Here is a 43828-nt window from a genome sequence, read left to right on the forward strand (position 1 = left end):
GGTGGCGGCGAGGAGCGGCGGCGTCGCGGGGCGCGCTGCGGCGGCGGTCGGGCTTCCGGGGCGCGGGCTGCTGACGACGGTTCACGCGTCCACGGTGGGGCCGGGCGCCCGGCCCCGCATCCGTTGTTAGGCCACAGGGCTGCCGGCGCTCGCGGCCGTGTCGTAGGACCGGCGCGCGCCGGTGATCTCGGGGGCGTGGGCGCGGGCCCACGCGCAGGCCGCGTCCAGGGGGTCGAGCAGGGAGCGGCCGAGGTCGGTGAGGGCGTACTCGACGCGGGGCGGGTTCTCGTCGTACTCGGTACGGGAGACGAAACCGTCGCGCTCCATGGCGCGCAGGGTCTCGGTGAGCACCTTGGGGGTGACCCAGTGGAGGGGGACGCGCAGCTCGGTGAAGCGGCGCGGCCGGCCGTCCTCCAGGCAGCGCAGGACCATGGCGGTCCACTTGCCGCCGACGCGGATCGGCCGGGCGGAATCGGAGCAGTCGGGGTCGCGGAACAGGTCGCGTGGCAGCGGCTTCGGCTCGGTCAGGTCCTCCATGACCCGAACCTAGCCCAGCGGGCGCCGGTACCGTTGAAGTAACCGGGTACCCGCGTCCTACGGTCCGTCCCATGACTGACGACACGAACAGCGTGAACGCCCGGAAGAACGACATCGTCGTGTTCGGCGCGGGCGGCCGGGTCGGCCGTGCGACCGTGGCGGAGGCGGTGGCCCGGGGCCTGCGGGTGACGGCCGTGGTCCGCGACCCCGCCAAGTACCGTGACCTGCAAGGGGATTCGGTGACCCTGGTACGGGGCGACGTCACCGATCCCGGGTCGGTGGCGGCGCTCGCGGCGGGCCACACGGCGGCGGTGAACGCCTCCGTCCGGCTCGACGTCCCGGCCGTGGACCACTTCACGGCGGCCGCCGAGGCGCTGCTCGCGGGGCTCGCGGAGGCGGGCGTGGGCCGGCTGGTCGTGGTGGGCATCGCCACGACGCTGGAGACCGCGCCGGGCGTGCGGGTGATGGACGCCCCGGACTTCCCCGAGGAGTACCGGGCCTTCTCGCAGGGCCACGTCGACGAGTTCGGCCTGCTCACGGCCGAGGCGGGCACGGAGCTCGACTGGCTGATGGTGGTGCCCCCGCTCGACCTGAACGCGGAGGCTCCCGTGACCGGTGGCTACCGCACGGCGGTCGGCACGGTCCTCGACGGCCCGGGCCGGATCGCCCACGCGGACCTCGCCCGCGCGATCGTCGACGAGGCCGAGCGGCCGCGGCACAGCCGGGTGCAGCTGGCGGTGTCGGCGTAGCGGCCCCGCACGGCACTCGCCCGTAGGGGCCGCCGCCGCGTCACGCCGCCGCCGCGTCACGCCGCGGCTGCGGCCTCCACGGGAAGGCAGTGCTCCACCAGCTGGTCGAGCGAGAGCCCGAGGACGCCCGCCAGCGCCGCCACGGTGAAGAAGGCGGGGGTCGGGGCGCGGCCCGTCTCGATCTTGCGGAGGGTCTCGGCGGAGAGGCCGGCAGCGGCGGCGATCTCGGCCATGGAGCGGGGGCCGCGGGCCTCGCGCAGCAGGAGGCCGAGGCGTTCGCCGCGCTCGCGCTCTTCGGGGGTCAGGGGGGTGCGCACCATGGGCCCATTCTACGGACCCGCGGCCACGGACACCATTCTTATACCGGTATAGTAATTGGCATGGTGGAGATCAAGACCAACGAGAACCTGCTGGCGATGCGCGAGGCGGGCCGGGTCGTGGCCCGCGCCCTGGAGGCCGTACGGGAGAAGGCGGCGCCCGGGGTGACGCTCGCCGAACTCGACGGCGTGGCACGGGAGGTGCTCGCGGCAGCGGAGGCCGGGTCGCCGTTCCTGGGATACCGCCCGGACTGGGCACCGGTGCCCTTCCCGGCCGTGGTGTGCCTGTCGGTGAACGACGCGATCGTGCACGGCGTCCCGGACGACACCCGGCTCGCCGACGGCGATCTGCTGAGCGTGGACTGCGGCGCGGTGCTCGACGGCTGGGTCGGGGACGCGGCCGTGAGCTTCACGGTCGGCCGGGCCCGCGCCGAGGACACCCGGCTGATCGAGACGGCGCAGGAGGCACTGGAGGCCGGCATCGCGGCGGCACGGGTCGGCAACCGGATCGGGGACGTCGCCCACGCGATCGGCCGGGTCTGCCGCGAGGCCGGGTACGGCATCCCGGACGGGTTCGGCGGGCACGGCGTGGGCCGCACCATGCACGAGGGCCCGGACGTGCCCAACGAGGGACGGCCGGGCCGGGGCATGCCGCTGCGGCACGGGATGGTGATCGCGATCGAGCCGATGCTGATCGCCGGCGGCGGCGACCGTCACTACACGGCGCGGGACGGCTGGACGATCCGTACCTTCGACGGCTCGCGCGCCGCCCACACCGAGCACACCGTGGCGATCACGGACGACGGCCCGCGGATCCTGACCGCTCTGTAGCCGCCAGGGCCTGTCCGGCGGATCAGGGTCGGACGGGCCCTAGTCGCCCGAGTCCGGGCGGACCACCATCGCCGAGCCACCGCCCCGGCGCACCGGCTCCGCCGCGGCCAGCCAGCGTCCGTCCGGCAGCCGCTGCACGCCGGTCGCCGCGCCGATCTCCGGGTTCTGCCGGAAGCCGTGCCCGATCGCTTCCAGCTCCGCCTTCAACGGGCTGTTCCACAGGGCCGGTTCGAGCTCCGTGGTGGCCTGGTTGCGCTGGCTGGCGCGAGGTGCGGCGATGGCGTCGACGAGCGGCAGACCGCGGTCGACGACCCCGGTGAGGGTCTGCAGGACGGTGGTGATGATGGTCGCGCCGCCCGGCGAGCCGAGCGCGAGCACCGGCCGGCCCGCCTTGTCGAGCACGATCGTCGGGGAGATCGAGGAGCGCGGGCGCTTGCCGGGACCGGGCAGGTTGGGGTCGTGCACGGCAGGGTTGGCGGGGGCGAAGGAGAAGTCGGTCAGCTCGTTGTTGAGCAGGAAGCCGCGACCGGGGACGGTGATGCCGCTGCCGCCGGTGGACTCGATGGTGAGGGTGTAGGCGACGACGTTGCCCCACTTGTCGGCCACGGTCAGATGCGTGGTGTTCTCGCCCTCGTACGTGGTCGGGGCGGCGGTCCCGCCCGCCCGGCAGCCCGCCGCCGGGTCGCGCGGGTCGCCGGGCGCGAGGGGGCTGGTGAGGGCCGCGTCGTCGCGGATCAGGCAGGCCCGGGAGTCGGCGTACCGCTGCGAGAGCAGACCGCGGGTGGGCACGTCCTCGAAGGCCGGGTCGCCGACCCAGCGGCCGCGGTCGGCGAAGGCGATCCGGCTCGCCTCGATGAAGCGGTGCAGATAGCGGGCCTGGGAGGCATGCGCGAGGTCGGTGCCCTCCAGGATGTTGAGGGCCTCGCCGACGGTGGTGCCGCCGGAGGACGACGGTGCCATCGAGTACACGTCGAGCCCGCGGTACGAGACCTTCGTGGGCCGGCGCCGGATCGTCTCGTACCCGGCGAGGTCGGCCTCGGTCAGGTCGCCGGCGCGGACGACCCGGGTGGCGCCGGCGCGGACCGGCGGGTGCTGGACGGTGTTCACGATGTCGTCGGCGAGCGGGCCCTTGTAAAGCGAGCCGACGCCCTCCCGTCCCAGGGTCTCGTAGGTGTGGGCCAGGTCGGGGTTCTTGAAGACCGAGCCGACGACGGGCAACTGTCCGCCGGGCAGGAAGAGTTCGGAGGTGGCCGGGAAGTCGCGGAAGCGGGCCTCGTTGCCGGCGGTCTGGGCGCGGAAGGTGGCGTCGACGGTGAAGCCGTCGCGGGCCAGTCGCTCGGCGGGCTCCAGGAGGCGCCGGAGCGGCTTGCTGCCCCAGGCGTCGAGGGCGGTCTGCCAGGTGGCGGGGGTGCCGGGGGTGCCGACGCTCCGGCCGCTGGTCTGGCCCTGCTCGAACGGGATGGGCGCGCCGTTCTCGACGAAGAGGTTCGCGTCGGCGGAGCCGGGGGCGGTCTCGCGGCCGTCGATGGTCTGCACCGTACGGGACTTGGCGTCGTAGTAGACGAAGTAGCCGCCTCCGCCGATGCCGGCCGAGTAGGGCTCGGTGACGCCGAGCGCGGCGGCCACGGCGACGGCGGCGTCGACCGCGTTGCCGCCCTTGCGGAGCACCTCGATGCCGGCGGCGGAGGCGTCCGCGTCGACGCTGGCGACGGCGCCGCCCCAGCCGGTGGCGACGGGCACCTTGGCGGAGGTGGCGCCCGCGGTCGGCGGGGCGGCCGCGCCCACCGCGAGGACCGTCGCGGCGACGGCCAGGATCGACCCGTAACGTACGGCGGAAACGCGCATTCCCTACCTCCGGTCAACGAGTGTCCGCGCAGCGTAACTTCCGCCCGGGCGTCACGTCAGGACCGCGTCCGGACCGCATCGCGTCAGGACCGCGTCTCGAACAACCGGCCGCACCCCGCTACCATGCGCGCCCATGAACGAAGACCTGCGCAATGTCGTGCTCGGGGTCCTGGCCACCGGCGTCAGCGGCTCGATCGGCTGGCTGACCCGGACGTATCTGTGGCGCCGCCGACTCCGCAGGAAGCAGGCGTTCTTCGGGCTGCCCTCCGGCTCGGAGTGTCTGCTCGTGGTGAACCGTATGGCCGGCAGCGAACGCGGGGTGCACACCACCGACGTGTCGGCGCTGCTCGAACTGTCGGCGCTGATCAAGGACTGCGGGGCACGGCCCCGGGTCGTGCAGCACGACACAGCACGTCAGGGCCTGGGCGAGATAGCCGAGTTCTGCATCGGCGGGCCGTTCTCGAACCGCCGCATGGCGGCGCACCTGCCGAACCTGCTGCCAGGGCTCACCATGAACGTCGAGCAGGACCCGCCCGAGGACCGGGGGATGATCACCGTGGCCGGCGAGACCTACCGCCCGGACTGGGGCGTGAGCGAGTACGTCGTCCTCGCCCGCCTCACCCGCGGCGAGGGAGGCCGCCCCGTGTTCCTGCTGTGCGGTCAGGCCGCGGTCACCAACCAGGCCGCCGCGCGCCATCTGGCCCGCCACCACAAGGCGCTGGCCGGTAAGTACGGTCCCGACGGCACCTTCGCCCTGCTCCTGCGCGTCGTCAACTCGCAGGCGTACGGCCCCGATGTCGTCGAGCTCGTCGCCGACGTGACCCGGCAGGCGACGGCGCGGCCGCTCAGCTCCGCCACGCCACCCGCACCGGCAGCGACTTGATCCCGTTGATGAAGTGGGAGACCAGGCGCCGGGGCGGCCCGGCGGTCTCCAGGTCCGCGCAGGCCTCGCGCATCTCCTCGTGGAGCAGCCTGAGTTGCAGCCGGGCGAAGTGGGCGCCGAGGCACACGTGCGGGCCGTCACCGAAGGAGACGTGCGGGTTCGGCGTGCGGGCGAGGTCGAGCCGGTGCGGGTCGGCGAAGGCGCGGTCGTCGAAGTTCGCGGAGGCGTGGAAGACGACGACCTTGTCGCCCGCGGCGATGGGCACCCCGGCCAGCTCGGTGTCCCGGGCGGCGGTGCGGCGGATGTGCAGGACGGGCGGGTGGATGCGCAGCAGTTCGCCGACGGCCGTGTCGGTGTCCACCTTGCCGTCCCACAACCTCCGGAGTTCCTCCGGGTGTTCGGCGAGTGCGAGCAGTCCGCCGGGGGCGGCGCTGCGGACGGTGTCGTTGCCCGCGACGGTCAGCAGGAAGAAGAACATCTCCAGCTCGGCGTCCTGGAGTTCGGAGTGCGCGAGCACGGTCATGATGTCGTCGGCGGGGTGCGCGCGCTTGTGGGCGGCGAGGTCCTGCGCGTAGCCGAACATCTCGGCGAGCATCGCCGGGGAGCGGGGGTTGACGGGCCTCCCGTCGGCGTCGAGCACGGGCGGCTCGTCGGGGTCCTGGTAGGCGATCACCCGCTCGGTCCAGGCGTGCAGCAGTCCGCGGTCGGCCGCGGGGACGCCGAGGATGTCGGTGAGGTTGAGCAGCGCGTAGTCGTCGGTGACGGCCCGCACCAGGTCCACCTCCCCGCCCGCTCCCGACTCCCGTGCGTCGGTGAGCAGTTGGCGGGCGCGCCGCCGCGCGGTCTCGGTGAAGCGTTCGATCCGGCCGGGGGTGAAGGCGCGGCTGACGAGCCGGCGCAGCCGCCCGTGGTGCGGGGGGTCCTGGTTCAGCATCATGCGCCGGATGAACGGCAGATCGGCCGGGTCGGGGTCGCGGATCTGGGTCGCGCCGAGGTACGACGAGAAGCCGGCCGTGTCCTTGAGCACCCGTACGACGTCGGCGTGCCGCGTCACGGCCCAGAAGCCGGGCCCGGCGGGCCAGCCGAGGACCTCGTACTCGTCCTGGCGGACGACGGGGTGACGGTCGCGCAGGACACGGAAGCGTTCGTGCGGGATCCCGGCGGCGTAGATCCGGGGGTCGAAGACGTCGGGGACGTCCAGGACTTCGGGAACCTCGGGGACTTCGGATGTGCCGCTGCTGCCCACCGGCCCTCCCGTCGGAGTGAAGACGTCACCATCATGACAGGTCAGGGCCGGTTTTCGTAGGACGGAAGGCACAGTCGCGCCACCCGGCGCACTCCCCCAGGCGCTGACCCGACCGGGCCATGTTCCTGGTGGCCGCCGAGCGCTACCGCGAGGCGCTCGACGACTACCGGGAGGCGATCGTTACCCTTGCGTAACTTACCGGCCAGTTACCTTCGGTAAGTCATCGCGGTTACCGTCGAGTCACTTTCACTGCCCCCCATTCACTGTCCCCACAGTGGCACCCAGTGAGGAGTGACCCGTGCGTACCGCCCTGACCTTCGCCGTATCGGCCTCCCTCGTCGCCGGCACGGCCCTCGGCCTCGCGCCCGCCGCCCGGGCCGCCGAACAGTCCGTCCCCACCGTCCGGTTCGTCGACATCGCGGGCGAGGGCGGCACCGTCCTCAAGGCCAACGTCGTCACCCCGGCCGGCGCCGACGGCTCCGCCCGCTATCCGGTGATCGTGCTGCCCACGAGCTGGGCGATGCCGCAGATCGAGTACCTCGCGCAGGCCGAGAAGCTCGCCGACTCCGGCTACGTCGTGGTGAGTTACAACAGCCGCGGCTTCTGGCAGTCGGGCGGCGAGATCGAGACCGCCGGCCCCAAGGACATCGCCGACGCCTCGCTCGTCATCGACTGGGCGCTCGCCCACACCCCGGCCGACCCGGCGAAGGTCGGGATGGCCGGGGTGTCGTACGGCGCGGGGATCAGCCTCCTCGCGGCCGCGCACGACAAGCGGATCCGGGCGGTGGCCGCGCTCAGCGGCTGGGCCGACCTCATCGACTCCATCTACAGCGGCCGTACCCAGCACCTCCAGGCCGCGGCCCTGCTCGGCGGCACCGGCTATCTGACCGGACGGCCCGGGCCCGAACTCCGGCAGGTCCTCGCCGACTTCCTCTCCTCCAACCTGGCGAAGGAGGACGAGATGATCGCCTGGGGCCGCGCCCGGTCCGCCACCACCTACCTCGACGCGCTCAACGCCAGCCACCCGGCCGTCATGCTCGGCAACGCCTGGGGCGACACCATCTTCCCGCCCAACCAGTACGCGAGCTTCTACGAGAAGCTCGACCTGCCCAAGCGCCTGGAGTTCCGGCCCGGCGACCACGCCACCGCCGAGGCCACCGGCCTGTTCGGGCTGCCCAACGACACCTGGACCAACGCCCACCGCTGGTTCGACCACTACCTCAAGGGCGCCGACAACGGCATCGACCGCGAGCGGCCCGTCCAGCTGAAGCCGCGCTCCGACGCCGGCTACGAGGGCTACCCCGACTGGAAGTCCGTCCAGGCGAACCGGCGCAAGTTCGCCCTCGACGACACCCGGCGCGTCCTCACCGGCGTCGACTCCGGCGCCGACGGCGGAGTCGTGATGCTCTCCGACACCCTCGACCAGTTCTTCAAGACCCCGCCCGTCGCCTCCATCCCGCTGCTCCCGCGCGCCTTCGCGGCCGTGTGGCAGTCCGAGCGCGCCGACGCCCCGCAGCGGGTGCGCGGCACGGTGCGGCTGCACACCACGGTCACGCCGACCGCCGAGAGCGGCACCTTCGTCGCGTACCTCTACGACGTGGGCCCGCTCGGCCTCGGCAAGCTGGTGAGCAACGCCCCGTACACCTTCCACGACCGCACGCCCGGGCGCCCGTTCGCCGTCGACCTGGAGCTGTTCTCCACCGCGTACGACGTGCCGGCCGGCCACCGGCTCGCCCTGGTCGTGGACACCGTCGACCCGCTCTACATCGAGCACAACCCGGCCGGTGCGCGGCTGGCCTTCTCCTCCCCGGCGGACGACCCGTCGTATCTGTCGGTGCCCCTCCGGACGGAGTGACCCCCGGCCGCCGGTGACCGGCGAAGCGGTCAGTACTCGGCGGCCTCGCCGTAGATCTGGGAGAGCTCCGGGATGCCGGTCGCGGCCCAGTCGAGGCCGGCCGCCACCACGTCGATCTCGCGGCCCGAGGGGAGCTGGACCACCGGCTGGCCGTCGGGCCGCAGCCGCCAGCCGGCGCCGGGCACGGTCCGTACGACGACCGTGCCGAGGTAGAGCCCCGCGTCGTTGCCGAACCACGGCAGCTCCTCGGGGTCCTCGCGCCAGCGCGGCGGCAGCTGGTCGAGGGCGGCGAGCGAGCGCGGGGTGTCGTCGAGCCGCACCCCGGCGTCCTGGGCACGGCTGCGCAGCAGCTCGCACTCGGCGAGCAGCTCGGCCGCGCCCGCCGGGTCCCGGTCGAAGACCGTGACCAGCGGGGACCGTTCGGCTTCGTGCCGTTTGCGCCAGTTGTCCAGGAAGGGGATGTTCATCCGACCAGCGTCCCACCGCGCCCTGGCCGGCACCACCCGGCACGCGGAGATCATCCGCCGTCGGGCGGACCGTCAGACGTCGAGGTCGACGACGACCGGGGCGTGGTCGGAGGCGCCCTTGCCCTTGCGCTCCTCGCGGTCCACGTAGCTGTCCTTGACGGCGTCGGCGAACGGCTTGTTGCCGTAGACCAGGTCGATGCGCATGCCCCGGTTCTTCGGGAAGCAGAGCTGGCGGTAGTCCCAGTACGTGAACGGGTGGGCGTACTTCAGCGGGCGCGGCACCACGTCGTCGAGGCCGGCCTCGCGCAGCGCGGCGAGCGCGGCCCGCTCCGGAGCGGTGACATGGGTGGCGCCCTCGAAGGCGGCGATGTCGAAGACGTCGTCGTCGGTGGGCGCGATGTTGAAGTCGCCGAGCACGGCGAAGGGGCGCCCGGCCGCCGCGTCGTCGGCGACGGCCGCCTTCAGCGCCTCCAGCCAGCGCAGCTTGTACGCGTAGTGCTCGTGGGCCACCTCGCGGCCGTTCGGCACGTACACCGACCAGACGCGGACCGGGCCGCAGGTCGCGGAGACGGCCCGCGGCTCCTGCAGCCCCTCGTAGTCGGGGCCGCCGGGCAGGCCGGTGACGACGTCCTCCAGGCCGACCCGGGAGAGCAGGGCGACCCCGTTCCACCGGCCGGTGGCGTTGACCACCGACTCGTACCCCAGCTCGCGCAGCTCCTCGGTGGGGAACTGCTCGGCGGTGCACTTGGTCTCCTGGATGCACAGCACGTCGGTGCCGCTGCTCTCCAGCCAGGCCAGGAGCCGGGGCAGCCGGGCGGTGATCGAATTGACGTTCCAGGTGGCGATGCGCATGTCCGCAAGCCTAGCCGCGGGGTGTGACAGTCACCGGGCGGCGTCTCACAGCTCGGTCGAGTCGCCCGGGGCGAGCCGGCGGTGGTCGGTGCCGCCGAGGGCGCCGATCTGGCGGTCGTAGATGGGGCGGGCCAGGTCGGTGAGGAGCGCGTCGTGGATGTCGTACGCGCGGACCGGCTTGACCTCGCGGACGTAGTCGATGACCTCGGAGATCTTGTTCCACGGGGCCATGACCGGCAGGAACAGCGTCTCCACCGGACGGTCCGGGACGGTCAGCGCGTCGCCCGGGTGGAAGACCGAACCGTCGACCAGGAAGCCGACGTTGGTGATCCGCGGGATGTCCGGGTGGATCACGGCGTGCAGCTCGCCGTGCACCTGGACGTCGAAGCCGGCGGCGGAGAAGGTGTCGCCGTGGCCGACGGTGTGGACGCGGCCGGGGAACGCGGCGGTCAGCTGCTCGGCGACGCTCCGCAGCGTCCACACCTCGGCGGCCGGGTCGGCGTCCAGGGCGGCGCGCAGCCGGGCCTCGTCGAAGTGGTCGGGGTGCTCGTGGGTGACGAGGAGGACGTCCGCGCCGAGCGCGGCGTCCTCCTCGGTGAACATCCCGGGGTCGATGACGAGCGTCCGCCCGTCCTTCTCCAGGCGGACGCAGGCGTGGGTGTTCTTGGTGAGCTTCACACCCGGCAGGCTACGCCTGCGGGGTCGTGTACTCCTCGATCACGCGGCGGACGACCCGCAGTGCGCTCTCGGCCGCCGGGAGACCGCAGTAGACGGCGGTCTGCAGCAGGATCTCGCGCAGCTCGTCCGGGCTCAGGCCGTTGCGCAGGGCGGCCCGGGTGTGGTCGGCGAGGGCGTCGTGATGGCCGCCGGCGATCAGCGCGGCGAGCGTGACGGCGCTGCGGGTGCGCCGGTCGAGGCCGTCGCGGCTCCACACCTCGCCCCAGGCGAAGCGGGTGACGAGGGTCTGGAAGTCCGCGTCGAAGGGCTCGGCGAGGGCCTCGTCGACATGGGCGTCGCCGAGCACCTCGCGGCGCAGCTTGAGCCCGGTCTCGTACGAGTCGGGGCGCGGCGCCGCGGTCTCCTCGGCGGGCGCGGCCGGGGCGATCTCGCCGGCCGGGACGACGGGTGCGGAGACCTGCGGGGCGGCCGGGCCCGGCGGGACCTGCGGGGCCGGCACGCCGGGCGGCGCGGGGACGACGGCGAGGGCGCCGTGGGTGTCGTGGCCGAGCGGCGCGAAGTGGCCGGCGAGCAGCTCGGTGACGGCGGCGGGCTGTTCGACCGGGGCCAGGTGGGAGGCGCCGGGGACGACGGCGAGCCGGGCGTCGGCGATGCCGGCGACGAGGGTGCGGGCCTCGGCGGGTCCGGTGACGGCGTCCTCGGAGCCGACGAGCACGAGCGCGGGGATCGCGATCCGGCCGAGCGCCTCGCGGACGTCGAAGACCGCGAGCGCCTCGCAGGCGGCGATGTAGCAGCCGGGGTCGGTGGTGCGGATCATCTGCACGGCCCAGTCGACGATGGCGGGCTGGGCGCCGGCGAAGGTGGGCGTGAACCACTGCTCGGGCGCGCTGCGGGCGATCGGCTCCAGGCCGTTGGCGCGGACCATCACGGCGCGCTGGCGGAACTCGTCGGGGGTGCCGAAGCGGGGCGAGGTGGCGACCAGCGCGAGCGAGGCGACCCGGTGCGGGGCGCGCAGCGCGAGGTCGATGCCGATGGCGCCGCCGAGGGCGCAGCCGGCGTAGCCGAAGCGCTGGATGCCGAGCTCGTCGAGGGTGGCGAGCAGCCGGTCGCCGAGCTCGGCGACCGAGCTCGCCGGATGGGCGGGGGCGCCGCCGTGGCCGGGCAGGTCGAAGCGGAGGACCCTCCAGGTGCGTGTGAGCTCGGGTATCTGCCGGTCCCACATGTGCCAGGTGGCGCCGAGCGAGGGCGCCAGGACCAGCACCGGAGCGTCGTCGCGGCCGTCCAGTCGGTATTGCAGGTTGTTCGTCACAGTCTCACTCACGCCCTGCACGCTCTCACATTCCGTGGCGGGGCGGGCGTGGGGGTCAGGGGGACGTCGTGGAGACCACGTACACGCGCGGGAACGCCGGGTCGTCGAGGTTGACGGTGATGTCGCTGGTGGGGCGGGGCTTCTCGCGGCTGACGCTGGTGCCCGTCCAGGCGTGGTGGCCGGAGGTGAAGTCCCAGCCGACGATGCCGGAGTCGTGCTCGCCGACGGTGACCCGACCGGCCGTGAGGGCGGCGCGGCTGGTGCCGCTTTCGGCGAGGTAGGTGTCGAGCCCGTTCGCCGTGGTGGTGAACTGCACGTAGAGCCGGCTGGTCTTCCAGTTGCTGGTCTCGTAGTAGGCGACGTGCCAGGCGTCGGACGGGACCGGGATCTCGAAGACCCGGCGCTTCATCTGCGAGGGCCAGTTGTCCTGGAGGCCCACGGGGGCGGACTCGCGCTCCTTGTCGAGTCCGCTGTCCCGGCTCTGGTTGGCGGAGATCACCAGATAGCCGGCCGGGACGCCGATGAGCAGCACGATGGTGAGCAGCGTCAGGAAGCGGCGGCGCAGCATGTGCCGCCGGTCCTCGGGCAGCCTGCCGTCCGGGGCCGGGGCGGGGTGGGGCAGGGTGGGCGGGGGCGGGGGCGACGCCACGGTCATGTCTGCGGGTCCTCGGGGGTGGTGCGGGTGCTGCGGTCGGCGGTGGCGCGCAGCGCCTGGGTGTAGCGCCCGTACCGCTCGTAGCGCTCGACGCGGCGCCGGTTGGCGCGGCGGAAGCGGCGGGCGACGAGCCGGGCGAGGTCGGCGGCGCCGACCATGCCGGCCTCGGGGCCGAGCTGGGCGCGGGCGATGCGGGCCTCGGGGCGGTAGCCGCGGCCGGTGAGGTGGCGGCGGAAGGCGTCCCGGGCCGGGCCGATGAGCAGGTCGTCGGCGGCCGAGACGCCGCCGCCGATGACGAAGCAGGACGGGTCGAGGGCGGCGGCCAGGTTGGCGAGGCCGACGCCCAGCCACTGGCCGATGTCCTGGAGCAGCTCGACGCACATGGCGTCGCCCTCGCGGGCGAGCTCGGTGATGAGCGGGCCCGTGATGTCGGGGACGCTGCCCTTGACCCGCTCGATGATGTTGTACGCGACCGGGGAGTCGGCGGCGGCGAGCTCACGGGCCTCGCGGACCAGGGCGTTGCCGGAGCTGTACTGCTCCCAGCAGCCGCGGTTGCCGCAGGGGCAGCGGTGGCCGCCGGGGACGACCTGCATGTGCCCGAACTCGCCGGCGACCCCGTACTTGCCGCGCTTGACCTGGCCGTCCTCCAGGATGGCGCCGCCGATGCCGGTGCCGAGGGTGATCATGACGAGGTGGTCCTCGCCGCGTCCGGCGCCGAAGCGCCACTCGGCCCAGGCGGCGGTGTTGGCGTCGTTGTCCACCATGACGGGGACGGCGAGCCGGTCCTGGAGGGCGTCGCGGAGCGGCTCGTTGCGCCAGGCGAGGTGGGGGGCGAAGAGCACCCGGGCCCGGTCGGCGTCGACCCAGCCGGCGGCGCCGATGCCGACGGCGTGCACGTCGTGCCGGTCGGAGAGGTCCAGGACCAGCTCGACGATGGTGTCCTCGACGACCTTGGGGCTCTTGGACTTGTCGGGGGTCTCGGTGCGGACCTTCTCCAGGATGTTGCCGTCCGCGTCGACGACGCCGGCCATCACCTTCGTACCGCCGATGTCGATGCCGACGGTGGGCACCCGCGGCGCGGTCAGGTGGGAGCGCCGTTCCCGGGTGCCGACGGTCCGCAGGACCGTGCCGCGGGAGGCGCCCCTGAGCGTCAGGTCACGGTAGGTACTCATCGGCTCGATTCTGCCAGGTGGGGTGGAGGGGGCGCGTGACGGACGCGATCACGTCCCGGACGGGCGTTCCAGCTCGTGGCGCAGGTCCTCCAGCTCGCTGCCGCCGGCCATCTGGCGGGTCAACTCGTCGAGGGTGACGGAGTCCTTGGTGTGGCTGCCCGCCATGACCCCGCGCTTCAGCAGGACGAAACGATCGCCCACGAGATAGGCGTGGTGCGGGTTGTGGGTGATGAGGACCACGCCGAGGCCCTGGTCACGTGCGGCGGCCACGTACTTCAGGACGACCCCGGACTGCTTCACCCCGAGCGCGGCGGTCGGCTCGTCGAGGACGAGGACCTTGGCGCCGAAGTGGACGGCTCGGGCGATGGCCACGCACTGCCGCTCGCCGCCGGACAGGGTGCCGATGGGCTGGTCGACGTCGCGCAGGTCGATGCCCATGCGCAGCAGTGCCGTCCGGGTGGTCTCGCGCATCAGCTCGACGTCGAGGCGCTTGAAGGGGCCCTTGCCGCGAGTGGGCTCGGAGCCGAGGAAGAAGTTGCGCCACACCGGCATCAGCGGGACCACGGCGAGGTCCTGGTAGACGGTGGCGATGCCGCGGTCGAGGGCCTCGCGCGGGTTGGCGAGGGTGACCTCCTCGCCCTCGATGCGGAAGCTGCCGGCGTCGTGCCGGTGCAGACCGGCGACGATCTTGATGAGGGTGGACTTGCCGGCGCCGTTGTCGCCGAGGACGCAGGAGATCCCGCCCGCGTTCACCTCCAGGGAGACGCCTTCGAGGGCGCGGATGTTGCCGTAGTACTTGCTGACGTCGTCGAGCTCGACGAGCGGGCTCGCGGTGCCGGCGGTGGTGGTCGGTGCCGTGGTCACTTGGTGGCCTCCACGCGCTTGCGGATCCAGGCGTTCAGGAGGGTGGCGAGCAGCAGCATGGCGCCGAGGAAGAACTTGAACCAGTCCGGGTTCCACTCCGCGTACACGATGCCCTTCCCGGTCATGCCGAAGATGAAGGCGCCGACGGCGGAGCCGATGGCCGAGCCGTAGCCGCCGGTGATCAGACAGCCGCCGATGACGGCCGCGATGATGTAGATCAGCTCGTTGCCGACGCCCTCGCCGGACTGGACGACGTCGAACGAGAAGAGCAGGTGCTGGCCGGAGATCCAGGCGCAGAAGGCCACGCCCATGTACAGGAGGATCTTGGTCCGGTGGACCGGGACGCCGACCGCGCGGGCCGCGTCCGCGCCGCCGCCGACCGCGAAGATCCAGTTGCCGAAGCGGGTGCGCAGCAGGATCCAGGTGGCGAGGGCGACCAGGACCAGCCACCACAGGATGGTGACCTTCAGCTCGACGCCGCCGACGGTCCAGGTGGAGGCGAAGAGGTCCCGGGCGGCGGGGAACCCCTCCATGTCGGCGATCGACTTGGTGGAGACGGTGCCGCTGATCAGCTTGGTGAAGCCGAGGTTCAGGCCGGTCAGCATCAGGAAGGTGCCGAGCGTGATGATGAAGCTCGGCAGCTCGGTGCGGGTCAGCATGAAGCCGTTGAACGCGCCGACGGCGAGGGTGACGAGCAGCGAGACGCCGACGCCGACCCACACGTTCGCGGTCATCTGGTAGCTGAACATCGAGGAGACCAGCGCCGAGGTGGTGACCAGGACACCGGCCGACAGGTCGAACTCGCCGCCGATCATCAGCAGCGCCACGGGCACGGCCATGATGCCGATGGTGGAGGCCGCGTAGAGGACGGTGCCGAGGCTGGCGGGGCGCAGGAAGCTGTCGGCGACGAGCGAGAAGAACGCGAAGACGGCGACCGCGCCGACGACCGAGCCGAGTTCCGGGCGGGCGAGCAGCTTCTTCAGCGGCGAGGTGCGCAGGAGCCGCTCGTCGACGTGGTCGAGACCGTCGGAGGGTGAGGGCGGGGGCGTGGCCGAGGGCGGTGCGGTGGCGCTCATCGGGTGCCCCGCTCGGTGTAGTCCTTCAGCGCGGCGGCCGCGTCCTTGGTGATGATCTGCGGGCCCGTGAGCACCGGCTTGCCGCCGCCGAGGACGTCGGCGTTGTAGCGGTGGAGCCAGAGCAGGTCGACGGCCTCGTAACCCTGGAGGTACGGCTGCTGGTCGACGGCGAAGCCGAGGGTGCCGGAGTCGAGCGCGGCGGCGACCTTGGCGTTGAGGTCGAAGGTGTCGACCTCGGCCTTGCTGCCGGCCGTGCGCTTCGCCTGCACGGCCGCGTCGGCGAACGGCGCGCCGAGCGTCACGACGGCGTCGATGGACGGGTCGGCCTGGAGCTTGGCGAGGATGGACGCCTGGACGTCGGGCATGTTGGTGCCGTCGACGTACAGGTTCTGCATGTCGCCGCCGAAGGTCTTCTTCGCGCCGGCGCAGCGCTGCTCGTGGCCGACGTTGCCCTGCTCGTGCAGGACGCACAGGGCCTTCTTGCGGCCGCGCTTGTCGAGCTCCGTGCCGACGGCCTCGCCGGCGACGGTCTCGTCCTGGCCGATGTGGGTGAGCGCGCCGAACGCCTTGGACGCCTCGGCGCCGGAGTTCACCGTGATCACCGGGATGCCGGCCTTGACGGCCTTCTCCACGGACGCCTTCATCGCGTCGGGCTTGGCGAGGCTGACGATGATGCCGTCGACCTTCTTGGCCACGTACGAGTCGATGAGCTGCGCCTGCTGCTGCGCCTCGTCGCTGTGGGCGTACAGGAAGTTGATGTTGTCCTTGACGGCGGCCTGCTTGGCGCCGTTCTGGACGATGTCCCAGAAGGTGTCGCCGTCGCCCGAGTGGGTGATCATGGCGAAGGTCCAGCGGGGGGTGTTCACGGCCGCCCGCCCCTGCGCCGCGGCCGCCTTGCGGGCGTCCTCCGCGCGCTTGCCGCCGGTGCTGCTGCAGCCGGCGAGCGCGGCCGTCAGCGCCACCGCGAGCACGGCGCCGATCGCCGCGCGTACCCCTCCTGTGCGAACCCTGGTCACGAGGACCTGCCCTCCTTTGTGTCCTTCTGCGTGCATTGCAGTATCGGTCATGGGGGTCGCGCCGATCTTCGGCGGGGCCCGCGTCCCGCCCCCGTCCTACCCGCGGGCGGTCAGCGGGAACTCGAAGGAGTAGCGGGAGGCCCGGTAGAGGTGCCGGCCGAACTCCACCGCACGGCCGGCCGCGTCGAAGGTCACGCGTTCCATCGTCAGCAGCGCCGCGCCCTCCCGCTCGCCGAGCAGCCACGCCTCCCCCGGCCCGGCGGTCCGGGCGCCGACGGTCTGCGTGGCGCTGTGCGGGTCCGCCCCGGCGGCGCCGAGCAGCCGGTAGAGGCCGGTGGCCGTGAGGCTCGCGGTGTCGGCGTCGAGCAGCCCGGCGGGCAGGTGGTTGCGCAGATACGCGAGGGGCTCGCCGTGTGCCGAGCGGAGCCGCTCCAGATACCGCACCTCCGCCCCCTCCGGCACGCCGAGCGCCGCGGCGACCTCGGCCCCGGCGGGCTCCAGCCGGTCCACCAGGACCCGGGTCGCCGGCCGCTGCCCGGCCGCCTCCAGGTCGTCGTAGAGCCCGCTCAGCTCCACCCGCCGCCGCACCCTGCCGTGCACCACCACCGTGCCCACTCCCCGGCGCCGCACGAGCAGCCCCTTGTCGACCAGCGACCCGATCGCCTGCCGCACGGTGGGCCGCGAGAGCCCGAGCCGCCCGGCGAGGTCGATCTCGTTCCCGAGCCGGCTGCCCGGGCGCAGCGTCCCGTTCTCGATGGCCGTCTCCAACTGCCGGGCGAGCTGGAAGTACAGCGGCACGGGGCTGCCCCGGTCCACGGACAGACCGGGCAGGTGCGCTGGCGGCTCGGGGCCTCGCGGGGACACGGACGGGAGGGTAGCCGCGGGGGCGGATCACCGGAAGGAGGCGGGAGCGGGCCGGGACGGCGGCCGGGAGGCGGTCGGGACGGGTTGGTGTCCGGTTGTCCTGACATTTCCTTGACACCCCGTCCGTTCCGCACCACCTTGGGGGCCATGCGGATCGGACTGGTCGGGACGGGACGGATCGGCGCCTTTCACGCGGGACTGCTCGCCCGGCACCCGGAGGTCGGGGCGCTGGTGCTCGCGGACGCCGACGCGCAGCGGGCGGCGCGGGTCGCGGGGGCGCTCGGGGCGGAGGCGGCGCCTTCCGTGGATGCGCTGTTCGGGCATCACGCGCTGGACGCGGTGGTGATCGCGTCGGCGACGGCGGCGCACGCGGAGCTGATCGGGCGGGCGGCGGAGGCGGGGCTTCCGGCGTTCTGCGAGAAGCCGATCGCGCTCGACGTGCCGGGGACGCTGGGCGCGCTGCGGGCGGTGGCGGCGGCCGGGACGGAGCTGCAGCTGGGGTTCATGCGGCGGTTCGACGCCGGGTACCGGGCGGCGCGGGAGGCCGTCGCCGCGGGCCGGCTCGGCCGGCTGCACACCGTGCGGACGGCGACGTCGGACCCCGCGCCGCCGCCGGCCGCGTATCTGCCGCTGTCCGGCGGGCTGTTCCGGGACTGCATGGTGCACGACTTCGACATCGTGCGCTGGGTGACCGGGCGCGAGGTGGTGGAGGTGTACGCGACCGGGTCGGACGCGGGGCCCGCGATGTTCCGCGAGGCCGGCGACGTGGACACGGCCGCCGCGCTGCTCACCCTGGACGACGGCACGCTGGTGTCGGCGACCGCGACCCGCTGCAACGGCGCCGGGTACGACGTACGGATGGAGCTGGCCGGCGAGCGGACGCAGCTCGCGGTCGGCCTGGACGAGCGGACCCCGCTGGAGTCGGTCGAGCCGCAGGGCCCGCCGCCGCCCGGGAAGCCGTGGCCCGGTTTCCTGGAGCGTTTCGGGCCGGCGTACGAGGCGGAGCTGGACGCCTTCGTCGGTCTGGTGCGCGGCGAGCGTGACAACCCCTGCGACGGCGGCGAGGCGCTCGCCGCGCTGCGGATCGCGGAGGCGTGCGAGCGCTCGCGCCGGGAGCGCCGCCCGGTGCGGGTGGCGGAGGTCCCGGCGGAATGAGCCCCGGGGGCCGGTGACGGCGGGCCCGGGGCTCCGGGGTGCCTTGTCGGTCAGCCCGGCATGATCGGCGAGGCACCCCTGGGTGTCACCAGACGACGGGCAGGTGGCGGGTGCCGCGGATCAGCATGCCGGGGAGCCATTCCCAGGGGGCCGCGTCCGGGTCGAGTTCCAGCCGCGGGAAGCGCCGGAGCAGTGACTCGATCGCCGTCTTGCCTTCCAGGCGGGCCAGTGGTGCGCCCAGGCAGTAGTGGATGCCGTGGCCGAAGGCGAGGTGGCCGCGCGGGTCGCGCCCGATGTCGAAGCGGTCGGGTTCGGGGAAGCGGCCGGGGTCGCGGGCGCCGGAGGCGAGGCCGACGAGCACGATCGCGCCGGCGGGTATCTCGACGCCGCCGAGGGTGACCGGCTCCTTGGCGAAGCGGAGCGTGGCGTTCTCGACCGGTCCGTCGTAACGCAGCCCCTCCTCGACGGCGGCGTCGATCAGGCCGAAGTCGGCGCGCAGCGCGGCCAGTTGCTCGGGGTGCGTGAGCAGGGCGCGGACCGTGTTGGCGATCAGGTTGACGGTGGTCTCGTGGCCCGCGATGAGCAGCAGATAGGCGAGGGCGCGCAGTTCGGGGAGCGAGAGCCGGTCGCCGTCCTCGGCGCGGGTGGCGATGAGGGCGGACAGCAGGTCGTCCTGCGGCCCGGCGGCGCGCTTGTCCTCGATGAGTTCGTCGAGGTAGCCGTAGAAGCCGGCCGCGGCCGCCTCCTGCTCGGAGGGGTCACCGGTCGGCGCGACGATCGCGTTGGACCAGGCCCGGAAGGTGTCGCGGTCGGCGGCCGGGACGCCGAGCAGTTCGCAGATGACGGTGATGGGCAGCGGGAAGGCGAAGGAGTCGACGAGGTCGGCGCGGCCGGCCGGGGCCATCGCGTCGAGGAGTTCGTCGGTGAGCTCCTGGACGCGCGGCCGCAGCGCCTCCACCCGGCGGCCGGTGAACTCGCCCGCGACGAGTTTGCGCAGCCGGGTGTGGTCGGGCGGGTCGATGATGAGCAGATTGGGTCCGATGATCTCGTCCTGCGGCCGTTCCGGGCCGAATTCGGAGAAGGACTTGGAGAGCCGCTGGTCGGCGAGGGCCGCGCGGGCCTCCTCGTAGCCGACGACGAGCCAGGCCGGCATGCCGTCCGGCGTCACGACCTCGTGCACCGGGCCGCTCTCACGGAGTTTCGCGTAATACGGGTACGGGTCGGCGGTGAAGTCCGCTCCGTATTCCCCCAGTTGAATGACGGACATCGGTCCAGGCTACGCGTCGTCCGCTCCGTCGGGGAGGTCGAGCAGGCCGGCGTCGTGGACGAGCAGCGCGATCTGGACACGGTTGTTGAGGCCGAGTTTGGCCAGAATGCGGGAGACGTGGGTCTTGACGGTGGGGACGCTCATGTAGAGGGCCGCGGCGATCTCGGCGTTGGAGCTGCCCCGTCCGACGGCGAGCGCCACCTCCCGTTCGCGGTCCGCGAGTTCGGCGAGACGGCGGGCGGCGGTGGCGCGGCGCGGGGGCTCCTGCGGGCCGGTGCGGGGAGTGTGCGGCGTGTCCTGCCCGGCGACATGGGTCATGAGCTGGCGGGTGACGGCCGGGGAGAGCACCGGGTCCCCGGCCGCCACCCGGCGCACGGCGGTGACGATCTCGGCCGGCGGGGTGTCCTTGAGGACGAAGCCGGCGGCCCCGGCGCGCAGCGCCCGCAGGACCTGTTCGTCGGCGTGGAAGGTGGTGAGGACGAGGACCTCGGGCGCGCCGGGCCGGGCGCGGAGCCGTTCGGTGGCGGAGAGGCCGTCGACGCGCGGCATGCGGATGTCCATGAGGACGACGTCGGGGGCGAGCCGCTCGACGAGTTCGGGGACCTCGGCGCCGTCGGCGCCCTCGCCGACGATCTCGATGTCCTCGGCGCCGCCGAGCATGAGGGCGAGGCCCGCGCGGACCAGCGGGTCGTCGTCGACGACGAGCAGCCGGACGGACGGCCGGGCGGACGGCCGGGCGGACGGCGAGGAGGACGGCGGGGTGGGTGTCATGCGGGCCACGGTAGCCAGGCGTGCACGGCGAAGCCGCCGTCGGGGGCGGGTCCGTGGGTGAGCCGGCCGCCGGCGAGGGTGGCGCGTTCGGTCAGCCCGATGAGGCCCTGCCCGGAGCCGGGGACGGGCGGGACGGGACCGGTGGGGGCGGGGTTGGCGATGTCGAGGTCGAGTCCTTCGCCGGGGCGGCCGCGCAGGGTGAGGGTGACCTCGGCGCCGGGCGCGTGCTTGCGGGCGTTGGTGAGGGCTTCCTGGACGATGCGGTAGACGGTGCGGCCGGTGGCGGCGGGCACGGCGTCCGGGTCGGCCACGGTCGAGTCGAGGACGACCTTCATGCCGGCCTCGCGGACCTCCGCGACGAGGCTGTCCAGGGTGGCGAGGGTGGGCTGCGGCCGGTTCGCGGCGCCGCCGTCGCCCTCGTCGTCGTGCGGCGCGCGCAGCACGCCGATGATCTCCCGCAGGTCCTGCAGCGCCTCGTGGGCGCTGTCCCGGATCACCCCGGCGGCCCGCGCGACCTGCGCGGGCGGGGCGTCGGGCCGGAACTCCAGGGCGCCGGCGTGCACGCTGAGCAGCGTGAGGCGGTGGGCCAGCACGTCGTGCATCTCCCGCGCGATGGCCTCCCGCGCCTGCCGCTGCGCCTGCTCGGCCCGCAGCCCCGCCTCCGCCTCGGCGCGCAGCGCGCGGTCGCGCAGCGCCTCGACGAGCTGGCGGCGGGAGCGGACCAGCATGCCCCAGGCGGTGACCAGGAGGATCAGGACGATCCCGATGCCGATGGCGAGCGGGGTGCCGGTGGTCGGGTCGGGCCGTACGAAGACCTGCACGGTCGACGCGGCCATGGCAAGCAGTCCGATCGACGCCACCTCCTTGAAGGGGCGGCGCACGGCCACGCTGAACAGCGCGGCGAGCACGGCGCCGCCCGCCGTCGGCGCGACGACGCTGACGACGGAGAGGGTGACCGCGAGCCCGGTGGGCCAGCGGCGGCGCAGCCACAGGGCGCAGCAGGCGAGCCCGCCGACGAGCTGGTCGGTCAGCGCGACGGCCTCGCTGCTGTACGCGGCGCTGGTCTCGGCCGCGAGCAGCCCCACGAACGCCGCGAGCAGGAAGATCGTGGTGTCGACCACCCAGTCCCGCACGGTCCGCCGCGGCCGCCCGTCCCCCGGCCCCCGGCCGCCGGTGCGGGCGGCCTCGACCAGATGGGAAGGGAGCAGCCAGGTACGCGTCATACGGGAAATGTACGCAGGTGAGCGGCGTGTCACGGCCCCGTGCGGCCACGTGCGGCCCGTGCGATACCAAAGTCGCGCGAGCCGGGGACCTCGGTCGTACGAAGGTCGTACGGAAGTCGCGGAGAGGGGATACCGGTGGCCGACGCGGGCGGGGGCGGCCGTGGATCATGCTCGGAGCATGAAGAGGTTTCTCGAGGTCACGGGTTTTCTGGTGCTGGTCTTCGGCGTGTGCGGGGTGATCCGCGAGCTGACCGACGGCTGGTTCAAACTGATGGGCGCGACCCGTTTCCTGACCGACAACATCGGCTTCCTGGAGGGCCGGGAGCTGTTCGCGAACATCGTGATCGCGGGGCTCGGACTGGTGGTCCTGGTGATATCGGACCGGGTCAAGAGCTGACGGCTCAGGCCCGGAGGCAGGTCTAAGCGGTGTCGGCGGCCCGGCGGCCCCAGCCGGTGCCCGCGAGCACGAGGACGGCCCCGGCGAGGCCCAGGGTTCCGGGGCGGTCACCGGCGAGTGCGATGCCCGCGGCGGCGGCCCAGAGGGGCTCGGTGCCGAGGAGGAGGCTGACGCGGGACGGGGAGGTGCGGCGGACGGCCCACATCTGGACGAAGAAGGCGAACAGGGTGCAGAAGACGGAGAGGAAGAGCAGTCCGGCCCACTCGCCCGGCCCGAAGCCGAGGGCCGTCGCCCAGGGGGTGGCGCCGGTGCCGGGGACGGCGGCGAGGAGGGCGAAGACCGCGACGGCGGCGCCGAGCTGGACGGTGGTGAGGGAGAGCGAGTCGGCGCTCTGTACGGCCTTGATGCGCGACATCGCGAGGACGTGCACGGTACGGGCGAGCGCGGCGAGCAGCATCAGCAGGTCGCCGGCCGAGGGCGCGGTGAAGCCCGCGCCCTGGGTCAGCAGGACCACGCCGGCCACGGACAGCGCGGCGGCGCCGAGGAAGGCGCGGGGCGGCTTGGTCCGGGTGACGGCGGCCTCGGCGAGCGGCGTGAAGACCATCGTGAGGCTGATGATCAGGCCCGCGTTGGTGGCGGAGGTGTGCACCACCCCGTACGTCTCGAGTACGAAGATCCCGGCGAGGATCAGCCCGAGGACCGCCGCCCCGCGCCACTGGGCCGCGTCGAGGGCCCGCAGCCTGCGCCACCCCGCGGCGACGAGCACCGGCAGCACGATCGCGAAGCGCAGCACGAGGACGGCGAGCACGGTGTGGGTGGTGGTGACGCCCTTGGCGGCGAGATAGCTGGCGCCCCAGACGACCGCGACGAGCAGCACCGGCAGGTCGGTGAGCCAGGCGCGGCGCGGGGCGCCGAGGGTCGCGGGGGCGGCGAGCGACGACATGGCGTCTCCAACTGGTCAGGCGGAGTGGAGACTTCGACGGCTCGCACACGGGGGGGGTGATCACCGTACCGGGACCAGCCCGTGGTGGCTACACCTTTCAGTAGCTGCCGTACGTGGGCCGGCCCGCCTGCTCGTACGTCTGGAGGGTGACGCCCGCCGGCGTCGTGCGCGCGTCGGTGAGCCGGAAGGCGCTGGGCCTCGCGCCCTCGGCGAACAGGCGTCGGCCCGTGCCGAGGACGACCGGGAAGACGAGCAGGTGGAGCGTGTCGATGAGGTCGTGGTCCAGCAGGGTCCGCGCGAGGCCGCCGCTGCCGTGCATCTGGATCTCGCCGTCGAGCCGCTGCTTGAGCGCGGCGACCTCCTGCACGACGTCGCCGGAGAGGATCGTGACCGGTCCCCAGTCGGCGGTGGTGAGGGTGCGGGAGGCCACGTACTTGGGGAGGGTGTTCAGCTTGGTCGCGATGGGGTTGTCGGGGTCGTCGTGCTTCGGCCAGTAGCTCGCGAAGATCTCGTAGGTGCGGCGGCCGAGGAGGAAGGCGGTGGGCCGCGTGAAGACCTCGTTCATGTAGCGGCCGAAGTCCTCGTCGCCGTACGGGAAGGACCAGCCGCCGTGTGCGAAGCCGCCGCTGGGGTCTTCCTCGGGACCGCCGGGGGCCTGGTAGACGCCGTCGAGGGTGAGGAACTGGGTGAGGCTCAGGGTGGCCATGGGGGGACCCTCTCTCTTCTTGTCGTCGTGTCTCACCTCTGCAGACCCTGCCTGTCCGCGGAACTCATCGGTGGCCGCGCGGTGACCGGCTCGCCGTCCGATTCCCGCCAGCACGGGGACGCCGCCCCGCGTTTGATTGAACTCGCAACGACAACTGGCGACGACGTACGAGGAGTTCAGAATGTCCACGATGAGCGGCAAGGCGGTCCTGGTCACCGGCGGCAGCCGGGGCATCGGCGCGGCGACGGCCGTCCGGCTCGCCGAGGAGGGCGCGGACGTCGCCTTCACCTACGTCCAGGGCGCGGAGCGGGCCCGCGAGGTCGCCGCCCGGATCGAGGCGGCCGGCGGGAAGGCGCTCGCGCTGCGCGCGGACGCGGCTGACGCGGGAGACGCGGCCGGCGCGGTGGAGTGGGCCGCGGACGCGCTCGGCCGGCTCGACGTGCTGGTGAACAACGTCGGCGTCGGGGTCATCGGCCCGCTGGAGTCCCTGACCCTCGCGGACGTGGACCGGGTGCTCGCGGTGAACGTCCGCTCGGTCTTCCTGGCCGCGCAGGCCGCCGCCGCGCGCATGGTGGCGGGCGGCCGGATCGTCACCATCGGCACCTGCATGACGCAGCGGGTGCCGGGCCCCGGCGGCACGCTGTACGCGATGAGCAAGGCGGCCCTCGTCGGCCTGACGAAGTCGCTCGCCCGCGAGCTGGGCGGCCGCGGCATCACCGCGAACATCGTCCACCCGGGCCCGACGGACACCGACATGAACCCGGCGAACGGCCCGTACGCCCAGGCCCAGGCCGAGATGACGGCCCTCGGCCGCTTCGGCACGGCCGACGAGGTCGCCTCGATGGTGGCGTTCCTGTCCGGCCCGGGTGCGGCGTACGTGACGGGCGCCGAGTTCTCGGTGGACGGCGGCCACGCCGCGTGACCGCCCCGACGACCGCGGCGGCGAGTGAGCCGAAGGGGCGCGCCGGGGGAACGGTGACGAACGCGCGCGGTCCCCGAGGAACGAGGGGGCGAGCACGTACGGCGCTGTGAGCACGGCTCAAGCGCCCCGGAGGGGAACCGAGCCTTGAAAAGAGGTGGAGGGCGCACCGGTGCTGTCGGGTCGGTGCGCCCTCGCGGGCCGGGCGGGGTGTCGTGCCCGCCCAGTCTTGGTGGGAGGCGTCAGCCGCCCAGTTCCTGGTGGCGGGCCGTCAGGCGCGCCGTGCCCGCCTCGGTGAGGGAGCCGAAGAGGCGGAGGCGGGAGATGCCGCCGTCGGGGTAGATGTCGATGCGGACACGGGCGCCGACCGCGGGCGTGTCGAGCACGAAGCGGTGGTTGGTGTCGGGCTGGAGGCGGGTCCGCGGGAGGATCTCGGTCCAGTCGTCGGAGCCCTCGGCGGCGACGGAGAGCGCGGCCCAGCCGGCGCTGTTGCCCTTGAGGTACGCGGTGTCGATCTCGACGGCGCGGATCTCGGACTCGGCGGCGAGGCTGTAGCGGATCCAGTCGTTGCCCTTGTCGCGGCGGCGGCGGGTCTCCCAGCCGTCGTCCATCTTGCGCGAGCGGCCGGGCTGGATGGTGTTGGTGGCCGGCGAGTAGAAGCGGTCGGAGGCGTCCTCGACCTGGCCGCCGTTCTCCAGGGCGGCGAGGTCGAAGGTGCCGAGCACGCCGAGCCAGGCCGGGTCGGGGGCGACCTCGCCGTACACGCGGAGGCGGGCGATGCCGCCGTCGGGGTGCTGGTTGACGCGGAGGTGGGTGAAGCGCTGCTCGACGTCGACGGCGAAGCCGTTGGCGGCGTGGCCGCCGATGGCGGTGCGCGGGACGATCGTCGTCCACTTGACGTCGTCGGCGAGGAGCTCCTCGGGCGAGGGCGAGCCGGCGACGGAGGTGGCCTCGACGGAGACGGCCTGCGGGTAGTTGCCGCGGAAGTGGGCGGTGTCGACGACGAGGCCGCGGATCACGCCGGGGGCACCGAGGCGTACGAGCGCCCAGTCGTGGTCGTCCTCGGTGGGGTGCGGCTGCTCGGCGGAGACGCCGCGGCGGCGGCGGGTCTCCCAGCCGTCCATGATCTTGCCCTTGTGGCCGAAGTGCTCGGGGTCGAACTCGGCGGCCTCGGGCTTGAGCAGGTTCTCGCGCTCGGCGAAGAACTCGTCGTTGGCGGCGACGACGCCCGCGCCGAGGCGGCGGTCGGCGAGGTCGGCGTACTGGGTGAAGGGGAAGTCTGCGGTGCGGTAGTCGGCGTACGGGTCACCGCCGCCGTACGGGCTCGCGTCTCCGGTGAAGCTGGGTATGGAGGACACGTCAGTTGTTCCTTTCGAGGAGACGGCCGGTGGGCTCGGTGAGGGTGCCGCGGTCGTTGATGCGCTCGCCGCGAAGCCAGGTGGAGGTGACGACGCCGTAGAGGGTCTTGCCGGCGTAGGCGGTGACGCGGTTGCGGTGCTGCAGTTCGGCCGGGTCGACGGTGAAGGTGGCGTCGGGGTCGACGATCGCGAAGTCGGCGTCGCGGCCCGGCTCGATGGCGCCCTTCCGGTCGAGACCGGCGAGGCGGGCGGGGCCCTCGGACATCCAGCGGGCGAGGTCGGTGAGGTCGTGGCCGCGGCGGCGGGCCTCGGTCCAGATGGCCGGCAGGCCGAGCTGGAGCGAGGAGATGCCGCCCCAGGCGGAGGCGAAGTCGCCGGTCTTGAGGTCGGCCGTGGACGGCGAGTGGTCGGAGACGATGCAGTCGATGGTGCCGTCCGCCAGGCCCTCCCACAGCGCGTCCTGGTTGGCCGCCTCGCGGATCGGCGGGCAGCACTTGAACTCGGTCGCGCCGTCCGGGACCTCCTCCGCCGTCAGGGTCAGGAAGTGCGGACAGGTCTCGACGGTGACCTTCACGCCCTCCGCCTTGGCGGCGGCGATCAGCGGCAGCGCGTCCGAGGACGACAGGTGCAGGACGTGCACGCGGGCGCTCAGCCGGCGGGCCTGGTTGATCAGGTTCTCGATCGCGGTGTTCTCCGCGACCCGCGGCCGGGAGGCGAGGAAGTCGGCGTACTTCGCGCCCGGCGTCTGCGGGGCGGCGTCGAGCTCGTGCGGGTCCTCGGCGTGGACGATCATCAGCCCGTCGAAGCCGGCGATCTCGGCGAGCGAGGCGGCCAGCTGGTCCTGGTCGAGCTGCGGGAACTCGTCCACGCCGGACGGCGACAGGAAGCACTTGAAGCCGAAGACGCCGGCGTCGTGCAGCGGCCGCAGGTCCTTGACGTTGTCCGGCAGGGCGCCGCCCCAGAAGCCGGTGTCGATGTGCGCCTTGGTGCGGGCGACGTCCTGCTTGATCCGCAGGTGCTCGACGGTGGTGGTCGGCGGCAGCGAGTTCAGCGGCATGTCGAGCAGGGTGGTGATGCCACCGGCGGCCGCGGCGCGCGTCGCGGTCCAGAAGCCCTCCCACTCGGTGCGCCCGGGGTCGTTCACATGGACATGCGTGTCGACGAGACCGGGCAGGACGACGTCGTCGCCGACGTCCTCCAGCCGGGCCCCGGCCGGGACCTCGGCGTCGTACGGCCACACGGCCGCGATCGTCCCGCCGGAGACGGCGATCGACGCCGCACGAGTCCCCTCGGGGGTGATGACGCGCGTCGAGCGCAGGACCAGGTTGACGTCCACCCGTACCCCTTCTTCTTCCGCGAAGCAGAAATTCAACGAACTGTTGAAGGAGTCTGCGGCCGTGACGACATGTCGTCAAGGGCGCGTTTTCAGGATCGCCCGGCATGCCCCGCTCTCGCGAGGGCCGATTGGACGTTTCCATGAAGTGGAATGAGAATTTCGTACAGTAGAACGTAGCTCCGCACATGCGGGGCGGACCAGGACCCCTCAGGGCAGCCGCCGACACCGGACAAACACCCCGCTGACCGGCCCGGACGCCGGGACCTGGGCCGTGTGCCCGGCCCGGGCGCCCGGTAGGCTGCTGCCTTGCCCGCCTGCCCCGAAAGGACCGTTGCCGTGCCGACGTCCAGCGCCAGCACCACCGACGCCGCCAAGCCCGCCGCCGCGAGCGGTGGCGTCCAGTCCCTCGAGCGTGCCTTCGACCTCCTGGAGCGGATGGCCGACGCGGGCGGCGAGGTCGGGCTCAGCGAACTCTCCGCCAGCAGCGGACTGCCGCTGCCGACCATCCACCGCCTGATGCGCACGCTGGTCGCCTGCGGCTACGTCCGCCAGCAGCCGAACCGCCGCTACGCCCTCGGCCCGCGCCTGATCCGGCTCGGCGAGTCCGCCTCCCGGCTCCTCGGCACCTGGGCCCGCCCGTATCTGGCCCGGCTCGTCGAGGAGACCGGCGAGACCGCGAACATGGCGCTGCTCGACGGCGACGAGGTCGTGTACGTCGCCCAGGTGCCGTCCAAGCACTCGATGCGCATGTTCACCGAGGTCGGCCGCCGGGTGCTGCCGCACTCCACCGGCGTCGGCAAGGCGCTGCTCGTGGACACGCCCGCCGACGAGGTGCGCGCGCTGCTCGCCCGTACCGGCATGCCCGCCGCCACCGAGAAGACGATCACCACGCCCGAGGGCTTCCTGGACGCCCTGGTCCTGGTGCGCGACACGGGCTACGCGGTCGACGACAACGAGCAGGAGATAGGAGTCCGCTGCCTCGCGGTCCCCGTCCCCAACTCCCCCACCCCCGCCGCGATCTCCATCTCCGGCCCGGCCGGCCGGGTCACCGAGGCGGCCACCGACAAGATCGTCCCGATCCTCCAGCAGGTCGCCCAGGAGCTGTCGGCGGCGCTGGTGAACACGGCGGGCAACGGGCAGGTCTGAGCCCCGGCCCGGCCCCGAACGGCCCCCACGGCGTACGGCCTACGACACACGGCCTACGACATACGGCAAAGGGCGCCCGAAGCCTTCCCCAGGCTCCGGGCGCCCTCGTCGTGTGTACGCGGGTCAGACGGCCACGTCGGCGGTGTCCTCGCTCAGCCGCCCGTCCACCACCGTCACCGTGCGGTCCGCCCGCCCGAGGTGCGTCCGGTCGTGCGTCACGAGCACCGTCGCCGTCCCCCGTTCCGCCGTCAGCCGGCCGAGCAGCTCCATCACGGCCGCGCCCCGCTCGTGGTCGAGCGCGCTCGTCGGCTCGTCGACCAGGAGCACGGAGGGCTCGTTCATCAGCGCCCGCGCGATGTTGACGCGCTGGCGCTGACCGCCGGAGAGCTGGTGCGGGCGGCGGTGCGCCTGGTCGGCGAGGCCGACCGCGTCGAGCAGCTCCAGGGCCCGGTCCCGGGCGGTCCGCGGGCCGCGCCCGGACAGGTGCGCCATCACCTGGAGCTGCTCCAGCGCGCTGAGCGAGGGCAGCAGGTTCGGCTGCTGGAAGACGATGCCGATGTGCTCGCGGCGCAGCTCGGCCTTGGCCGCCGGGGTGAGCGAGCCCGTCTCCGTGCCGGCGACGACGACCCGGCCGGTGTCCGGCGTGACGAGGGTCGCGGCGACGGCGAGCAGGCTGGACTTGCCGGAGCCGGAGGGGCCGACGACGGCGGTGAGGCGGCCGGCGGGCACGTCCAGGGAGACGGCGTCGAGGGCGGTGAGCCGGCCGTCGCCGTCCGGGTAGGTCAGGGTCACGTGGTCGAGCAACAGGCTCATCGGGCGCTCCCGAGCGCGGTCAGGGGGTCGACGGCGGTGATCCGCCGGATGGACAGGGCCGCGCCGAGCACGCCGAGCACGATCATCACGGCGGCCGGGCCGAGCACGGTGAGCGGCTGCAGCACGAACGGCACGTCGCCGCCGCTGATCAGCGCGCCGATGCCGGAGGCGAGCCCGGTGCCGAGCAGGGTGCCCGCGCCGAGCATCACCACGGCCTGCCCGAGGGCGTCCTTCAGGAGGTACGGGGTGGAGGCGCCGAGCGCCTTGAGGACGGCCACGTCGGCGCTGCGCTGGATGGTCCAGACGGTGAAGAAGGCTCCTATGACCAGCGCGGAGATCGCGAAGAGGAAGCCGCGCATCAGCTGGAGCGAGCCGTTCTCGGCCTGGTAGGACCCTATGGCGCCGAGGGCCTCGTCGACGGTCTTCGCGGCCGTTCCGAGGGCCTTGTCCCCGGCCGCCCAGTCGGCGCCGGAGCCGCTCAGCGCGATCACGGTGGCCTGCTGCTCGGTCCCGGTGCCGGCCCGGCCGACCTTCTGCCAGTCGTCGAGGGAGGTCCACACGACGGGCGTGTGGCTGTACGAGGCGTCCCCGGCGACCGCGACGACGGTGGCGTCCAGGGGGCCGAGGCGCACCGCGTCCCCGGCGGTGACGTCCAGCTCCTCCGCCGCCGACTCGGACAGGACCACCTTGCCCGCCCCGAGCCGCGAGCCCTCCGGCGCGAGGCCCGCGCCCGGCTCCGTGCCGAAGGCGGAGAGGGCGGCGGTGCGGTCGCCGGCCGTGGCGTTGAGCGTGCGGATGCCCAGCGGCGCGGCGCGCTCGACGCCGGGCCGGGCGGCCCAGTCACGCCACTGGGAGGCGGTGACGGCCGAGTTGGTGAAGGAGACCGACTGGCCGGCGGGCGGCGCGGCGAAGGCCAGCCGGTCCGCCGGGAGGCCGGTGATCGCCGAGATGTTCTCCCGTGCGAGCCCGGCGGTCAGTCCCGAAAGCAGTCCGACGAGCAGGGTGATCAGGACGATCACGGTGCCCATCAGGGTGAAACGCCCCTTGGCGAATCTCAGGTCTCTCCATGCCACGAACATGGGGCCAAGCCTGCTGGTCAGGGCCCCGGGCGGGCATCGCGCCACGGATGGCTCCGTAATCAAACTTTCGGTTGAGTCCGGATTCTCCGGAGCGGCCCGCGGCCCCGCCTACCCTGGAACCATCATGGATCCCCGCTCCCTCACCCCTGCCCTGCGCGCGCTGCGCCTCTGTCTTCATCTGCTGATGGCGGGGCTCCTCGTCCTGGCGGCGGTGCGCTCGCAGACGACCGCGGGCGTGGTGGCGGCGGTGGCGACCGGCGCGGTGTACGCGGCCGGCTCGCTGCTGCCCGCCGTGCGCGGCTCGCAGCGCGGGGCGGCGGTCTGGCTGGGCGCGCTCTGCCTGTCCTGGCTGGTGCTGCTGTGGCTGACGCCCGAGGGGCTGTGGCTGGCCTTCCCGCTGTACTTCCTGCAGTTGCACCTGCTGCCGGTGCGCTGGTCGCTGCCGGCGGTGGCGCTCACGGCGTGCGCGGCGATCCTGTCGTACGTGCGGCACGGCGCGGCCCTCAGCCCGGGCGTCTTCATCGGGCCGCTGCTCGGCGCGGCGGTCGCCGTGGCGACCGTGCTCGGCTACCAGGCGCTGTACCGGGAGAGCGAGCGGCGGCGCCGGCTGATCGAGGAGCTGATCTCGACCCGGGCCGAGCTGGCGGCGGCCGAGCGGCACGCGGGGACGCTCGCCGAGCGCGAGCGGCTCGCCCGGGAGATCCACGACACCCTGGCGCAGGGGCTCTCGTCGATCCAGCTGCTGCTGCGGGCCGCCGAGCGCGCGCTGCCGGAGGGCTCGCCGGCGGCCGGGCACATCGACGCGGCCCGGCGGGCGGCGCAGGACAACCTGGCGGAGGCCCGCCGCTTCGTACGGGCGCTCACCCCACCCGATCTGGAGCACGGCTCGCTCGCCGGGGCGCTGGAGCGGCTGTGCGAGACGGCCGGCCCGCCGGCCGCTCCGGAGGGGCCGCGGGTGCGGTTCTCGGTCAGCGGGACACCGGCCGAGCTGCCCACCCCGTACGAGGTGGCGCTGCTGCGGATCGCCCAGTCGGCGCTCGCGAACACGGTGCGGCACGCCTCCGCCTCGCGGGCGGAGATCACCCTGTCGTTCATGGGCGGCTCGGTGACGCTGGACGTGGTCGACGACGGCAAGGGCTTCGACCCGGCCGCGCCGCGCTCCGTGCGCCCGTCCTCGGACGGGGGCTTCGGGCTGCCGGCGATGCGCTCGCGCGCGGAGTCGCTGGGCGGCTCCTTCACCGTCGAGTCCGCCCCCGGCCAGGGCACCGCCGTGGCCGTCTCCCTTCCGCTGCCCGCCGGCACCACGACCGGAACCTGACGCATGACCGCCCTGGAGCCTGACGCGTCACCGCCCTGGTGTCCGCCGCACGACGATCCTGGAATCCGCCGCATGACCACCCTGGAGTCCGCCGCATGACCATCCGACTGCTGCTCGCCGACGACCACCCGGTGGTACGGGCCGGGCTGCGGGCCGTCCTCGACACCGAGCCGGACTTCGCCGTGGTCGGCGAGGCGGCGACGGCCGAGCGGGCGGTCGAGCTGGCCGCCGCGGGCGGCGTGGACGTGGTCCTGATGGACCTCCAGTTCGGCCCCGGGATGCACGGCTCGGAGGCGACGGCCGCGATCACCGCCGTACGGGGCGGGCCGCGGGTCCTCGTCCTCACCACGTACGACACGGACGCCGACATCCTCGCGGCGGTGGAGGCCGGTGCCTCCGGCTACCTCCTGAAGGACGCCCCGCCGGAGGAGCTGGCGGCGGCCGTACGGACGGCCGCGGCCGGCCAGTCGGCGCTCGCACCGGCGGTGGCGCACCGGCTCATGGACCGGATGCGCACCCCCGCGGAGGCGCTGACCAAGCGGGAGCTGGAGGTGCTCCAGCTGGTGAGCGAGGGACTGTCGAACCAGCAGATCAGCAAGGCGCTGTTCCTGAGCCAGGCGACGGTGAAGTCCCATCTGGTGCACATCTTCGCCAAGCTGGGCGTGGACTCGCGCACGGCCGCCGTGGCGGCCGCGACCGCCCGGCGGCTGATCCGGCGGTAGGCGGGATCGGCGCAGACGCCCAGCGGTCGGCTGCGCTGCCGCTGGGCGGCCGGCTCAGGACCGCTTGGCGGCGGTCCGCTTGGCGGGAGTCCGCTTGGCCGGGGGCCGCTTCTGCTTGGCGGCCGACGTGGCCTTGCGGCCCCGGGGGGCGGAGGGCTCGGCCGGTGCGGCGGGTTCGGGCTGCTCTTCGGCCGACCCGGTCGCGGCCTCGGACGCGGCGCTCTCGGGCTCGGCGGCCTTGCGGGCGGGGGCCTTGCGGGCGGAGGCGGTCCCGCTTGCGGGCGCGGCGCGCCCGCCGCCCAGCGGCCACTTCAGCTCGATCTCCAGCTCGATCTCGCCGTCGTCGACCTCGAACTCCACCTCCGTGCGGAACTCGTCGGGGACCCGGAGGCTCAGCTCCACTCCCGGGCCCAGCGTCAGCTCCGCCTCGCCGCCCTCCCGGAACGCCTCCGCGAGCCCCGCCAGCAGCTCCGCGGCCTCGGCGCGGCTCAGCGAGCGCTTCTGCTCGAACTTGAGGTCCTTCACAGCTGCTCCCTGCCGCTCCGGTTGACGCACAGCGCCCAGATGACGAACCCGGACATCGCGATCATGATGACGGACCACACCGGGTAGTAGGGCAGCGAGAGGAAGTTGGCGATGATGACGAGCCCGGCGATGGCCACGCCGGCGATCCGTGCCCAGGTCGCCGTCCGGAAGAGTCCGAAGCTGACGAGCACGGCGACGACGCCGAGAGCGAGGTGGACCCAGCCCCATCCGGTGAGGTCGTACTTGAAGACGTAGTTGGGCGTGGTGACGAAGATGTCGTCCTCGGCGATCGCCATGATGCCGCGGAAGATGCCGAGCAGCCCCGCGAGGGCGAGCATGACGGCCGCGAAGGCGGTCAGCCCCTCGGCCCAGGCGTACTTGGCCGAGTGCATCCGGGGAGTGTGTGTCGTGGCCATCTCGGTTGTCCTTCCCTGTCCCTTTCGGGTCCCGTTTTCCCTGTCCTGGTCCCGGTCCCTGCCCTCCGGCTACTGCCGGGGGGCGGCTCCGGTTCCGGCGGAGGCGGACGGGCCGCCGCCGCTCAGGACGATCTCCTTGGCGCGGCGGAACTCCTCTTCGGTGATGTCACCGCGGCTGCGGAGGTCGGCGAGCCTGGTGAGGTCGTCGGCGTGGCTGGTGCCGCCGCCGGTGCCCGCGGTCTCACGGACGTAGGAGTCGAACGCCTCCTGCTGCTTGCGCGCGTGCGTGATCTCCCGCTGGCCCATGGCCTTGCCGCGCGCGATGAGGTAGACGAACACGCCCAGGAAGGGCAGCAGGATGACGAACGCCAGCCAGCCGGCCTTGCCCCAGCCGCCCAGTTCGTCGTCGCGGAAGATGTCGCCGATGATCCGGAAGAGCAGGATGATCCACAGGATCCACAGGAAGAACCAGAGCATGGTCCAGAAGGTGTTCAGCAGCGGGTAGTCGCTGGCGAGATAGGTGCCCATCTCTCTGCTCCGTTCCGTCCGGACCGGGTCCCGAATGCCGGGCGCCGTTCCGGGCTGTCTTCAGGGTGCGGGGCCTTTCGGGGGATGACCTCACCCGGGACGGGTGAGTGTGGGGCGCCGTAGGGGTCAGTCCGGGAGGCGCCGCAGTTCCACCACCTGGAGGCCGAGCGACTGGAAGCGGGCCAGCAGTCCGTAGAGGTGCGCCTCGTCCACGACGGGGCCGTACAACACCGTCTGGCCGGAGATCATCACGTGCTCCAGCTCGGGGAAGGCGCCGACCAGCGTCTCCGACATGTGCCCCTCGACGCGGATCTCGTACGGCAGGCCGCGACGGCCCGCCCCGGAGACCTCCGCCTGCCTCGCCGCACGGGGGTGACCCACGCGTCCGGTTCCGAACATCACGACCTCCTCGGCCGGCGGGGCCCGCGCTTCGGTGGTGGCGGCGGTGCCGGTGGTGCCGGTGGTGCGGGCGGCGGGGCGGTGGGGTCGGGGGACTCGACCGGGCCCGGCGCCGGGCCGGCGGCGGGCAGGCCGCGGGTCACCAGGAAGCTCGCCAGCGTGATGCCGCCGGTGGCGAGGACGGCCGCCTTCAGGCCGTTCAGCTGGGCCTTGGCGTAGGACTCCGTGACGGCGTCCACCTCGCCCGGCGGCAGTCCGGCCTGCTCGGCCGCCGAGTGCACCTGGTCGGTGGAGACGAAGCTGATCCCGGATTCCAGGGCCACGCTCGTCTGCCGGCGGGCCTCCTCGGAGAGGGCCGGATGCTGCTCGACGTGCGTGGTGAAGGCGTGGGCCAGGGCGCCGATCAGGATCGAGCCGATGAGGGCCGTGCCCAGCGCGGATCCCAGGTTCTGGGCGGTGAACTGCAGGCCGCCGACCTCGCTGCGCTCCTGCTCCCCGGCGGTGGACTGGACGACGTTGCCGAGCTGCGAGGCGAGCATGCCCATGCCCAGGCCGAGGAGCGCCATGGCCCCGAAGAACTGGGCGTCGTCGATGACGGGTTTGATGGCGGCGAGGAGCCAGGCGATCGACGCCGCCAGCAGCACCAGCGCCGCCCGCACGATCCGGCGCGGTCCCACCCTGCGTCCGAGGCGGGCGCCGGCCAGGGAGGCCACGAGCATGGTGACGGAGACCGGCAGCAGCCGCAGTCCCGTCTGGAAGGCGTCGAAGCCCTGCACCACCTGCAAGTACAGCGGGATGGTGAAGAAGAGGCCGAGCAGGATGAGGTTCTGGCTGAGCAGGGTCATCAGGCCGGAGCGCAGCACGGGTCTGTGGAACAGGGCCAGGTGGACCAGGGGCTCCTCGCCGCGGGCCTCCCGCCGCCGCTCCCAGATCTGGAAGGCGTACAGGAGGCCCACTCCGGCCGCGACGACGAACAGGGTGGGGGCGAAGCCGAACACCGTGAACGGGGGATCGAGCGGCGCGACCCAGCCCCAGGTGGTGCTCTGCAGCACTCCGAGCACGCCGAGGCCCAGACCCGCCGCCGACAGCACGGCGCCGACGACGTCCAGGCCGGGGCGCCGGCCCGCCGGCGGCCGTTCCTTGATCGCGCGCCGGAAGAGCAGCACGGCGAGGACCACCACGACCTCACCGGCGAAGACCAGCCGCCAGGTGAGGTACGTCGTCACCCAGCCGCCCAGCAACGGTCCTACCGCGATGCCGGCACCGGCGAGGCCGCCGATGACGCCGTACGCGACGGAGCGGTCCCGGCCCCGGTAGGACTCGGCGACGAGGGCCGCCATGGACGGCAGCACCAGTGCGGCGCCGAGCCCCTCGATGAGCGACCAGCCGAGCGCCAGGACCCACAGGGCCGGCGAGACGGCGGTCAGGGCCGATCCGACGCCGTAGACGCCCATGCCGATCAGGAAGACGCGGCGGCGCCCCAGGATGTCCCCGATCCGCCCGCCGACGATCATGAACGCGGCCATGACCAGCGCGTACAGGGTGATGACGGCCTGGATCGAGGTCACCTCGGTGTCGAAGTCCTCGACCAGCTGGGTGATGGAGACGTTCATGACGGCGGTGTCCAGCACCATCAGGAACTGGGCCGTCCCCAGGACGATCAGAGCACCCCACTGCCTCATCGTGTCCACCTCACCGGGTCGGCCCGTCTCTGCCATCGCACCCGAAACGCCCGCCGGCCGCCTCACCCGCGACGGGTGAGCGGGTCGGGAAGATGCCTTCCCGGAGCACTTCTCGGGCTCAGAGCAGGCCCAGGTCGCGGGCGCGGCGCACCGCTTCGTTGCGCCGGTGCACCGACAGCTTCCGGTAGACGCTCTTGAGGTGGGTCTTCACCGTGTTGACCGACAGGTACAGGTCGGCGGCGATGTCCTCGGTCGACATCATCCGGGCGAGCCGCTCCAGCACCTCGTGTTCCCGTTCGCTCAGCGGCTCCAGCAGCGGCTCCTCCGCCGCCGGACCGGCCGCGTCGCCGTCCGGCCCGGTCTCCGGCAGGAGCCAGCCCGCGGCGAGCGCGCGCAGGGGCGCTGCCGCCAGGAAGGGACCGATCCAGGGGCCGGCCTCCGCGAAGGGACGCCGCAGCTCCTCGGGCCTGGCCTCCCTCAGGGCCCGGTCGAGCAGGGTGTGTACGGCCCCGAGGTCGCCCTCCAGCTTCGCGGCCCGGGCCCGCACCAGCGCGGCCGGCACCGTCACGGCGGGGCCGACGTGCGCGCGGACGGGGGGACGGGCGCTGCCGTCGAGACCGGTGGGACGGGCGTTGGCGTAGAGGTCGCGGGGACGGGCGGCGCCGTCGAGACCGGCGAGGCCGTCGAGGCCGCGGGGGCGGGCGCTGCCGTCGAGGTCGTCGAGGCCGTCGAGCAGGCGGAGGGCCTCGGCCCGGTCACCGGCCGCGAGGTGGGCCCGCGCCGCGCCGACCAGGCACATCGGCTGGTCCGCGGCCACCGCCCGGAGAACCTCGACGGCGGCCTCCGGGCGGCCCTCCGCGAGGTGGGCGGCCGAGACGATCAGAGCGGCATGGCCCTGGGCCCACGGGGAGTCCTCGTCGGCGGGGACGACCTGGCGCGCGGCGGCCGACGCGGCGCGGGTGCGCCCCTGGGCCAGGAGCAGCCGGGCCGTGGCGAGGCGACGTACCGCGGCGGTCACCGGATCCGGCGCCGGTCCGTCGGACGGTCGGCCGAGCAGCTCCTCGGCCCGGGCCGGCTCGTCCCGTTCGACGGCGACCACGGCGAGCACCAGCTGCCCGAGGCCGGGGCCGGCCGGCGCGGGGAGGCCGAAGCGCTCCGTCTCGGCCGCCGCCGCGCGGACCCTGCGCTCGGCCCGGCCGGGCCACCCGTCGAGGTAGTCGATGAGGGCGAGGTGCTCCAAGGAGTCCCGCCGTGGCAGTGCCGTGGCGGCGTCGCCGGGGCCGCGGGTCACTTCGGTGAGCGCGGCCCGGGCCTCGCCGAGGAGCCCGGCCCACAGCCGGGTCGCGCCCACGTGGGTCCGCAGCAGGGCGAGGAGTTCGGGGTGTTCGTCGAGGAGCGGGGCGGGCACCGATCGCAGCAGTTCGGCGGCGGACCGGGCGGCCTCCTCCGTCTGCCGCACGGAGCCGGCCAGCCGGCCCGCCAGTGCCGCGAGCAGCGCTCGGCCGAGCCGGGCCGCCGAGGAGTCGCCGGTGCCGGCGGTCAGCTGTTCCTCGGCGCGGCCGAGGTGCGCAAGGCCCCGGGCGAGGTCGTGGTGGGACAGCTCGCGCGCGGCGCGGACGAGGTCCGCGGCCGGGCCCGGCGTCTCCGTCTCGGTCTTCGGCTCCGTCCCCATCCCCGCCCCCATCCCCATCTCGGTCTTCGGCTCCGTCCCCGTCCCCGTCTTCGACTCCAGGGCCGCGAAAAGCTCGGTCAGCTCGTCGGCGCGTGGCCCGGCGAACAGCTGACCGATCGCCAGGTCGTCGACCAGGGCCCCGGCGGCGAACGCCAGGTCGCCCGCGGCGGCGGCGTGGGCGAGCGACTCGGGCAGGGTCCCGGCGTGCCGCAGCCATCCCGCCGCCCGCCGGTGCACGTGCCGCTCCAGACCGGGCGAACGACGGCGCAGATGGGCCCGGAGGATCTCCCGGAACAGCGGATGGAGCCGGTACCACCCCTGCCCGAAGTCCTCCACGAACGCGTTGTCGCGCAGCAGCCCGGCCAGGATGGGCGCCGCGTCCTGCCGCCCGGTCAGCGCGTCCGCGAGCTCGGGCCGGAACCGGTCGAGGACGCTGACCCGGAGCAGCAGGTCCTGGGTCCGGGGCGGCTGCCGGTCGAGCACCTCGGCGAGCAGGAAGTCGGCGATCGTGCTGCGGCCCGCCTCGAACTCCTTCAGGTAGATCTCCGGGTCCGGGCTCAGCCGCGCGGCCATGGCGCACAGCCGCAGGCCGGCGGCCCAGCCCCGGGTGCGCTCCACCAGCGCCCCGGCCGCCGCGTCGGACAGGTCGAGGCCGTGCAGCTGGAGCAGGGTGACCGCCTCCTCTACGGTGAAGACCAGCTCGGCGTCCCTGATCTCCGTCGCCTCCCCGGCCAGCCGGTAGCGGTGCAGCGGGAGCAGCGGCTCGGTGCGGGTGACCAGGACCAGGCGGAGTCCCGCCCCGCCGTGGTGCAGGACGAACTCCAGCTGCCGCGCGACCTCCGGGGCGGTCATCCGGTCGAACTCGTCGATCACCACGATCGCGGGCCGGTCGCGGCCGCCGAGCTCCGCGGCGAGCCGTGACAGCAGCGCGTGGTCGGCCTCGCCCGCCCGGGCGGGCGAGCGGATCGAGGGGGGCAACGCCGTGCCGCCGGCCCGCAGGGCCTGGAGGAAGTGGGCCCAGAACATGCCCGGCCCCTGGATCGCCGTGTCCAGGGTGAGCCAGGCCGCCGGCTCGTCCAGACCCGCGGCCCAGTCCGCCACCAGCAGCGTCTTGCCCGCCCCGGCGCGCCCTTCGACCACCGTCAGCGGAGTCCGCGGCACCTGCCCGAGCCGCTCGGCCAGCCGCACCCGCCGCAGAAACGTCGTGGGCCGCGCGGGCGGCACGAACCGGGTCCGCAGGAACGGGTCGCCCAGGGGGTCGACGCCGAGGGCGCCGGGGCCGTGCGGGGCGGCGCCGGGGACGACGGGTTCATGGGAGTCACCGAGGGCACCGGGGCCGTGCGGGGCGGCGCCGGGGACGACGGGTCCATGGGAGTCGCCGAGGGCACCGCCTCCGTGGGAGCCGCCGCGGGCGCCCGCCCCCGGCCCGTCCTCGCCCTTCCCGCCCGGTTCCCGCGGGGCGTCGTCGCGCACCGCCACCACGCTCGCCACCACCCTCCGGTCGGATTCCGGACAGAGCCCTTCTGCGCAGAAGTCTCGCCGCAATCCCGGTGGGCCGCCCAGCACCCGGTGACCCCCTCCCCGGTATCCGAAGGTCCCTCCGGGGGCCTCGCCGGTCAGGCGTCCGGCTGGCGGGGTGTCGCCGGGCCGAAGAGTTCGACGGCGCGGCGGACGGCGGCAAGGCCCTCGGTGAGGGCGCTGACGGAGCCGATCGCGCCCGCGATCAGGAGCAGCGAGCGGCGCAGCCGCCACACCTCGGGGGCGCCGCTGAGCGCCATCGCGTCGAGCGCGGCCAGCTCGTCCTCGGCGATCCCCCGGTCGGCGAACTCCGGCCGGTGTCCGGCGAGTTCGCGCCTGAGCCGGGACACGGCGGCGCGCAGTTCGGCCACCCTCGGGTCCACGCCGTCAGCGGTCATCCGCCTCTGCCCCACGCTTCGCAACATGGTTCTCCCCCCAGGGAGCCGCCGGCCCCCCTTGTGCACGTGCACGTCGCTGTGCGACCCCTCGGGCGGTGGTCGGGCGCTCGGGGTCGCGGGCCAGTTAACTCCTTCGCGCGCCCGGCGCGCCAGCAGGCGGACGCACATTCAGGCATCCGGGTGGTGGGGCCTGATGCGGTATGCACTCCCCATGACGCGAGAGACGGCAGGAGAGACGGCGGAAGAGACGACGGGGGAGCCCGCGGCCGCCCCCGCGAGGGGGCCCCGGATCGCCGGGCTGCTGCTCGCCGCGGGGGGCGGCCGGCGCCTCGGCGGGCGGCCGAAGGCGCTGCTCCCGTACCGCGGCCGGCCTCTGGTCGAGCGCGCGGCGCGGGTGCTGCGCGAGGGCGGCTGCGAGGTCGTGCACGTGGTGCTGGGCGCGGCGGCGGAGCGCGTACGGCGGGAGGCGGACCTGCCGGGGTGCTTGCTCGTGGAGAACCCGGAGTGGGCCGAGGGCATGGGCTCCTCGCTGCGGGCCGGGCTCGCCTCGCTCGCCGCCGGTCCGTACGGGGTCGACGCGGCGCTCGTGTCACTCGTGGACCAGCCGGGGATCGGGGCGGCGGCGGTGGCCCGGGTGCGCTCCGCGTACCGAGGGCGCGACACGCTCGCCGCCGCCTCGTACGGGGGCAGCCGCGGCCATCCGGTGCTGTTCGGCGCTGACCACTGGGCGGGGATCGCGGCGGGGGCGGTCGGGGACCGGGGGGCGCGGGGGTACCTGGAGGCGCACCGGGATGCGATCACCCTCGTGGACTGTTCGGATGTGGCCGAGCCCTACGACATCGACACGGAGGCGGATCTCCGGCGTCTGGCCTGAGCGGGAGCGGGAGCGGGAAGGGGAACGGGAGTGAGCGTGGTGACACTCAGAGCCACGTTGTGTCGACCCAAAGAATCTCGACATCAACAAACCATTGAACTTCCACCATGAGGAAACTAGTATCCACTGTTCAGAAGCGCCTGATCCTCCGTGACGGCGCTCCCGGCCGTATCTCGGCGCCTGTGGCACGGCGTGCCACACGACGACGCCCGGCGGCCGGCACGCACCGCCCGTGAAGCCCGCTGAAGGAAGTGACAGTTCATGTCCGCACCAGCGCCGTCCTCCCTGGTCGTCGTCGAAGCCGAGCCCCTGCCGCGCCAGGAGGAGGTGCTCACCGACGCGGCGCTCGCCTTCGTGGCCGAGCTGCACCGCCGGTTCACCCCGCGCCGGGACGAGCTGCTCGCCCGCCGCGGCGAGCGCCGCGCCGAGATCGCCCGCACCTCCACCCTGGGCTTCCTGCCCGAGACCGCGGCGATCCGCGCCGACGAGTCCTGGAAGGTCGCGCCGGCCCCGGCGGCCCTGAACGACCGGCGGGTCGAGATCACCGGCCCGACCGACCGCAAGATGACGATCAACGCGCTGAACTCGGGCGCGAAGGTCTGGCTCGCCGACTTCGAGGACGCCTCGGCGCCCACCTGGGAGAACGTGGTCCTCGGCCAGGTCAACCTGATCGACGCCTACACCCGCGCCATCGACTTCACGGACCCGCGCTCGGGCAAGTCGTACGCCCTGAAGCCGGCCGACCAGCTCGCCACGGTCGTCATGCGGCCCCGCGGCTGGCACCTGGAGGAGCGTCACCTCACCGTCGACGGCCGCCCGGTCCCCGGCGCCCTGGTCGACTTCGGCCTCTACTTCTTCCACAACGCCCAGCGCCTGATCGACCTCGGCAAGGGCCCGTACTTCTACCTGCCGAAGACCGAGTCGCACCTGGAGGCCCGCCTCTGGAACGACATCTTCGTCTTCGCCCAGGACTACGTCGGCATCCCGCAGGGCACCGTCCGCGCCACGGTCCTCATCGAGACCATCACGGCCGCGTACGAGATGGAGGAGATCCTCTACGAGCTCCGCGACCACGCCGCCGGACTCAACGCGGGCCGCTGGGACTACCTCTTCTCCATCGTCAAGAACTTCCGTGACGGCGGCGCCAAGTTCGTCCTTCCGGACCGCAACGCGGTCACGATGACGGCCCCGTTCATGCGCGCGTACACCGAACTCCTCGTCCGCACCTGCCACAAGCGCGGCGCGCACGCGATCGGCGGCATGGCCGCCTTCATCCCGTCCCGCAAGGACGCCGAGGTCAACAAGGTCGCCTTCGAGAAGGTCAAGGCCGACAAGGACCGCGAGGCCGGCGACGGCTTCGACGGCTCCTGGGTCGCCCACCCCGACCTGGTGCCGATCGCCATGGCCTCCTTCGACGCGGTCCTCGGCGACAAGCCGAACCAGAAGGACCGGCTGCGCGAGGACGTCCACGTCGAGGGCCCGGAGCTCATCGACATCGCCTCCCTGGACGCCCAGCCGACGTACGAGGGTCTGCGCAACGCCGTGCAGGTCGGCATCCGCTACATCGAGGCGTGGCTGCGCGGCCTCGGCGCCGTCGCGATCTTCAACCTGATGGAGGACGCGGCCACGGCCGAGATCTCGCGCTCGCAGATCTGGCAGTGGATCAACGCGGGTGTGGTGTTCGAGAACGGCGAGAAGGCGACGCCGGAGCTGGCCCGCAAGGTGGCCGCCGAGGAGCTGTCCGCGATCCGCGAGGAGATCGGCGCGGAGGCCTTCGCGGCCGGAAAGTGGCAGCAGGCCCACGACCTCCTGCTGCACGTCTCCCTCGACGCCGACTACGCGGACTTCCTGACCCTCCCCGCGTACGACCAGCTGGTCGGCTGACCGCACAGCGGCCGAACAGCTCGCCCGAGCAGGCCCCGCCCCCGGTGTTCGCAGAGCACCGGGGGCGGGGCCTTTTGCTGTTTGCGGTAAGCGTGGCCGGTTTTCGATCCATGGCGTTTCACAAGTCACGTAACTCAACCGAAATACGCAACTACCTAGCGGTAACAAGTCGGCCCGTGCGAAATTCCGCCATGCCACCGGCCGGCGGCTGTCCCCCACGTCGATGCGTACCTCGCGTACCGCGCCTCGCAGGAGCACAGCCATGTCTTCGTCCCCCCGCCGCGCTCTGCGCGGTCTGCTCACCCTGTGCCTGACCGCCGGATTCGCCCTCCTGGCCGCTCCGTCCCCCGCCGTCGCCGCTCCCGGCTCCGGCCCCTCCACCGTCGTCACCATGGGCGACAGCTACATCTCCGGCGAGGCCGGCCGCTGGCAGGGAAACAGCCTGACCACCACAGGCAGCCGCAACGGCACCGACCGCGCCTGGAACGGCAGCACGTACGACCCGAGCCGGGTGTACGGCACGACCGAGGCCAACGGCTGTCACCGCTCGGACTCGGCCGAGGTCAACAGCGCCGGCCCGATCGCCACCAATCTGATCAACATCGCCTGCTCCGGGGCCGTCACGAAGAACGTGTTCCGTACGGCCTCAGGCGGGACCGCGTTCAAGGGCGAGGCCCCGCAGGCCGACCAGCTCGCGGCCGTCGCCGCCACCCACGACGTCAAGCTGATCGCCCTGTCGATCGGGGGCAACGACCTCGGCTTCGCCGACATCATCAGCACCTGCGCCACCGACTACATCGTCTGGTACTCCTACTGCCACGACGACCAGCAGGCCGTCGTCGACTCGAAGATCGACGGCGTGATGGCGGACGTCGGCAAGTCGATCGACGAGATCAGAGCCGTGATGACGGGCGCCGGGTACACCGCCGCCGACTACCGGATCGTGCTCCAGTCGTACCCCTCCCCCATCCCCCGCGCCGCCGAGAACCGCTACGGCGAGAGCGGCTGGAGCCGTACGAACACCGGTGGCTGTCCCTTCTGGAACCTCGACTCGGACTGGGCGCGCGACTCCCTCGTGCCGCAGATCGCGAGCCGGCTGAAGGCCGTCGCCACGGCGAAGGGCGCGCAGTTCATGGATCTGCGCGACATGCTCCAGGGCCGCGAGGTGTGCTCCAAGAGCAGCAAGCTGGTGTCCTCGACCGTGCCGGCGTCGCCGACGACGAGCGAGTGGGCCCGCTGGATCGACCAGAACGAGACCCAAGGGCCGCTCCAGGAGGACATGCACCCCAACTACTACGGGCAGCTGGCGCTGGGCCGCTGTCTCGCGCTGATCAACGCCCAGGCGTCCGGCAACTACAGCTGCCGTAACACGGCGGGGTCGAGTGCGTCGGGGATGTACCTCACGGCGGGCTGATTCCCCGGCGGGCTGATTCCCCGGGGGCTGATTCCCCGGCGGGCCGGGTCAGGGCAGGCTGATGCCGAGAGGCTTCAGGACGCGTTCGGCCTCGTGCGGGTCGGCGGCGCACATGGCGGCGACCAGCGCCGCCGAGCCGCCCGGCCAGC

The 43828-nt window shown here is 73.5% G+C and carries 43 protein-coding genes; 13 read left to right on the top strand and 30 right to left on the bottom strand.

The features are described 5' to 3' along the window. Positions 1-126 precede the first annotated feature (126 nt). Positions 127-537 carry a winged helix-turn-helix transcriptional regulator gene (locus tag ACWEJX_RS26250; RefSeq protein WP_451609865.1) on the bottom strand — a complete coding sequence of 137 codons (411 nt, stop codon included), beginning with the start codon at positions 535-537 and terminating at the stop codon, positions 127-129. A 71-nt stretch (positions 538-608) separates the two neighbouring features. Here ACWEJX_RS26250 and ACWEJX_RS26255 point away from each other — a divergent pair, with 71 nt between their 5' ends. Continuing rightward, on the top strand, positions 609-1286 hold the full coding sequence (locus ACWEJX_RS26255) for an NAD(P)-dependent oxidoreductase (RefSeq protein WP_451609866.1): 678 nt from the start codon (positions 609-611) through the stop codon (positions 1284-1286). Between the two features lie 56 nt (positions 1287-1342). On the opposite strand, the gene ACWEJX_RS26260 is transcribed toward ACWEJX_RS26255, so the two are convergent. Then, positions 1343-1606, bottom strand: a complete 264-nt coding sequence (locus tag ACWEJX_RS26260) for a helix-turn-helix domain-containing protein (RefSeq protein ID WP_451609867.1) — start codon at positions 1604-1606, stop codon at positions 1343-1345. A 60-nt stretch (positions 1607-1666) separates the two neighbouring features. Between ACWEJX_RS26260 and map the strand changes: the two genes are divergently transcribed. After that, entirely contained in the window at positions 1667-2434 is a 768-nt protein-coding gene (gene map, locus ACWEJX_RS26265) for a type I methionyl aminopeptidase (protein ID WP_451609868.1), read from the top strand. Between the two features lie 39 nt (positions 2435-2473). On the opposite strand, the gene ggt is transcribed toward map, so the two are convergent. Then, positions 2474-4279: a gamma-glutamyltransferase gene (ggt, locus tag ACWEJX_RS26270; protein ID WP_451609869.1), complete on the bottom strand. Its 1806-nt coding sequence runs from the start codon at positions 4277-4279 to the stop codon at positions 2474-2476. A 133-nt stretch (positions 4280-4412) separates the two neighbouring features. On the opposite strand from ggt, the gene ACWEJX_RS26275 reads away from it, so the two are divergent. Beyond that, on the top strand, positions 4413-5162 hold the full coding sequence (locus ACWEJX_RS26275) for a hypothetical protein (protein WP_451609870.1): 750 nt from the start codon (positions 4413-4415) through the stop codon (positions 5160-5162). On the opposite strand, the gene ACWEJX_RS26280 is transcribed toward ACWEJX_RS26275, so the two are convergent. Next, entirely contained in the window at positions 5125-6408 is a 1284-nt protein-coding gene (locus ACWEJX_RS26280) for a cytochrome P450 (RefSeq protein WP_451609871.1), read from the bottom strand. The two genes, ACWEJX_RS26275 and ACWEJX_RS26280, sit on opposite strands and share 38 nt — an antisense overlap. Before the next feature lie 298 nt (positions 6409-6706). On the opposite strand from ACWEJX_RS26280, the gene ACWEJX_RS26285 reads away from it, so the two are divergent. Continuing rightward, positions 6707-8263: an alpha/beta fold hydrolase gene (locus ACWEJX_RS26285; protein ID WP_451609872.1), complete on the top strand. Its 1557-nt coding sequence runs from the start codon at positions 6707-6709 to the stop codon at positions 8261-8263. Between the two features lie 29 nt (positions 8264-8292). On the opposite strand, the gene ACWEJX_RS26290 is transcribed toward ACWEJX_RS26285, so the two are convergent. The 10 genes from ACWEJX_RS26290 to ACWEJX_RS26335 form a co-directional block, all read right to left on the bottom strand. Continuing rightward, positions 8293-8730 (bottom strand): DUF6278 family protein, encoded by a 438-nt coding sequence (locus ACWEJX_RS26290; RefSeq protein ID WP_451609873.1) that lies wholly within the window; start codon positions 8728-8730, stop codon positions 8293-8295. A gap of 72 nt (positions 8731-8802) precedes the next feature. Then, complete coding sequence (locus tag ACWEJX_RS26295) at positions 8803-9582, bottom strand: exodeoxyribonuclease III (protein ID WP_451609874.1); 780 nt, start codon at positions 9580-9582, stop codon at positions 8803-8805. A gap of 45 nt (positions 9583-9627) precedes the next feature. Further along, positions 9628-10260, bottom strand: a complete 633-nt coding sequence (locus ACWEJX_RS26300) for an MBL fold metallo-hydrolase (RefSeq protein WP_451609875.1) — start codon at positions 10258-10260, stop codon at positions 9628-9630. 10 nt (positions 10261-10270) lie between these two features. Further along, a complete protein-coding gene (gene pcaDC / locus ACWEJX_RS26305) occupies positions 10271-11581 on the bottom strand; it encodes a bifunctional 3-oxoadipate enol-lactonase/4-carboxymuconolactone decarboxylase PcaDC (RefSeq protein ID WP_451609876.1) in 1311 nt (436 codons plus the stop codon). Between the two features lie 43 nt (positions 11582-11624). After that, on the bottom strand, positions 11625-12224 hold the full coding sequence (locus ACWEJX_RS26310) for a hypothetical protein (RefSeq protein ID WP_451609877.1): 600 nt from the start codon (positions 12222-12224) through the stop codon (positions 11625-11627). Further along, positions 12221-13396 (bottom strand): ROK family glucokinase, encoded by a 1176-nt coding sequence (locus tag ACWEJX_RS26315; protein WP_451609878.1) that lies wholly within the window; start codon positions 13394-13396, stop codon positions 12221-12223. The genes ACWEJX_RS26310 and ACWEJX_RS26315 overlap by 4 nt, the downstream gene beginning before the upstream one ends. Positions 13397-13444: 48 nt before the next feature. Then, a complete protein-coding gene (locus ACWEJX_RS26320) occupies positions 13445-14260 on the bottom strand; it encodes an ATP-binding cassette domain-containing protein (RefSeq protein WP_451609879.1) in 816 nt (271 codons plus the stop codon). Continuing rightward, positions 14257-15336 carry an ABC transporter permease gene (locus ACWEJX_RS26325; protein ID WP_451609880.1) on the bottom strand — a complete coding sequence of 360 codons (1080 nt, stop codon included), beginning with the start codon at positions 15334-15336 and terminating at the stop codon, positions 14257-14259. The genes ACWEJX_RS26320 and ACWEJX_RS26325 overlap by 4 nt, the downstream gene beginning before the upstream one ends. After that, a complete protein-coding gene (locus ACWEJX_RS26330; protein WP_451609881.1) occupies positions 15333-16352 on the bottom strand; it encodes a sugar ABC transporter substrate-binding protein in 1020 nt (339 codons plus the stop codon). The genes ACWEJX_RS26325 and ACWEJX_RS26330 overlap by 4 nt, the downstream gene beginning before the upstream one ends. A 96-nt stretch (positions 16353-16448) precedes the next feature. Further along, the gene (locus ACWEJX_RS26335; RefSeq protein WP_451609903.1) at positions 16449-17168 is read right to left on the bottom strand and encodes a GntR family transcriptional regulator; all 720 of its coding nucleotides are present in this window, start codon (positions 17166-17168) and stop codon (positions 16449-16451) included. Positions 17169-17363: 195 nt separating this feature from the next. Here ACWEJX_RS26335 and ACWEJX_RS26340 point away from each other — a divergent pair, with 195 nt between their 5' ends. After that, positions 17364-18371 carry a Gfo/Idh/MocA family protein gene (locus tag ACWEJX_RS26340; RefSeq protein ID WP_451609882.1) on the top strand — a complete coding sequence of 336 codons (1008 nt, stop codon included), beginning with the start codon at positions 17364-17366 and terminating at the stop codon, positions 18369-18371. Between the two features lie 85 nt (positions 18372-18456). Here the strand turns inward: ACWEJX_RS26340 and ACWEJX_RS26345 are convergent, their stop codons facing one another. The 3 genes from ACWEJX_RS26345 to ACWEJX_RS26355 are packed head-to-tail and all read right to left on the bottom strand — an operon-like array spanning position 18457 to position 21632. After that, the gene (locus ACWEJX_RS26345) at positions 18457-19638 is read right to left on the bottom strand and encodes a cytochrome P450 family protein (protein ID WP_451609883.1); all 1182 of its coding nucleotides are present in this window, start codon (positions 19636-19638) and stop codon (positions 18457-18459) included. A 9-nt stretch (positions 19639-19647) separates the two neighbouring features. Beyond that, positions 19648-20409, bottom strand: a complete 762-nt coding sequence (locus tag ACWEJX_RS26350; protein WP_451609884.1) for a response regulator — start codon at positions 20407-20409, stop codon at positions 19648-19650. After that, positions 20406-21632 carry a sensor histidine kinase gene (locus tag ACWEJX_RS26355; protein WP_451609885.1) on the bottom strand — a complete coding sequence of 409 codons (1227 nt, stop codon included), beginning with the start codon at positions 21630-21632 and terminating at the stop codon, positions 20406-20408. The genes ACWEJX_RS26350 and ACWEJX_RS26355 overlap by 4 nt, the downstream gene beginning before the upstream one ends. A 178-nt stretch (positions 21633-21810) precedes the next feature. Between ACWEJX_RS26355 and ACWEJX_RS26360 the strand changes: the two genes are divergently transcribed. After that, positions 21811-22029: a hypothetical protein gene (locus ACWEJX_RS26360; RefSeq protein ID WP_451609886.1), complete on the top strand. Its 219-nt coding sequence runs from the start codon at positions 21811-21813 to the stop codon at positions 22027-22029. A gap of 22 nt (positions 22030-22051) precedes the next feature. Here ACWEJX_RS26360 and ACWEJX_RS26365 read toward each other — a convergent pair whose 3' ends face one another. Together ACWEJX_RS26365 and ACWEJX_RS26370 are read right to left on the bottom strand one after the other, a co-directional pair. Continuing rightward, positions 22052-22972: a DMT family transporter gene (locus ACWEJX_RS26365; RefSeq protein WP_451609887.1), complete on the bottom strand. Its 921-nt coding sequence runs from the start codon at positions 22970-22972 to the stop codon at positions 22052-22054. 97 nt (positions 22973-23069) lie between these two features. Then, positions 23070-23678 (bottom strand): dihydrofolate reductase family protein, encoded by a 609-nt coding sequence (locus ACWEJX_RS26370; RefSeq protein ID WP_451609888.1) that lies wholly within the window; start codon positions 23676-23678, stop codon positions 23070-23072. Positions 23679-23859: 181 nt separating this feature from the next. Between ACWEJX_RS26370 and ACWEJX_RS26375 the strand changes: the two genes are divergently transcribed. Continuing rightward, positions 23860-24600: an SDR family NAD(P)-dependent oxidoreductase gene (locus ACWEJX_RS26375; protein ID WP_451609889.1), complete on the top strand. Its 741-nt coding sequence runs from the start codon at positions 23860-23862 to the stop codon at positions 24598-24600. A 239-nt stretch (positions 24601-24839) separates the two neighbouring features. Here ACWEJX_RS26375 and alc read toward each other — a convergent pair whose 3' ends face one another. Both alc and allB read right to left on the bottom strand, forming a co-directional pair. Continuing rightward, positions 24840-25955 (bottom strand): allantoicase, encoded by a 1116-nt coding sequence (gene alc / locus ACWEJX_RS26380; RefSeq protein WP_403789536.1) that lies wholly within the window; start codon positions 25953-25955, stop codon positions 24840-24842. A gap of 1 nt (position 25956) precedes the next feature. Next, a complete protein-coding gene (gene allB / locus ACWEJX_RS26385; protein ID WP_451609890.1) occupies positions 25957-27291 on the bottom strand; it encodes an allantoinase AllB in 1335 nt (444 codons plus the stop codon). A 336-nt stretch (positions 27292-27627) separates the two neighbouring features. Between allB and ACWEJX_RS26390 the strand changes: the two genes are divergently transcribed. Beyond that, positions 27628-28437: an IclR family transcriptional regulator gene (locus tag ACWEJX_RS26390; protein ID WP_451609891.1), complete on the top strand. Its 810-nt coding sequence runs from the start codon at positions 27628-27630 to the stop codon at positions 28435-28437. A gap of 123 nt (positions 28438-28560) precedes the next feature. Here ACWEJX_RS26390 and ACWEJX_RS26395 read toward each other — a convergent pair whose 3' ends face one another. Together ACWEJX_RS26395 and ACWEJX_RS26400 are read right to left on the bottom strand one after the other, a co-directional pair. Beyond that, positions 28561-29250 (bottom strand): ABC transporter ATP-binding protein, encoded by a 690-nt coding sequence (locus ACWEJX_RS26395; RefSeq protein ID WP_451609892.1) that lies wholly within the window; start codon positions 29248-29250, stop codon positions 28561-28563. Next, on the bottom strand, positions 29247-30329 hold the full coding sequence (locus tag ACWEJX_RS26400; RefSeq protein WP_451609893.1) for an ABC transporter permease: 1083 nt from the start codon (positions 30327-30329) through the stop codon (positions 29247-29249). Before ACWEJX_RS26400 ends, ACWEJX_RS26395 begins: the two co-directional genes overlap by 4 nt. A gap of 124 nt (positions 30330-30453) precedes the next feature. Between ACWEJX_RS26400 and ACWEJX_RS26405 the strand changes: the two genes are divergently transcribed. Both ACWEJX_RS26405 and ACWEJX_RS26410 read left to right on the top strand, forming a co-directional pair. Beyond that, a complete protein-coding gene (locus tag ACWEJX_RS26405; protein WP_451609894.1) occupies positions 30454-31647 on the top strand; it encodes a histidine kinase in 1194 nt (397 codons plus the stop codon). A 95-nt stretch (positions 31648-31742) separates the two neighbouring features. Further along, positions 31743-32369, top strand: coding sequence for a response regulator (locus ACWEJX_RS26410; protein ID WP_403789530.1), 627 nt, complete (start codon positions 31743-31745; stop codon positions 32367-32369). 54 nt (positions 32370-32423) lie between these two features. Here the strand turns inward: ACWEJX_RS26410 and ACWEJX_RS26415 are convergent, their stop codons facing one another. The 7 genes from ACWEJX_RS26415 to ACWEJX_RS26445 all read right to left on the bottom strand — a co-directional run bounded on the left by ACWEJX_RS26415 (position 32424) and on the right by ACWEJX_RS26445 (position 39534). Then, on the bottom strand, positions 32424-32894 hold the full coding sequence (locus tag ACWEJX_RS26415; protein WP_451609895.1) for an amphi-Trp domain-containing protein: 471 nt from the start codon (positions 32892-32894) through the stop codon (positions 32424-32426). Continuing rightward, complete coding sequence (locus tag ACWEJX_RS26420) at positions 32891-33310, bottom strand: DUF7144 family membrane protein (protein ID WP_451609896.1); 420 nt, start codon at positions 33308-33310, stop codon at positions 32891-32893. The genes ACWEJX_RS26415 and ACWEJX_RS26420 overlap by 4 nt, the downstream gene beginning before the upstream one ends. 69 nt (positions 33311-33379) lie before the next feature. After that, positions 33380-33838, bottom strand: coding sequence for an SHOCT domain-containing protein (locus ACWEJX_RS26425; protein ID WP_451609897.1), 459 nt, complete (start codon positions 33836-33838; stop codon positions 33380-33382). Between the two features lie 126 nt (positions 33839-33964). After that, the gene (locus tag ACWEJX_RS26430; protein ID WP_403790191.1) at positions 33965-34162 is read right to left on the bottom strand and encodes a hypothetical protein; all 198 of its coding nucleotides are present in this window, start codon (positions 34160-34162) and stop codon (positions 33965-33967) included. A gap of 74 nt (positions 34163-34236) precedes the next feature. Beyond that, a complete protein-coding gene (locus tag ACWEJX_RS26435) occupies positions 34237-35919 on the bottom strand; it encodes an MFS transporter (RefSeq protein WP_451609898.1) in 1683 nt (560 codons plus the stop codon). 118 nt (positions 35920-36037) lie between these two features. Next, on the bottom strand, positions 36038-38845 hold the full coding sequence (locus ACWEJX_RS26440) for a LuxR C-terminal-related transcriptional regulator (protein WP_451609904.1): 2808 nt from the start codon (positions 38843-38845) through the stop codon (positions 36038-36040). Between the two features lie 362 nt (positions 38846-39207). Further along, positions 39208-39534, bottom strand: a complete 327-nt coding sequence (locus ACWEJX_RS26445; protein WP_451609899.1) for a DUF5955 family protein — start codon at positions 39532-39534, stop codon at positions 39208-39210. A 184-nt stretch (positions 39535-39718) separates the two neighbouring features. Here ACWEJX_RS26445 and ACWEJX_RS26450 point away from each other — a divergent pair, with 184 nt between their 5' ends. The 3 genes from ACWEJX_RS26450 (at position 39719) to ACWEJX_RS26460 (ending at position 43679) form a co-directional block, all read left to right on the top strand. Next, complete coding sequence (locus tag ACWEJX_RS26450) at positions 39719-40381, top strand: nucleotidyltransferase family protein (RefSeq protein WP_451609900.1); 663 nt, start codon at positions 39719-39721, stop codon at positions 40379-40381. A 261-nt stretch (positions 40382-40642) separates the two neighbouring features. After that, positions 40643-42265 carry a malate synthase A gene (gene aceB, locus ACWEJX_RS26455; protein WP_451609901.1) on the top strand — a complete coding sequence of 541 codons (1623 nt, stop codon included), beginning with the start codon at positions 40643-40645 and terminating at the stop codon, positions 42263-42265. Positions 42266-42527: 262 nt separating this feature from the next. Then, positions 42528-43679 carry a GDSL-type esterase/lipase family protein gene (locus ACWEJX_RS26460; RefSeq protein WP_451609902.1) on the top strand — a complete coding sequence of 384 codons (1152 nt, stop codon included), beginning with the start codon at positions 42528-42530 and terminating at the stop codon, positions 43677-43679. Positions 43680-43828: the final 149 nt, after the last annotated feature.

The organism is Streptomyces sp. NPDC004788, assembly GCF_053601115.1.

Bases quoted from the DNA above. Each gene is read 5' to 3' on its own strand.
- ACWEJX_RS26250 (WP_451609865.1), bottom strand. From the start codon at position 537: ATGGAGGACCTGACCGAGCCGAAGCCGCTGCCACGCGACCTGTTCCGC.
- ACWEJX_RS26255 (WP_451609866.1), top strand. From the start codon at position 609: ATGACTGACGACACGAACAGCGTGAACGCCCGGAAGAACGACATCGTC.
- ACWEJX_RS26260 (WP_451609867.1), bottom strand. From the start codon at position 1,606: ATGGTGCGCACCCCCCTGACCCCCGAAGAGCGCGAGCGCGGCGAACGC.
- map (WP_451609868.1), top strand. From the start codon at position 1,667: ATGGTGGAGATCAAGACCAACGAGAACCTGCTGGCGATGCGCGAGGCG.
- ggt (WP_451609869.1), bottom strand. From the start codon at position 4,279: ATGCGCGTTTCCGCCGTACGTTACGGGTCGATCCTGGCCGTCGCCGCG.
- ACWEJX_RS26275 (WP_451609870.1), top strand. From the start codon at position 4,413: ATGAACGAAGACCTGCGCAATGTCGTGCTCGGGGTCCTGGCCACCGGC.
- ACWEJX_RS26290 (WP_451609873.1), bottom strand. From the start codon at position 8,730: ATGAACATCCCCTTCCTGGACAACTGGCGCAAACGGCACGAAGCCGAA.
- ACWEJX_RS26295 (WP_451609874.1), bottom strand. From the start codon at position 9,582: ATGCGCATCGCCACCTGGAACGTCAATTCGATCACCGCCCGGCTGCCC.
- ACWEJX_RS26310 (WP_451609877.1), bottom strand. From the start codon at position 12,224: ATGACCGTGGCGTCGCCCCCGCCCCCGCCCACCCTGCCCCACCCCGCC.
- ACWEJX_RS26315 (WP_451609878.1), bottom strand. From the start codon at position 13,396: ATGAGTACCTACCGTGACCTGACGCTCAGGGGCGCCTCCCGCGGCACG.
- ACWEJX_RS26325 (WP_451609880.1), bottom strand. From the start codon at position 15,336: ATGAGCGCCACCGCACCGCCCTCGGCCACGCCCCCGCCCTCACCCTCC.
- ACWEJX_RS26340 (WP_451609882.1), top strand. From the start codon at position 17,364: ATGCGGATCGGACTGGTCGGGACGGGACGGATCGGCGCCTTTCACGCG.
- ACWEJX_RS26345 (WP_451609883.1), bottom strand. From the start codon at position 19,638: ATGTCCGTCATTCAACTGGGGGAATACGGAGCGGACTTCACCGCCGAC.
- ACWEJX_RS26350 (WP_451609884.1), bottom strand. From the start codon at position 20,409: ATGACACCCACCCCGCCGTCCTCCTCGCCGTCCGCCCGGCCGTCCGCC.
- ACWEJX_RS26355 (WP_451609885.1), bottom strand. From the start codon at position 21,632: ATGACGCGTACCTGGCTGCTCCCTTCCCATCTGGTCGAGGCCGCCCGC.
- ACWEJX_RS26360 (WP_451609886.1), top strand. From the start codon at position 21,811: ATGAAGAGGTTTCTCGAGGTCACGGGTTTTCTGGTGCTGGTCTTCGGC.
- ACWEJX_RS26365 (WP_451609887.1), bottom strand. From the start codon at position 22,972: ATGTCGTCGCTCGCCGCCCCCGCGACCCTCGGCGCCCCGCGCCGCGCC.
- ACWEJX_RS26370 (WP_451609888.1), bottom strand. From the start codon at position 23,678: ATGGCCACCCTGAGCCTCACCCAGTTCCTCACCCTCGACGGCGTCTAC.
- ACWEJX_RS26375 (WP_451609889.1), top strand. From the start codon at position 23,860: ATGTCCACGATGAGCGGCAAGGCGGTCCTGGTCACCGGCGGCAGCCGG.
- ACWEJX_RS26395 (WP_451609892.1), bottom strand. From the start codon at position 29,250: ATGAGCCTGTTGCTCGACCACGTGACCCTGACCTACCCGGACGGCGAC.
- ACWEJX_RS26400 (WP_451609893.1), bottom strand. From the start codon at position 30,329: ATGTTCGTGGCATGGAGAGACCTGAGATTCGCCAAGGGGCGTTTCACC.
- ACWEJX_RS26405 (WP_451609894.1), top strand. From the start codon at position 30,454: ATGGATCCCCGCTCCCTCACCCCTGCCCTGCGCGCGCTGCGCCTCTGT.
- ACWEJX_RS26410 (WP_403789530.1), top strand. From the start codon at position 31,743: ATGACCATCCGACTGCTGCTCGCCGACGACCACCCGGTGGTACGGGCC.
- ACWEJX_RS26420 (WP_451609896.1), bottom strand. From the start codon at position 33,310: ATGGCCACGACACACACTCCCCGGATGCACTCGGCCAAGTACGCCTGG.
- ACWEJX_RS26425 (WP_451609897.1), bottom strand. From the start codon at position 33,838: ATGGGCACCTATCTCGCCAGCGACTACCCGCTGCTGAACACCTTCTGG.
- ACWEJX_RS26435 (WP_451609898.1), bottom strand. From the start codon at position 35,919: ATGAGGCAGTGGGGTGCTCTGATCGTCCTGGGGACGGCCCAGTTCCTG.
- ACWEJX_RS26445 (WP_451609899.1), bottom strand. From the start codon at position 39,534: ATGTTGCGAAGCGTGGGGCAGAGGCGGATGACCGCTGACGGCGTGGAC.
- ACWEJX_RS26450 (WP_451609900.1), top strand. From the start codon at position 39,719: ATGACGCGAGAGACGGCAGGAGAGACGGCGGAAGAGACGACGGGGGAG.
- aceB (WP_451609901.1), top strand. From the start codon at position 40,643: ATGTCCGCACCAGCGCCGTCCTCCCTGGTCGTCGTCGAAGCCGAGCCC.
- ACWEJX_RS26460 (WP_451609902.1), top strand. From the start codon at position 42,528: ATGTCTTCGTCCCCCCGCCGCGCTCTGCGCGGTCTGCTCACCCTGTGC.